Genomic DNA, 56730 nt, shown 5'->3' on the forward strand with positions numbered 1-56730 from the left:
ACGTCCACCAGCACCAGACCCGCCACCCTGGCGCGGACCGCCGGATCGCCCAGTGCGGCGATGGCCGCGAGCCCGCCCAGCGAGGCGCCGACGACCACACACCCCGGCGGTTCGGCGTGGAGCATGGCGGCGACGTCGTCCGCGCAGAGCGCGAGCGTCCGCGGGACGCCGTCACTGTCCCCGTGGCCGCGCTGATCGAAGGCCACGCACCGGAATCCCGCGCCGACGAGGACCTCGATGACCGGCGTCCAGACCCGCCGCCGCTCGCCGCCGGCGTGCAGCAGCAGAACGGCCGGGCCGTCGCCGGTCTCCTGTCCGCGGAGGACCGCGTCCGGGCGCGTGATGCGCCGCTCTTTGGTGCCGGTGAGTTCGGCCATGAGCCCCCCCTACCTTGTGACGTCAAGGTAACATACCTTGGCCGGTCAAGGTATGGTGCGGGCGTGACGTCTTCGCGGGTGCGCCGCCCTCCCGATGAGGCCCGGCGCCTGATCCTGGACACGGCCGAGCGGCTCCTGGCCGAAGGGGGTGTCGCCGCCGTCCAGGTCCGGGCCGTCGCCACCCGCGTCGGCATGACCGACGCCGGGGTCCACCACCACTTCGGCAGCCGCGACCACCTCCTGGAAGCGCTGTTGCGGCACGGCGGCCGGAAGATCCGCGCCGGAGTCGAGGAAGTGCTGGCCTCCTGGCTCGGCCGCGGCGCCGATCTCGGTGAGCTTGTCGAAGCCCTGGCCGCGTTCTACCGCGGTGGCTACGGCGAACTGGCGGTGGCGTTGCACGCCGCCGGGTGGCGGGACCGGGGTTCGGGGATGCTCGCCCCGGTCGTCGACGCGCTGCACGCACTGCGGCCCGACGCCGCGCACGTGCCGGTCGAGGACACCGGGCTCGCCGTCGCCGCGCTCCACCAGGCCCTCGTCACCGAGCCGCTCTACGGGCCCGTGTTCCGCCGCAGCGCCGGCGTCGCCGGCCGGGCGGCCGCGACGAGCGGCCCCCAGCTCCGGTGGTGGACCACTCAGCTTTCGCGGGCGCTCGGCCTCGCTTAGTTTCGCGCGTCGCAAGTTCTTCGCCGTTCGGGCCGATGCGCCCCAAGGCCACCTTGGGGCGGTTGAGCCGGGGCCGCTGTCAACGAATCTCGGACGCGCGACACCAGGGCGTGTCTGGTGACCGGACGGCGAGTGCGGTACAACCGGAAGCGTGGCCGAGCGCGTCGGGCGTCCTGACCCGCACGGTTCCGTCGAACGGGACGTGCTGGTGCGGTACCTCGACGCCTGGACCGCGACCGTGCTGCGGTCGCCGCGGGGCGGGACCTACGTCGAGTGCGGCGAGTTCGCCGCCGATGTCTTCCGGGTCTTCGGGGAGTTCGCCGACCGGCTGGCCGAGCACCCCCTGGCCGTGGTGGTCGTCGGCCGGGCCGCGCCGGGTGGGGCTCCGGCGGGGCTGGCCGTCCGGACGGCAGGTGAGCTCCGGGAGGTCGAGGTGCCCGGGCCGATGCTGGCGCACCTGTGCGGCCCCTGGCCGCCGGGCCTGGTGCGGGGCAAGGCGCACGAGGTCCTGCTCTCGGCCGAGCCGGGCACCGATCACCGGGACCGGCTGCGGGCGGCGGGGCTCGGGTGCGCGGTCGCCGTGGACCTCGTGGCCGACGACGGGACCGCGCGGGCCCTGGTGTTCGCGACCGCCGACAGCCGGCACCTCGCGACGTTCAAGACCGAGCTGTGGGCCGCGGACGAGTTCGCGGGCATCCGGTACCGCGATCCGGCGGACGCCGAGGGGACGCTGGTCGACATCTCGCTCACCCCGCAGCTGCTGCCGCTGCGGCGGGCGCTGCTGGCGGAACTGGACCGGCGGGGCGCCGCCACCGTCGCCGAGCTGCAGCGGTTCACGCTGCTGGAAACGATCTACCGGCCCGAGGACGCCGTCGGCGCGCTGACCGCCGCGGTGGCCGCGGGGCAGGCCGGGCGGGAACCGGAAAAGGGCAGACTGAGCTCCCGCACGATCCTCTCCCCGGTGAACTAGCGGTTCGCCAGAGTCGGGCGCAGCGCCGTGACGACGGCCGTGGTGACGACCAGGTGCATGAGCATCAGGCCGAAGACGTTGGCGGCGGTGGCCCCCGCGGTGAACAGCAGCAGGTCCGGGACCCAGGTGAGCACGAGCACCGCGGGGACGACCACGCGCAGGGCGTGCGGTGCCCGGCGGGCGAGCACGAACCAGCCGACGGTGCCCAGCAGCAGCCCGACGGCGGTGGCCGGCAGGTAGACCGCGGGGGACAGGCCCATGGCGATCCCGCCGTCGTCGAGCGCCAGCGCCCCGAGGGCGATGCCGGTGTTCGCCGCGGCGGCCGCCAGGAAGGCGAAGCCGAGACGGAGAGCGGTGGTCGTGGTGGGCCGGGGGATGGTGGTCATCGCTCCTCCTTGACTTTAACACGCAACCCAAACGGTAGGTTGGGTTGCGTGTTAAAGTCAAGACGTGAGTGGAGAGGAGCCGGTCCGTTGGCTCGGCGAAGACGAGCGGCGGGCGTGGATCAACCTGGCGAAGGTCCTGCTCACGCTGCCGGGCGCGCTCGAAAGCCAGCTGCTGCGCGACGCCGACCTGACGCTGCTGGGCTACATGATCCTGGCGCGCCTGTCGGCCGTGCCGGGAGAAAGCCTGCGGATGAGCGAGATCGCGGAGATGGCCAACGGGTCGCTGCCGCGGATTTCGCACGCCGTCGCGCGCCTGGAGGACCGCGGGTGGGTGACGCGCGAGGTGCGCACCGGCCAGGGCCGCCGGTTCACGACCGCGACGTTGACCGATGCCGGCCGCGCGCACCTGGCCGCTTCGGCACCCGCGCACGTCGCCACGGTTCGCCGGCTGGTGACGGATCCGCTGGGTGAGGACTTCGTGCGCGTCGGCGACGCCGTAGCGCGGATCGTCGAGACCCTCGGGCTGCCCACGGAGATCCTCAAGCCGGAGTAGGGCAGCGGGTTCAGCGTCCTCGGGTGGCTTTCGTGCGGTGGCGGTACAGCAGCCACACGAAGTAGGGCGCGCCGATGATCGCGGTCATCAGGCCGGCCGGGAGCTGCCCCGGGGCGATGACCGTGCGGCCGGCGGTGTCGGCCACGCAGACGCCGATCGCGCCCAGCAACGCCGCGGCGGGCAGCAGGCGGGAATGCCGGCTGCCGACGAGCGCGCGGGCCGCGTGCGGGGCGACCAGCCCGACGAACGTCAGCACCCCGATGCCCGCGACGGCCGCGCCGGTCAGCAGAACCGCGCACGACAGCAGCAGCAACCGGGTCCGGGCCACGGGCACGCCCAGCACCCGCGGTGTTTCGTCGTCCAGCGACAGCAGGTCGAGTTCCCGCCGCAGGCGGACCAGCACCGGCACCACCAGCAGCAGCGCCAACGCCATCGGCACCAGGTGCGGAAAGGCCCGGCCGTAGGTCGAGCCGCCCAGCCAGGTCAGCGCCTTGGTCTCGTTCCACGGATCGGACAGGGTGATCAGCAGCGTCACCAGCGCCTGCGCCGCCGCGTGCACGCCGAAGCCGATCAGCACCAGGCGTTCACTGGCGAAGCCGCCCCGGGCCGCCACGGCGAAGACCAGGGCCATCGCGAGGGCGGCACCCAGGCCGGCGGACCCGGTCAGCGTCCAGAAGCCGACCCCGGACACGGCCGTGATGACGGCGACCGCGCCGAGGCCCGCGCCGCCGACGACCCCGATCATCCCGGGCTCGGCCAACGGATTGCGCGCGACCGCCTGGGTGAGCGCGCCGCCCAGCGCCAGTGCCGCGCCCGCCAGCAGGGCGGCCGCGACGCGGGGGACGCGGGTGTCCAGCACCCCGGTGACGATCGGGCCCGCCCGGCCGGTCACCCCGTTGACGACGTCGCCCAGCAGCAGTTTCGCGTCGCCGAGCAGGACCGCTCCGACGGCGACGCCGAGCACCCCGAGCACCAGCACGCCCAGCACGAGACGGTACCGGGCCGCGCTCACCCCGCCCCGCGCGCCGGCCGCGGGCGGTGCGGCGGTCGCGGTGGTGATCCGGGCCGTCCGGGCCAGCACCACCAGGAAGAGCGCGCCGAGGATCGTCGTGACGACGCCCGTCGGCACCTCCAGCGCGCGTTGCGGACCGATGATCGCGCGGAGCAGCACGTCGGCGCCCAGCAGGAGAACCGCGCCCAGCGCCGCCGAACAGGGCAGCAGGGCGGCGTGCCGGTGCAGGCCCGGCACCGCGGAAGCCAGCAGCCGGGCCACGGCCGGCGCGGCGAGGCCGACGAACCCGATCGGGCCGGCCAGGGTCACCGCCGTCGCGGCCAGCAGCACGGCCAGCACGATCGCGGTGCCGCGGACGCGTCCGATGTGGACACCCAGCGTCCTGGCGTGGTCGTCGCCGGCGTGGATCAGGTCCAGCCGCCGGGCCATGCCGAGCAACGCGGCCAGCGCGACGCCGGCGACCGGGCCGAGCGTGCGGACGCCGGCGAGCCCGTTCTGCTCCAGCGAGCCTTCGCCCCAGGCGAAGAGACCGCGCGTTTCCTGGGAGTACAACAGCAACAGGACCTGGGTGACCGAGACCAGGGCCAGTGCGATCGCGGTCCCGGCCAGCACCAGCCGCACGATCCCGGTGCCTCCGGTGCCGGACAGCGCGAGCACGAGCGCCGCCGCGGCCAGCCCGCCCGCGAACGCGATCCCGGTCGCGCCGAGCAGGGGCAGGGAGACGCCGAAGGCGGCCACGGCGACCACCGCCAGGTGTGCCCCGGCGTTGACGGCCAGGGTGTCCGGCGACGCCAAGGTGTTGCGGGACACCGATTGCAGCACCGCGCCGGCCACGCCGAGCGCGCTCCCGACGACCAGCGCCGCGAGCAGGCGCGGCAACCGTGATTCGACGACCACCGCGGCCGTGTCGCCGGTGCCGCCGCCGAACACCAGCCGCAGCACGTCCAGTGCGTCCAGGTTCGCGGTGCCCTGCGTCAGGTGCACCGCCGAACCCAGCAGGACGAGCGCGGCGAGCCCGCCGCCGAGCAGCGCGAGCCGCCCGCGGCGCCGGACGGCGGCCACGGGCGGCTCGGTCAGCGTCACCACAGCTAGTTCTTCAGCGCGTCGACGGCGGCGTCGACGAACTGCGCCATGGACTTCGGCCCGCCGAACATCCAGAGGGAGTCCGGGAAGCGGTGCACCTTGCCGCTCTTGACGAACGGCAGGTTCTGCCAGATCGCGTTGCCGGCCAGCTGCTGGGAGTACGGGTCGCCCTCGGCATTGTTGGCGAGGTACCAGAACCGCACGTCGGGCAGCTTGGTCAGGCCTTCGACGTCGGCCTGCGCGAGACCGTAGACCGCGTCGCCGTCCATCGGCCAGGCCGTCTCGAGGCCGAGCCTGCCGAAGACCGCGGACACCAGCGCGCCCTTGGTGTACGGGCGGATGCTGACCGCGCCGGAGGTGACGTAGGCGTCGGAGAAGGCGACTTTCTGCCCCAGGGCGCCCAGTTTCTCCACTTCGGACCGGCCGGCGGTGAGCTTCTGCTCGAATTCGGCTTTCAGCTGCGCGGCCCGGGTTTCGGTCCCGGTCGCCTTGGCGATGGTGTCCAGGTTGGCGTACATCCCGGCGATCGGGTCCTTGGCGTTGCCGCCGGTGATGACGATGACCGGGACCTTCGCCTCGATCTGGTCCAGAGCCCCTTCGGTCACGCTGTCGGTGACGACCACGAGGTCCAGGCCCAGCGAGCCGAGCGTGTCGAGGCTCGGTTCGCCGCGGGTGCCGATGTCCTTCGGGGTGCCGTCGAGCTTCTCGGCGCTGACCCACTGGCCGTAGCCTTTGATGTCGGCGACGCCGACCGGCATGACGCCGAGCGACACGAGGTGCTCGACGGCGTTCCACTCGGTGGCCGCGACGCGCTTGGCCGGGTGGGCCAGCTTCACCTCCTTGCCGCGCGAGTCGACGACGGTGACCGGGCCGGCGCCGCCGGTGGCGGCCGCGTTGCCGGTGGGTGCCTCGGTGGTGCCGCAGCCCGCCACGAAGAACGTGACGGCCGCGGACAGGCCGAGCAGCAGCCGGGTGATGCGCATGTTTCTCCTGTTTTCCTTGGGTCAGACGGACGCGGTGCGCGCGTCGTTGAAGCGGCCCACCGCGCGGGTGTGGATCCGCCCGTCGGCCGGGTCGGTCACGACCTCCACGCGGATGCCGTAGGCGCGGGTAAGGTTTTCCGGCGTCAGCACGTCGGCGGGGGCGCCCTCGGCGGTGACCCGGCCGCCTTCGAGCAGCAGCACCCGGTCGGCGACCGCCGCGGCCTGGTCGAGGTCGTGCAGCACCACGCCGACCCCGACACCGTGCCGGTCGGCGAGGTCGCGGACGACGTCGAGGATCTCGACCTGGTACCGCAGGTCGAGGTAGGTCGTGGGTTCGTCGAGCAGCAGCAGCGCGGTGTCCTGGGCCAGGCAGGCGGCGAGCCACACCCGCTGGGCCTGCCCGCCGGAGAGCGCCTGCACCGGCCGGTCGGCGAGGGCGGACAGGCCGGTGAGCTCCAGCGCGCGGGCGACGGCGGTGGGGCCGCCGGGGTCCCGGCCGCCCCACCGCGACCGGTGCGGGTGCCTGCCGTATTCGACCAGCTCCCGGACGCACACCCCGCCCGGGGCGGTCCGGTGCTGCGACAGCAGGGTGATCCGCTTGGCAACGTCCTTTCCGGACAGTGCGCGCAGGTCGGCGCCGTCGGCGAAGGCGACCGAGCCCGCGACCGGCGGGTGCAGCCGGGCGAGCGTGCGCAGCAACGTCGACTTCCCGCTGCCGTTCGGGCCGATCAGCGCGGTCACGGTCCCGGCGTGCAGCGAGACGGACGCGGCCCGCACGACGACGTCGGTGCCGTAGGCGACGTCGACCGCACGGGCGTGGACACCGGTGCCGGCGGGGTGGGGGACGAGGGACACAGGAGGACCATAAGGTCAGGCTTACCTAAGTAACAAGGTGGCGGACGGCACAATCCGGACACCGTCGCGTTCGAGTCGTCCCCCGAGGCCGGCCGCCCGCGGGGAGCGGGTGGACGAACCGCCGTGAGCCGGCTCGCCGGCGGTGCTGCCCGGCGGGGCTTTTCGAAGCCGAGCTCCGCGCGGCGGGCGTCCCCATTCCCCGATAAGCATAAAAAGGACACCCGCCGGTGATTTTCCGGCGAACAATCAGCGTTCCACGAACCGTGGAAGAATCATCGAAAAGCGCGGCCGGGTTTTCGGCCACCCGCTGCGCGCCACGCCGGAATCAGGTGGTTCGCCATCGCGAGGACCACACCGGCGGCCACGCACGCCCAGCGATCCGGGCCCGGTCCCGGCGCGCCGAGCACCGCGGACCCGGCGCTGCCCGCGGCGAGCACGACCGCCCGGCACACCACGGCCCACGACACCTTCTCCGCGCCGAAACACCCGCACGGCACGCCCGGCCGCCGTGTCCGCAGCACCGCCGTGTACCCGGCAAAAGCGCAGTACAGCGCCGCTTGCGCGGTGGCGGGCAGGGCCGTGGCCGCCGGGGCGGTGAGCAGGGTCGCGAGCGTGGCCGCGCCCACGGCGACCTCCGCGGCGGCGGCCGGCGCGGCCACGACCGGCGGCAGCAGGCGGTGGGCGCGCAGCACCGCGCGGTGCTCCCGGTGGCGGGCAGCGTGGGCCGCGCCGGCCGCGGTCAGGAGCACCGCCCCGAACGCCGTCAATGCCGCGGACCAGAAAGTGAGCATGAACCCACTGTATTCACCGACAAAAGTGCCGTCCCCGATCGGAGCAATTCGGAAGCCGGTGGAAAACGATCGTGGTCACCGCGGAATCCGTCGGCTACGCTCGCCGGGTGCGATTCCGGGAATCGGAGGTCTCATGGGGGCACAACGGCTGCGATTGGTGGCGCCGAGCGGCGACCGGGTGACCGTGGGCCTGCCCGCGGCGGCCCCCGTCTCGCACGTCGTGGCCGGCGTCCGGTTCGTCGGCGGCTCCTACGGCACCGGGTTCCAGATCGGGTCCCGCGGCTACCACGACTTCGCGTGCACGCACGTCGCTCCGGCGGACACCCGTGAGCGGCTGGTCGTGCACGGCCGGGAGGTGGTCGTCGCCGAGGCCCGCGACGGGCAGTCGTCGGTGGCCACCCTGCTCGGCACCTACCACGAGCTGATGACGGTGTACGCCGGCCCGGCGCCCCACCGCGACCGCGTGCGGGCCCTGTTCGGCTCGCTGCGCATCGAGGACCACGTCGACGGCATGACCGTCGTCCCCCGCGCCGAGACGCTGCTGGATCCGATGAACGAACACCTCGTGGTCGTGGTGAAGGACCACGGTTCGCTCTCGATCCCCGCGCCGCGCCAGGCCGCGGCCTTGCTCCCGCGGCACGCGGGCGCGCGCACGAAACACGGTGAAGTCTGGAAGTCCGGGTACGGCGGGAAGTCCTTCGTCCTGGGCTGCCCGGCGGGCGTGGCCGAGGTGCACCTCGCGGACACGGCGGCGAAGACCGAGCGGGAGCGGCTCGACTGGCTCGACGACCTCGACGTCGCCTGGGACCGCCGATGACCGCCTCGACCGCGCTCACCATCCTGACGTGGGCGGCGATCATCCTGCTGTTCTTCGGGCTGGCGGCGGTCCTGCGCGAAGTCCGGCTGCTGCGCGCGACGATCACCCGCAGCACGGACGGGTTCGTGGCCGCCCCGCCCGATCTGGTCCTCGGCCCGCGGTTCGCGGGCCGGATCGTGGCGGCGGTCGATTCGGGCTGCCCGCTGTGCCTGGCCGTGGCCGAGCGGCTGGCCGGGCTCGGCGCGGACGCGACCCTGCTGACCCACGAACCCCGGACGACGTGGGCGGACCTGGCCCGCGGCCTGCCGGTGGTCAGCGACGCCGAAGCGTGGCGTGCGGTTTCCCACCTCGCGCCGCCGGTGCTGATGCTGCTCGACGGCACCGGCCGCGTCCGCCGGATGCTGCTCCCGGTCCGCGCGGCCGAAGTGGACACGGCCGTGGCCGGCTGGGCCGCGCCGGAGGAAGGAGGCGAGACCGGTGACGCTGGAGCTGTCGCACATTCCCGGCCTTGACCGGCCCGGCCCGGCGGCCGCGGTCACCCGTGCGGGCCGGAAGCTGAAGGTCCGCGGTACGCGCCGGACGTTCCTGCGCGCGGTGGCGCTCGGCGCGCTGACGCTCGGCGCGACCGCGCTCGACTGGTCCGGCCTGTCCCGCGTCCGCACGGCGAACGCCGAGTTCAGCCCGTACGGCATGCCGGGCTTCGACCGCAACGACTGCCGGGACGCCTATCCGGCGGGCTACGCCGAACTGTCCGACACCAGCGGCGCCTACGTCACCACCTACGCCGCCTGCTTCGGCGGGTTCTGGCGGGGGAGCGGCTACTGCGAAGCGGGCTGGCACAAGTACGGCACGTGGAACGAGGGCGGCCTCCAGGTCGACCACCAGCCGGTGGCCAACACGTGCGGCCAGTTCGTCGGCAAGAACGCGTGGCGGTGGACGACGCCGGACCAGAAGGTCTACCGCTGCTCCGACGGCTTCTCCACCTTCTGGGGCGGCGGGTACACCGGCCAGACGTACCTGACCATCTGCCGCGCCGCCCTGTGACGGACGGGACCGCCCGGCGCCGCTGGCACCCGCTGACGATCGCCGCCGGGCTGGCGCTCGCCGCGGCCGCGGTGACCCTCGCGCTCGTCCTGGCACCGGGCCGGCTGCTGCCGGCCGCGTGGCTCGTCCTGTGCGCGGCCGCCGGGTTCGCCACCAGCGGCTCCAGTTGAAGCCGGAACTCGGCCTTCGTGCTGAGCTCGCCGGTCTGGCGAGGCACTCCGACACTGGCGTTCTGCGCCGGGCTCCTCGGCGGCGGCGTCCTGTCCGCGCTCGTCCTGCTCGTGGCCGGTTCCCTGCTGCGCGCCCCGCTCCCGGCGGCGGCCGGCTGGGCCGTGGTGGCCGCGGCGCTGGGTGCGGTCCTGCTGCGCGAAACGGGCGTGTGGTCGTTCCGGCTGCCGGAAAACCGCCGGCTGGTGCCGGACACGGTGTTCCGGCTCGGCCGGCACCTCGGCCCGCTGCAGTTCGGGTTCGAAATGGGCACCGGCGCGCGCACGTACCTGCCCAGCGGTCTGCCGTACGTCGCCGCGATCGCCGTGGCCCTCACGGCTTCGCTGCCTGCGGCGCTGTGTGCGGGCGCGGGGTTCGGGCTGGGCCGGGCGCTGATGACGACGGCGAACCTGCGCTACGACGGCGAAAGCGGGTGGGACGGCGAGTGGCTGGCCCACGGCCGGGAGCTCAAGCTCCTGACCGGGGCCGCCTTCGTCGTGCCGCTCGCCGCGATCGCCGTCACGGCGCTGTCTGGTACGCCCTGATCACGGTCTGGGTGACCGCGTTGCCGTCCGCGTCCCGGGCGGTGATCCGCAGCGACACGAACCCTTCGCCCGCCGGGTTCCGCACCACCGCAAGACCTCCGTTGCCGATCCGGGCGGTCGGCGCGACCGTCCAGTGGGCACCGTCGTCCGTGGACGTTTCGACGCGCAGGTCCGCCAGCCGGAACTCGCCGGCGCGCGGCTGCCGCTGCGCGGTCAGGGCGAGCACGAACGGCTTCCCGGCCGGGGCCCGGCTCTGCTCGTCGACCGCGCCCTCGGCGCGGACCACCAGCAGCGGCAACGGTTTCAACGGCGCCGCCAGGCCGGGCTCGCGGAACGTCCACGTCACGTCCACCGCGGTCCCCACCACCGACCACGGCACGCTGCGCGTGGCCACCGACCGCAGCGTGTAGGTGCCCGCGGTGTCCGGGATCGCCAGCGCCCCGACGGCCGGGCTCGGCGCGGTGGCCAGCGCGACGCCGTCACGCGACAGGCTCGCCGTGCCGGTGAGGCCACCCGGTGGCGAGGTGTACTGCTCCGGATCGCTGCCCGACACCAGCGGGATCGCGTACACCAGCTGGTTCCCGGCGCGGACCACGCCCCATCCGTCCTGCGGTGCGCCGAAGGCGGGCCCGACCGGCGCGCGGTTCCAGCCGGCATGCTCGAACCCGGGCCGGTAGGTGCGGTACGAGTAATTGTTTTCCGCGTCGGTCAGCGGGTCCGGGTACACCGCCAAGAGGTGCTGCCAGGCGACGCCGGTCGTGTAGTACTCGGTGCGCCGGCTCGGCAGCGCCTGCGCCGTAACCTGGTAGGTCCCGCTGTCGGCGCCCGGGAAACCGAAGGTGACGTCGTCGAGGCGCAGGCTCTCCGCCGGTTTCCCCTGCGTGTGGTACCGGGTGTCGACCACCGCGAGGTCCCGGTCCCGCACCCGGAACACGGGATCGGCGGGCACCCGGCCGCGTTCGAGGAGCGCCAGCTGGTAGACGTACCCGTTCGGATCCACCCCGGGCGGCCGAGCGGCCAGCGTCGCCCGGAAGTACAGCCCGTAGGTGTGGTCGGTGACCTCGTTGCCCGAGCTTGCCGCGTACAGCTCGGTGCCCGGCTGGGCGATCCAGGCGAGCGTGTTCGTGCGGGTCCCGCCCGGGTTCCCCGACACCAGGCCCAGTTCGCCGCCCTGCAGCCGCGCGTCCGGGCGGTCGACCACCGCGCGCAGCGGTTTGCCCGCCCGGGCGTCCAAAATGACCGAAACCGCGCCGGTCACCGGCTGGCCGGGCCGGGAAAGCAGCGTCACGGCGGCCGGCCGGCTCTGGCCGCTCGGGTCACCGGACACGTCGAACGCGTTGAGGTCGTACCGCCCCTTGGGCACCCGGACCACGGCCGTGCCGTCGGCGCGGAACGGCCGGACGCCGAACGCGGCCCCCGTCGTGGTGTCGACGAGCGTGGCGACACCGGCGGTGAACCGCCCGTCGCGGCCGATCATCCGCACGGACACGTCGTAGCTCTCGGGCTCGAGGAACGCACCGAGCGCGGTCTGCACGGCGATCCCGGGCGCCGTCGCGGTCAGCCGGCCGCCCTGCGGCCCGGCAGCGCTCGCGCCCGCCTGGAGGGTGACGCCGACGTCGGCATCGCCGTGCGCGGGCACCACCACGGACGTCGCCGAGGGGCTGAACAGCGGCTGCGGGTTCGTGGCCAGCGCAAGGGTGACGGGCGCGTCCCCGTCGTTGTGGTAGGTCACGGTCTTGGTGACGGGCCCGGACCGGGGCCAGGCGACGAAGCCGTAGCCGAGGCTGCCGGTGGTGGCGGTGACCTGCTGGGTGACCGCGCGCCCGGCGTCGACCCGGCCGGCGCCCTGCTCGACGACGTCGGCGGTGGGCTTCGCGGTGCTCGTCAACGTGGACTTGAGCCGGCCGGCGAGCCAGTCCGGGTGCCGCTGGAGCAGCAGGGCCGCCGAACCGGCGACGTGCGGTGCCGCCATCGACGTCCCGGAAAGCCGGGTGTAGTCGCCGTCCACCGGCGCGGTGTCGCCGTCGCGCGTGCCCGCCGCCCGGGCCGAGACGATGCCTTCGCCGGGCGCGGCGACGTCGGGCTTGACCGCGTGGTCGCCGAGCCGCAGGCCCCGGTTGGAGAAGGCGCTGGTGGTGTCCTGGGCCGACACGCTGCCGACCGCCAGTGCCGCGTCGGCCGCGGCGGGCGCGACGACCGGTCCCGGTTCGGGCAGGTCGAGCGAGCGGTCGTTGCCCGCCGACGCGACGAAGAGGGTGCCGTAGCGGGCGGTCAGCGTGTTCACCGCCTGGGACACCGGATCCGTGCCGTCGGTCGCGTCGCCGCCGAGGCTCAGGTTGACCACGCGGACCTTCGGCGCGATCCACTCCATGCCCGCGATCACCGCGGACTCCGGGCAGCCGTAGGCGAGGCAGACCTTGCCGCTGATCAGCCGGGCGTCCGGCGCGACTCCGCGGTAGCGGCCACCGGAGGCGGCGCCGGTCCCGGCGATGATGCCGGCCACGTGCGTGCCGTGCCCGACGTCGTCACCGGCGTCCGGCCGGGTGCCGGTGAAGTCCTGCGCTTCCACGACTTTTCCGGCGAGATCCGGGTGATCGGCTTGGACGCCGGTGTCGAGCACGCCGACGGTGACCCCGCGGCCGGTGTAGCCCGCCTGCCACGCGACCGGGCCGCCGATCTGCGGCACGCTGACGTCGAGGGCCGGCTCGGCCAGGCCGTCCAGCCAGACCTTGCCGATCGGGGCCCGCAGCCCGGGCCCGGCGGTGAGCCAGGTCCAGAACTCCGTTCCCCGGTGCCGGTCCTGGCGCAGGGCCGCGCCGCGCACGCTCGGCAGGTCACGGACGGCCGTGGTGGCGGGCGGCGTGGCCGCGGGAGCGCCGTCGGCGTAGGTGACGATCAGCGGGAGCGCGCCCGCGGCGTCGGTGAGGTGGCGGCGCAGCAGTTCGGAGACGTCGAACAGCCGGGAATCGAGTTTTCCGGCGCTCACCAGCGCCAGCGCGTCCGAAGGCACCACGGTGATGTCACCGGGCTTCGCGCCGGTGATCGTTTCCCGGAAGAAACCGATCCGGTCGCGGCCGGGGCCCGGTTCGACCACGACCGTGTTTTTCCCACGCGAATTCGAGAGCACCCGTACCCGATCGCCGGTGATCAGCGTGACGGATTGTCCGGAATCGCGGGAGATACCGGGTGCGGTGGCCGGTTCCGCCGCCGCCGGAACGGGCAACGACCAGCCCGCCACCACGACGGCCGCCAGTGCCAGCTGTCTTCGATGCATGTCGGGACCCCTCCGGCCGAGATCTTTCCCCCGATTCCGCGTGCCGAATGCGCGCGGCAAAATAGCCGCGGTCACGTTAACACCGGAGCGGGCGGCCAGGGCAATACGTCATTTCCGTGAACCCGTCGCCGACAATTGATCACCGGAATACCGGCGGTGGCGAAATGCGGGGAAGCTATTCGGCCGGGTTCAGGGCAGCCGGGGCGGCGCGGTGCTGGCGCCCGGGGTCAGGCGCGGGGCGAGGAGCCGGGTTCCGGGCACGGTGCCGTCGTCGAGCTGCCCGATGACCGTTTCGACGGCCAGCGCGCCGATCTCCCGCGCCGGGATCGCCACGCAGGTCAGCTCGAGCAGGCTGTGCGCGGTGAGGCTCTCCGGGCAGACCGCGACGAGCGAGACGTCCTCGGGCACGCGCAGGCCGCGGTGCTGCAGGCTCGCCAGCACCGCGGGCAGCGCCGTTTCGTTGTGCACGACGAGGCCGGTGACGTCCGGGTGGTGGGCGAAGAGCGCGTCGAGGCCGCGCAGCGTCCGCCAGTGGGTGTCACCCCAGGCCAGCGCCGTCGCCCGGAGGCCCCGGCGGGCCGCTTCCGCCGTGAAGCCCTGGGCGAGCCGGGTCGCGGCGCTGCTGCCGCGCCGGTAGGCCGCGGGTGGCGGGCCGATCAGGGCGACGTGCTCGTGGCCGAGGCCGGCCAGGTGGCCGAAGCAGAGCGCGCCCGCCGCGGCGAAGTCGAGGTCGAGGCAGCCGAGCCCGCGCGGGGAGTCCGGCACGCCGATCAGCAGCGCCGGCCGGTCCAGCCCGAGCAGCACCGGCACGCGCGGATCGGCGGCTTCGACGTCCATGACGACGACACCGTCGGCGACGGAATCGGACACCGCGCGGCGCAGCGCGGCGGGCCCTTCTTCGGCGGTGACCAGGAGCAGGGCGTGGTCCCGGGCGCCGGCGGCGGAGATGGCGGCGGCCACGAACTCCCGCACGCCGACGTCGTGGGCGCCGGCGCGCAGCGGCACGACCAGGGCCAGCACGTTCGTCCGGAGCCCGGCCGTGAGCCGGGCCCCGGCGTGCCGGTGGTGACCGCGCTTGCGCATGAGTGCTCGACTGCCCCCAGAAGACGGCGATCCGTCACGGTGTGTCGAACCGCATCGACGATATTCGAACGTAGAGTACGCATCGGGGATGCGCAAGCAGCTCGACGCGCGTTCACCAGGGCAGGTGATGATCGAACCGATTCGATCATTCCCGGCGAGGACGGCCGGAGCTCACGCCGTCCGGAGGCCCGCCTCGGCGAAGGCGAGCACTGCGTCGACCAGGCCGGCCAGCTCGGGCATCTCCGGCCGCGCCCGGCCTTCGCGGGTCACGTAGATCTCCCGGAGGCCGGTGACCACGGTGACGGCCGCGAGCCGGGGGAGCAGGGCGTCCGCCGGGTGGCCGAGGTCCTCGCCGAGCGCCGCGGCGATCAGCAGCTCGAGGTCGCGGTAGCCGGCGCGGGCCCGGCCGCGGAGGTCGTCGTCGGCCATGAGCAGGTCGGCGCGCAGCGCGCGGCGCTGCCAGATGTGCGCGGGATCGACCCCGGAGGCGCGGTCGCGCTCGTCGAGTTCGCGCATGGTCGCGTGCATCCACTCGCGGACCGCGTCGAGCGTGCTGCCCGGCGGCCGGTCGCGCAGCCGCGCCGCCAGCGACTCCGGCGTGAACGGGTCGTCGGCGAAGAGCAGGTCGTCCTTGGCCGGGAAGTGGAGGGTGACCGTGCGGGTCGCGACGTCGGCCCGGGCGGCGATCTGCGCGATGGTCGTTTCGCGGTAGCCCTGGCTCGCGAAGAGGTCCAGGGCCGCGTCCTGGATGCGGGCGCGGGTCTGGGCCTTCTTGCGCTCACGGCGCCCGTCGTTCGCGATCATGCCGACGACCTTACCATCCGACGCAATAATGCAGTCCATGCTACTGTTAGCTTGTGATGCAGTAATTCGAGCAGGAAGGGCATGTCGTGACGAAGAGCTGGTTCATCACCGGGACGTCCAAGGGCTTCGGCCGCGAGTGGACCGAAGCGGCGCTGGCCCGCGGCGACCGGGTCGCCGCCACCGCGCGGGACGTCGAAAGCCTGCGGCCGCTCGTCGAGCAGTACGGCGACGCCGTGCTGCCCCTGCGGCTGGACGTCACCGACCGCGCCGCCGCCGTCGAGGCGGTCGGGCGGGCGGCGGCGGAGTTCGGAGCACTGGACGTGCTGGTGAACAACGCGGGTTACGGGCACTTCGGGATGGTCGAGGAGCTGACCGAGGAGGAGGTCCGGGCGGAGCTCGAGACGAACTTCTTCGGCACGCTCTGGCTGACCCAGGCGGCCCTGCCGATCATGCGGCGCCAGGGCCGCGGCCGGATCATCCAGGTCACCAGCGAAGGCGGCATCCGCGCGTTCCCGGGCATCGGCGCGTACCACGCTTCGAAGTGGGCGGTCGAAGGGCTTTCGGAGTCGCTGCGGCAGGAGGTCGGCGGTTTCGGGATCGACGTGATCTGCCTGGAGCCCGGCCCGTACCGCACGGACTTCGGCGGCGGCAGCGTCCGGCAGAGCGAGCCGCACCCGGACTACGACGCCGTGCGGGAAGCGACGCGGATCGAGTGGGACCTCGGCGACCCCCGGGCGACCCGGGAGCCGTTGCTGGCGCTGGCGGACACCGAGGACCCGCCGGCCCGGATGTTCTTCGGCAAGTCGTTCGCGGCGGTCGAAGCCGAATACCGGGACCGGCTGGACGGCTGGCGCAAGTGGGAGCCGGTGGCACTCGCCGCGTTCGGCTGACCGGGCCGGAACTGTCGGACCCCTCTGGCAGAGTTCCGCCCATGACCGAACGACCACCGCGCCCGGACGTCCCGCTCACCGGCGGCGAGCGGGAGATCCTGACCAGCCTGCTCGACCGCCACCGCGCCACCGTCGCGTGGAAGGCCGGCGGCCTCACCGAAGAGCAGGCCCGCCGGGTGCACCTGCCCAGCGAGCTGACGACCGTCGCCGGGCTGGTCGCGCACCTCACGCTCAACGAGTGGTTCTGGTTCGCCGTGGTCGTCGACGGCGAGGAAGACACTTGGGAGGAGCGTCTCGAGCAGGACCCGGACGCGGAGTTCCGGATCCCGCCCGGGACGTCGGTGGAGCAGCTCCTCGCGGATTACGAGAAGCAGTGCGCCCGCAGCCGCGAGATCGTCGCCGCACGCGGCCTCGACGATCGGGTGACGCACAAGGACGAGACCTTCAACGTCCGCTGGGTCCTCACGCACATGATCGAGGAGACCGCGCGCCACGTCGGCCACCTCGACCTGCTGCGGGAGCTGACCGACGGCCTCACCGGGGAGTGACTTTCCTGGGCGGCAACGGGAAGAAGCCGCTGGTGCGCTCGACGTAGTGCGCGTAGGCCGGGCGAGTGCGAGCCATTCCCTTCTCCAGCAACGGTTTTCCCGTCCCGCGGGCCAAGGTGAACGTCATCGCCACGGGGGAGAGGACGGTCGCCGCGCCCGGCCACGTCGAACAGGCCAGCAGGTAGAGGCCCCACCACACGCACGCGTCGCCGAAGTAGTTCGGGTGCCGCGTGTAGCGCCACAGCCCGGTGTCCAGCACCCGGCCGTGGTTGGCCGGGTCGGCCTTGAACCGGCGCAGCTGGTCGTCGCCGATCGTCTCGAACAGGAACCCGATCAGCCACACCGCGACGCCGAGCCAGCCGAGCGGGCCGATGCCGGTGCCGTCCACGGCGAACTGCACGGGCAGCGACACGAAGTACAGCACCACGGCCTGGAAGAGGTACACGCGCAGGAACATCTTGGCCGGGCCGTGGCCCATCCGGGCGTACCGTGGGTCCTCCGGCAGCTTGTGGTTGCGCAGGTGCAGGTGCACCGCGAGCCGCACCCCCCAGACGACGGTCAGGAGCACCACCACCAGCCGCAGCGGCAGCGGCCCGTCGCCGAACGGGAAGGCGGCGACCGCGACGAGCGCGAAGCCCAGCCCCCAGAACGTGTCGATCGTGTCGTAGCGCTGGCGCGCCCGCGCGATCCCGAAGGTCACGGCCACCGCGACGAGCGTGACGGCGGCCGTGACGAGCAGCTGCGGCATCGTCACCACTCCCGCGTCGGCGGCATGCCGCTGGCGCCGCCCGCGTGCGGCCGCACGGCCAGGATCTGGTCCACGCCCATCCGGTTCTCCTCGAACGCCAGCGCCCCGCCCACCAGGTACAGCCGCCAGACCCGCGCGCCCGTCTCCCCGATGAGCGCGACGACGTCGGCCCGGTTCTCCTCCAGGGTGTCCGCCCAGGCCCGGACCGTCCGGACGTAGTGCTCGCGCAGCGCGTGCACGTCCCGCACCTCGAGACCCGCGGTCTCCAGGTGGTCGATGGTCCGGCCGACCGGCCGCATGGTCATGTCCGGGGCGATGTACCGCTCGATGAACGCGCCGCCGCCGGGGGCGACGTTCCCGCGGGACATCTGCTGGAGCAGCACGCGCCCGCCCGGCTTCACCATGCGGTGCAGCGTCGCCGCGTACGCCGGGTAGTTGACTTCGCCGACGTGCTCGCCCATCTCGATCGAGGCGACCGCGTCGAACGGCGCGTCCGGCAGCTCCCGGTAGTCCTGCCGGCGCACCTCGACGCGGTCTTCCAGGTCGTGCTGGGCGAGCCGGCCCCGGATGTGCTGCAGCTGCTCGGCCGAGAGCGTGATGCCGACGGCCTCGACGCCGTGGTGCTTGGCCGCGTGGACGAGCAGCGAGCCCCAGCCGCAACCGACGTCGAGCAGCCGCATGCCCGGCCGCAGCCCGAGCTTGCGGCAGATCAGCTCCAGCTTGTCGTGCTGGGCCTGGCCGAGGCTCTGCGACTCGTCGGTGAAGTACGCGCACGAGTACGCCATCGACTCGTCCAGCAGCAGCTGGTAGAAGGCGTTGCTCAGGTCGTAGTGGTGGGCGATGGCGGAGCGGTCGCGCAGCAGGCTGTGCAGCTTCCCGGTCAGCCGGGCCTCTTCGGCGGGCGGCTTCGGCGGCGGCCCGGCGACACCGAGCCGGGCGGCCAGCCGGAGGGCTTCGGCCCACTCCCGCGGCCCGAGCTTCGCCGGGGTGAGCTCCCCCGAACGGGTCAGGGCCCGGATCCGGCGGAAACCGTCGGCCAGGTCGCCCTCGACGTCGAGGTCCCCGGTGACGTAGGCGCGGGCGAGCCCCAGCTCGCCCGGCGCGTAGAGCAGGCGGCGCAGGGCGCGGCGGTTGCGGAGCACGAGGGCCGGTGCGTCGTCCGGGCCGGCCCGGGTCCCGTCCCAGGTCCGCAGGCCGACGGGGAGCGGCCCGCCGAGAAGCCGTTCGGCGAACGAGGCAAGGCGGTAGGCGGTGGTGTGCGGCATGCCCGGGATTCGCTCTCCCCGCCCCGCCGGATTGGTCCCCGGCCGGTCGTGAGTGGTAAGGCGGGTTCTAACCCGCCTTACCACTCACGACCCGCCGCGGCAGCGGACTTCGCCGGCCCGGCAATCCGGCGGGGGCGCGGTCCCGAAGGACCGGTGTGGAGATCACGGGACAACGCATCGGCGTCATCGGCAGCGGGGTGGCCGGGCTGACCGCCGCATACCTGCTGCAACGCGAGTACGAGGTTCTGCTGTTCGAAGCCGACGACCGCCTGGGCGGGCACGCGCACACGCACGACGTGCCGAGCACCCATGGCGGCACGATCGGCGTGGACTCCGGGTTCATCGTCCACAACGAGCGCACCTACCCGACCCTGCTGAAGCTGTTCGGCGAGCTGGGGGTGCACACCCGCGACACCGAGATGTCGATGAGCATCCGCTGCGACGGCTGCGGCCTCCAGTACGCCGGCGCCAAGGGCGTGCCCGGGCTGTTCGCCCAGCGCGGCAACGCCGTCCGGGGCCGCTACCTGCGCATGCTGACGGAGGTGAAGCGGTTCCACCGGCACGCGAAGCGGCTGCTGGCGGCGGCGGACGCGGGTGACGTCACGCTCGGCGCGTTCCTCGCCATCGGCGGCTACACCCGCTACTTCGTCGACCACTTCATGCTGCCGCTGGTGTCCACGGTGTGGTCGGCCGACCGCGCCGACACCCTCCGCTACCCGGCGCGGTACCTGTTCGAGTTCCTCCGCAACCACGGCATGCTCACGGTGACGGACTCGCCGTCCTGGCGGACCGTCGTGGGCGGTTCGCGCGAGTACGTCGAGCTCGCCGCGAAGCAGCTCACCGCCGTGCACCTGTCGACACCGGTGCGCTCGGTGCTGCGGACCGCCGCCGGCGTCGAGATCCGCGACGACGCCGACACCCCGCACCGCGTCGACAAGGTCGTCGTCGCCACGCACGCCGACCAGGCGCTGGCCCTGCTGGCCAGCCCGACCGCCGCCGAGCGCGCGGTGCTCGGGGCGTTCCGGTACTCCGAAAACGAGGCCTGGCTGCACACCGACACGAGCGTGCTGCCCTCGCTGCCCGGCGCGCGGGCCGGCTGGAACTACCGCGCGCCCGCCTGCGGCGCACCCACCGGCGCCGTCCGGGTCAGCTACGACATGAACCGCCTGATGCGCCTCGACGAACCGACCGGCTACGTCGTCACGCTCAACCCCGGTGACGGTCCCGCACCGGACCACGTCGTCGCGAGGATGCGGTACGAGCACCCGGTCTACACCCCGGAATCCGTTGCCGCGCAACGACGGCTGGCCGAGCTCAACGACGGCGTGCTCGCCTACGCCGGCGCCTACCACGGCTGGGGCTTCCACGAGGACGGCTGTGCCTCGGGTGCCCGTGCCGCGGAAAGCCTGGGGGTGACGTGGTGACGAATGCCCTCTACGACGCCACGGTCGCGCACGTCCGGCGGAGCGACCCGCCGCACGCCTTCGCCCACCGCGTGTACCTGTGGCGCGTCGACCTCGACGACCTGCCGCGGCTGCCGTGGTGGCTGCGGCCGTTCGCCCGCTTCGACCGCCGCGACCACTTCGTGGCGAGCGATCCGCGCGGCATCCGCGAGAAGCTGGACGCCTGGCTCGCCGAGCGCGGGGTCGACCTGCGCGGCGGGCCGGTCGTGATGCTGGCCGCCGCCCGCGTCCTCGGGTACGTGTTCAACCCGATCAGCGTCTACTGGTGCCACCACCCGGACGGCAGGCTCGGGTGCGTGGTCGCCGAGGTGCACAACACCTACGGCGGCCGCCACGCCTACCTGCTGCACCCCGACGAGGCCGGGCTCGCCCGCGCGGCCAAGGAGTTCTACGTCTCGCCGTTCCAGGAGATGGACGGCGAATACCGGATGCGCCTGCCCCGCCCGGAGGCGCTGCTCGACCTCACGGTCGCGTTGCGCCGCGGGACCTCGACCCCGTTGGTCGCTACGCTGCGGGGAGTTCGCCGCCCGGTGAACCCGCGGTGGCTGGCCCGGCTCGTGCTGGCCCGGCCGCTGCTCCCGCAGCGGGTGTCCGCGCTGATCCGCCGCCACGGCGTCGCCCTGTGGCTGCGGAAGGCCGCGGTCGTGCCGCGCACCCCGCAGAACGCCGGAGGACAGCTGCATGGATGAGCCGGCCCGCCCGCGCCGGATGGCGCCGGTGCCCTCCGACCCCCCGGCCGGCCCCACGGTGCCGTCTCCGGAGGAACTCATGGTGCGCGTCGCCAAGGGGGACGAGCGGGCCTTCGAGCTGCTCTACGACCAGTTCGCCGGGCCGATCTACGGCCTGGTGCGGCGGATCGTGCGTGACGCGGCCCAGTCCGAAGAGGTCGCCCAGGAGGTCCTCGTCGAGCTGTGGCGCACCGCGACCCGGTACGCCCCCGACAAGGGCTCGGCCCTGAACTGGGCGATGACGCTGGCCCACCGCCGCGCCGTCGACCGCGTCCGCTCGGCCCGCGCGAGCACTGAACGCGAGCAGAAGGCGACCTTCGAAGCCGCCCGCGGCCGCCCGTTCGACGAGGTCGCCGAGTCCGTCACCGCGCGGCTCGAACGCTCCCAGGTGCGCCGGTGCCTGTCCTTCCTGACCGACCTGCAGCGCGAATCGGTGCTGCTCGCCTACTACCAGGGCTATACGTATCGCGAGGTGGCCGAAGTGCTGTCGACGCCGCAAGGAACCATCAAGACGCGGCTGCGGGACGGGCTGATCCGCCTGCGGGACTGCCTGGGGGTGACCGCTTGAGCACGCCGGAGATGCACACCCTGGCCGGCGCCTTCGCGCTCGACGCCGTCAACGACGTCGAGCGCGCGGAGTTCGCCCGTCACCTCGAGCAGTGCGAGTCGTGCACGCAGGAGGTCGCCGAGCTGCGCGCGACGGCGGCCCGGCTGGGCGCGGCGATGGCCGAGGAGCCGCCGCCGCACTTCAAGGACCGCGTCATGACCGCCATGCACGCCACCCGCCAGCTGCCGCCGCGCACCCGGCCCGGCGCGCCCGACCGGCACCGCCGCTCCGCGCGGGCCCCGCGCTGGGCTGTGGTCGTCTCGGCCGCGGCGGCCGTGATCGGGCTCGCCGCGGGCGGGGTGTTCGGCGGGATCGCGCTGACCCAGCGGCAGGAGCTGCAGACCGCCCAGAGCCGTCTCGACCAGGCGAAACAGCAGTTCGCGCCGGTGGCGGCGCTGCTCGCGGCCCCGGACGCGAAGACCGCGCACGGCGAGGCCCCGATCGGCGGCGGCGTCACGGTCGTCCTGTCCCGGTCGCTGAACCGGGTGATGGTGATGGACGCGGGGCTGCCGTCGCAGCCGGGCGGCAAGGTCTACGAAGCCTGGCTGATCACCGGCGCGGCCGCGCCCCGCTCGGCCGGGGTGATCGCGGCCGCCGACCAGGGCGGCCTGGTCGTCGCCGACGGCGTCGGAAGCGCCGACAAGGTCGCGGTCAGCGTCGAACCGCCGGGCGGATCGGCCACCGGAGCACCCACGGAAGTCCTCATGAGCATGCCCGCGCCCGCCTGATCGGGAGGCCATACCAGACCGGCCGCCGCCGGTGCTCGCGGGCCGCCGCTCTTGCGCGCTCGAACGTGTTGTGGCAAAACACCTTTGCGACACACGGCGTGCCTACTGGATTAGAGCCTGCCTGGTGCCTACCGTCCTGCCTAACGTCGGCGGTTGACATAACTCTCGATCTGGGGTTGAGGTCGAGGGTTCGATCTTCGGCCGGCGGGCTGTACGGGCACAACGATCAGGAAGGCGGACTTCGATGACGCCCCCGCACAACTACCTTGCGGTGATCAAGGTGGTCGGCATCGGCGGTGGCGGCGTGAACGCCGTGAACCGCATGATCGAGGTCGGCCTCAAGGGTGTCGAGTTCATCGCGGTGAACACCGACGCACAGGCACTGCTCATGTCCGACGCCGACGTCAAGCTGGACATCGGCCGCGAGCTGACCCGCGGCCTCGGCGCGGGCGCCGCCCCCGAGGTCGGCCAGAAGGCCGCCGAAGACCACCGCGAAGAGATCGAAGAGGTCATCAAGGGCGCCGACATGGTGTTCGTGACCGCGGGCGAGGGCGGCGGCACCGGCACCGGCGGTGCGCCGGTCGTCGCGCAGATCGCCCGCAAGCTGGGCGCGCTGACCATCGGCGTGGTGACCCGGCCGTTCACCTTCGAGGGCAAGCGGCGCGGCAAGCAGGCCGAAGAGGGCATCCAGGCGCTGCGCAACGAGTGCGACACGCTCATCGTGATCCCGAACGACCGGCTGCTGCAGCTCGGCGACATCGGCGTCTCGCTGATGGACGCGTTCCGCTCGGCGGACGAGGTGCTGCTCTCCGGTGTCCAGGGCATCACCGACCTGATCACCACCCCGGGCCTGATCAACCTCGACTTCGCCGACGTCAAGAGCGTCATGTCCGGCGCGGGCTCCGCGCTGATGGGCATCGGCTCCGCGCGCGGCGAGGGCCGGGCCATCCAGGCCGCGGAGAAGGCGATCAACTCGCCGCTGCTGGAAGCCTCGATGGACGGCGCCCACGGCGCGCTGCTGTCCATCGCGGGCGGCTCCGACCTGGGCCTCTTCGAGATCAACGAGGCCGCGTCGCTGGTCCAGGAGTCCGCGCACCCGGACGCCAACATCATCTTCGGCACGATCATCGACGACTCCCTCGGCGACGAGGTCCGCGTCACGGTGATCGCGGCCGGGTTCGACGCCGGGGCGCCGACGCACAAGAAGCTCGACCCGTCGACCTTCGGCTCGGGTTCGCGCCAGTCGTCGGCCACGGCCTCGGCCTCGGCGGGGCAGGTCTCGAACCCGCCGACGCCGCCGTCGGGGGCCACGCCGGTGCCGTCCGCGGGCAGCTCCGGCTACCCGGTGGCGCCGCCGCGGACGCACTCGCCGCTGCCCCCGGCCGGCGGCAACCAGCCGTCCGGCGGGCTCCCGCAGCCCGGCGGCGGCTCACGCGGCTACTCGCCGCTCGGCTCCAACGCGACCCAGGGCAGCCTGCCCGGGCGCGCGATGCCGGTGCACGACGACCCGTCGGACGACGAGGTCGACGTCCCGCCGTTCATGCGGCGCTGACGACAGCTGCCAGGGAAGGCCACCTCGAGGATCTCGAGGTGGCCTTCACCGCGTTTGGGAGGATGGGGAGCATGCGGGTTCGGCGAGTGGTCACGACCAGGGCCGGCGGTGCGTCACGGCCGCCGTACGACACCTTCAACCTGGCTGACCACGTCGGCGACGACGAGGGCAACGTCTACGCCAACCGCAAGCGGCTGGCGAGCGAGCTCGGCCTGGCCGAGGACAAGCTGGCCTGGATGGAGCAGGTCCACGGCCGCACGGCGACCGTCGTCGACGGCACCGAGACCGCCGCGGCCGAGGCGACCGACGCGCTGGTGACGGCGACCCCGGGGGTCGCGCTCGTGGTGCTGGTCGCCGACTGCGTCCCGATCCTGTTGGCCGACGCCGAGGCCGGGGTGGTCTCGGCGGTGCACGCCGGCCGGGTGGGCGCGCGGGTCGGGGTCGTCCCGGCCGCGGTCGAGGCCATGCGGTCGGCCGGCGCCGAGGTGGGGCGCATCGAGGCGCTGCTCGGCCCGGCCATCTGCGGCGACTGCTACGAGGTCCCCGCCGAAATGGCCGCCGACGTCGAGAAACACGTCCCCGGCAGCGCGTGCAAGACCCGCAAGGGCACGCCCGGGCTCGACCTGCGCGCCGGGCTCTGGCGGCAGCTCGCCGACCTCGGCGTCGGCAAGATCGGCGTCGACCCGCGGTGCACGAACGAGGACAAGACACTGTTCAGCTACCGCCGCGACGGGACCACCGGGCGGATCGCCGGCATCACCTGGATCGAGGCATGACCGACCGCAAGGCCGAGCTGGCCGAGAACCTGGCCGAGGTCGAAGAGCGGATCGCCGCCGCCTGCCGGGCCGCCGGGCGGGCCCGCGACGAGGTCAAGCTCATCGCGATCACCAAGACGTTCCCCGCCTCCGACGTCGCGCTGCTGGCCGAGCTCGGCGTCACCGACGTCGGCGAGAACCGCGACCAGGAAGCGGGCCCGAAGGCCGCCGAAGTGCCGGGACTGCGGTGGCACATGGTCGGCAGGCTGCAGCGGAACAAGGCGAAGTCCGTGGTCGGGTGGGCCGACGAGGTGCAGTCCGTCGACTCCGCGCGCCTCGCCGACGCCCTCGCGAAAGCGGTGCGTGCGGTTCAAACCGCCCAGATACGTGACGAACCCCTCGACGTGCTGATCCAGGCCAGCCTCGACGACGACCCGGAGCGCGGCGGCTGCCCGCTGTCCGAGCTCGGTGCGCTCGCCGATCGCATCGCGCAGTCCGAAGAGCTGCGGCTTCGCGGGCTGATGGCCGTGGCGCCGCTGGGCGCCGACCCGGACGCCGCGTTCGAGCGGCTCGCTCGGGCGGGGGAGACCCTCCGCAAAGATCACCCGAATGCCGCAGACGTCTCCGCCGGGATGAGCCATGATCTCGAGCAGGCGATCACGCACGGCTCGACCTGTGTGCGTGTCGGAACCGCGCTGCTCGGTGGGCGCGGTTTAGCCTCGCCGTAGGGAGCTCGCGCGGTCGTCACGTTTCGTGGCCGCTCGCGCGGGGCACTGACGGCGTGGAGAGAAGTCAGTGCGGGAGCGGCTAGGGCTAGGGAGAGGCATGAGCGCGCTGCAGAAGCTGAAGGCCTACTTCGGGATGGTGCCCGCTGACGACGACGGCTACGACGACGGGGACGACTACCGGCGCGGTTACGACGACGACTACGACTCCTACGAGGAGCCGGCCCCACGGTCGTCGCGCTTACGGTACCGCGAGGTCGACGACACGTACGACGAGCCCGTCAGCCGCAGCCGGTCACGCTCCGTGGCCAGCTCCGAGCCGGCGGTCCACGGCGCGCTCGCCATCGACCGCCAGCCGGAGCCGGTGGCGCGGCTGCGCCCGGTCGTCGAGCCGGTCGTGCGCCAGCCGGTGCGTGACCCGTTGAGCCGCATCACCACGCTGCACCCGACCAGTTACGCGGAGGCGCGGGCGATCGGGGAGCACTACCGCGAGGGCATCCCGGTGATCATGAACCTCACCGAGATGGAGAACGCGGACGCGAAGCGGCTCGTCGACTTCGCCGCCGGGCTGGCGTTCGCGCTCAGAGGGTCGATGGACAAGGTCACCAACAAGGTGTTCCTTCTCTCACCGCCCGATGTGGACGTCACGGCGGAAGACCGTCGGCGGATTGCCGAGGGCGGATTGTTTTTGCGGGGCTGAAGTCGCCTGGACCGCTGAGCGCAAGCAGACGTGACTTTGCCGACCCGATCCGGGGTCGGCCCCCTCAACTGCGTCTTCGGAGAGGACGCCCGGTTAGAGTAGGCATGTGGAAGCTGTGTGGCTGGTCGTCTGGTACGTGCTGTTCGCCTTCTGGCTGCTGCTGACGGCGCGGATCGTGGTCGAACTTGTCCGGACCTTCGCGCGTGAGTGGCATCCGGCCGGAGGGGTTGCGGTCACGCTCGAGACCATCTACACAGTGACGGACCCGCCGGTCCGTTTGTTCAGAAGGATCATTCCGATGGTCCGGATCGGCGGCGTCGGACTGGACTTGTCGATTATGGTGCTGCTGTTGGTTGTGTTCTTCGCGATGCAACTGGCGACTCCAAGTTGATCGGGGAGACTTGGGTGGACCCTGCAGGCCATGGAGTGCGTGAGGTGATCTGATGTCGTTGACCCCCGCTGACGTGCATAACGTCGCGTTCAGCAAGCCGCCCATCGGCAAGAGGGGCTACAACGAGGACGAGGTGGACGCGTTCCTCGACCTGGTGGAGACCGAGCTGGCCCGGTTGATCGAGGACAACAACGAACTGCGCCAGCAGATGGAACAGCTGGACGCGGAGCTCGAGTCGACCCGCAGCGAGCTGGAAAGCGCCAAGGCGAACGTCGGCGCGCCCCCGATGCGCGAAGAGCCGTCGCGGCGCCTGGCGCCGGTGCCGCCGCCGCAGTCGGCCATGGAGCAGACCCAGGCGCACTCGATGGTGGGCGACAGCACGGAGCCGAACGTGCAGGCCGCCAAGGTGCTGGGCCTGGCCCAGGAGATGGCCGACCGGCTGACCGCCGAGGCGAAGACCGAGTCCGACGGGATGCTGGCCGAGGCCCGCACCAAGTCCGAGCAGCTGCTTTCGGACGCCCGGGCGAAGTCCGACTCGATGGTCAACGAGGCCCGCACCCGCGTCGACACGATGCTGAACGACGCGCGGACCCGGGCCGAGACGCTCGAGCGTCAGGCGCGGGACAAGGCGACCACGCTGGAGCGCGAGTCGCAGCGGAAGTACACCGAGACGATGAACAGCCTGAACTCCGAGAAGAGCGGGCTGGGCAAGAAGATCGAAGAACTGCGCACGATCGAGCGGGAGTACCGCACGAGGCTGCGCGGGTTCCTCGAGTCCCAGCTGCGCGAACTCGACGACCGCGGATCCGCGGCCCCCGCGTCGGCGTCGTCGGGCTCCGGGCAGTCGTCCGGTTCGACGAGCGGCGGCCAGGGGTACTCCTTCGGCCCGCGGGCCGAAGCCGGCTGAGTGTTCTTCGCCGTGGCGCACCCCGGTCGGCGGGGTGCGCCACGGTTCGGAGTCGATCCGGTACCACACGTGGGCGGGTCGTGGTCCGCTCCCGGCTCGTTCGTGTTGTAATTCAGCGTGCTTTACATCGTGCTGGTCCTGGTACTGGCGGCTCTGGGGTTGCTCGTCACCGCGCTGATCACGGCTTCTTCGCTGTGGGCGTGGGTTTCCATCGGCCTGTCCGTGCTGGCCGGACTGATCCTGGTCGCCGACTGGCTGCGCCGCCGTCGCCGGTCCGCCGCGCCTCCCGCCGCCGCTTCCGCTCCCGCCGTGGCCACGCCGGAGCCGGTGGAGGAGGAACAAACCACCCTGATCCCGGCCTCCGGCGACCTGGGTGACCCGGCCGACACGCCCGAGCCCGAGCCGGAGCCGGAGGACGCTTCAGCCGAGGCCGAAACAACGCCCGATTCCGACCCGGGCGTCGAAGACACCCCGGAAGAGGACGCCGCCCTCCTGGCCGACCTCGAGGACGAGGTCGTGGTGGTCGACGAGCACCCCCGCTACCACCTCCGCACCTGCTCCTGGCTCGGCACCCGCGACACGATCCCGATCGGCGTCGGCGAGGCCCGCCAGCTCGGCTTCACCCCCTGCGACGTCTGCCGCCCGAACGCCGCCCTGGCCGCCGCCCACCGCTGACCCGTGATGCCCGCCGGATCACGTGTGATGCCCCTCCCAGCACGCGTGATGCCCGCCGGATCACGCGTGATGCCCGTCAAGCGGCCAGGCCGAGGTGGGTTTCCAGGGCTTGCGCGCCGTCCGGGGTCAGCCGGAGCGCGCGGTGGGCCTGCGAGCGGCGCGTCACCCATCCCGCGTCGAGGAACCGGGTCGCCACCGCGGCCCCCAGCGCACCCGCCAGGTGGTGGCGCTGCTCGCTCCAGTCCAGGCAGAACTTCAGCAACGGCCGCCGTCCGGCCGCCACGCCCTCGACGTCCACGCCCAGGGCACCGAACACCCCGGCGGCCGCAGGCCCCAGCGTGTACGGGTGCTCGCCCAGCGGCGCCGAAATCCGGTCCCCGGGACGCCGCCGCGTGTCGTCGGGGCCCGCCAGGGCACCCCGGGCCAGCAACGCCGCCGTGACCGCCACCCCGAGTCGCCCGGCCAGGTGGTCGTAGCACGTCCGGGCCGTCCGCAGCGCCTCCGCCCGTGTCCCCTCGCGCAACGACGTCACCGGCTGGGACGGCGAACACCGCGCCAGCGTCTCCAGCAGCTCCGCGGTGTCCGGGCCGGCCAGCCGGTAGAACCGGTGCCGCCCCGACTTCTCGGCGACGACCAGGCCCGCGGAACGCAGCTTCGCCAGGTGGGCGCTCACCCCCGGACAGCCGCGCCTCGGCCGCCAGCACCGACGCCGCCAGCGCGCGGCCGTCGGCCAGCGCGAGCAGCACCCGGACCCGCGCCGGGTCCGCGAAGAGCGCGGCCGTGCGCGCGATGTCGGCGTCGCCTTCCATGCCCTCCAGGGTGCCCCGGCGACACTTCCACGCAAGCGGAAGCGTCCGCGCGGTCCACTGGGGCCATGCTCCTGCTCACCATGTGCGCCGGGATGTTCCTGGTCCAGCTGGACGTCACGGTGGTCAACGTCGCCCTGCCCACCGTCGGCACCGGCCTGCACGCCGGGCTCGCCGCGCAGCAGTGGGTGGTGGACGGTTACGCCGTCACCCTGGCCGCGTTCCTGCTCACCGGCGGCGCCCTCGGCGACGTCTTCGGCCACCGCCGGGTCGTGCTCACCGGCTTCGCGCTGTTCGGCACGGCGTCGGCCGCGTGCGGGCTCGCCACCACCGCGCCCCTGCTCGTCGCCGCCCGCGCCGGCCAGGGCCTGGGGGCGGCGTTGCTGCTGCCCGGCACCCTCGCCGTGATCACGAACGCCTATCCGGGACACGCCGAGCGCGCCCGGGCCCTCGGGATCTGGGCCGGGGTCTCGGCCCTCGCCCTGGCGGCGGGCCCGGTGCTCGGCGGCGCGATCGTGACGGCGGTGGGCTGGCGGCCGGTGTTCTGGCTCAACGTGCCCGTCGTGCTGACGGCCGCGCTCGCGACGGCGCGGCTCGTTCCGCGCGGCGTGCGCGTGCCCGGACGGCGGATCGACGTCGCCGGGGTCGCCACCGCGGCCCCCGCGCTGGGCGCCGGCGTCTACGCGGTCATCGACGAAAACCTGGTGGCCGGAATCGTGGCGGCCGGCGCGCTGGTCGCCTTCTTCGTGGTCGAACGCCGCGCACCGGAGCCGATGCTGCCGCTTGATATCGCCCGGCGGACCCTGCCCGCCACCTTCGTCTCGGCGGCGATGAACTTCGTCGGCATCGGGATGATCCTCGTGCTGACGCTCCACCTGCAGGGCGTCCGGCACGCGTCGCCGTTCGAAGCCGGGCTGGAGGTGCTGCCGCTGTTCGGCCCGCTGTCGGTGCTGGCGCCGGTCGCGGGCCGGCTGGTCGCCCGCTTCGGGCCGCGGCCGCTGATGGTGGCCGGGCTCGCCCTCGGCGTCCTCGGCATGCTGAACCTGGTGCTGCTGGGGGAAAACCGCGGCTATCCGGCTCTCCTGCCCACGCTGCTCGGGCTCGGTACCGGCATGGGCCTGCTGACCACGGCGGTGGTGACGGCCGCGGTCAGCGACGTCCCGCCCGGGCGCGCGGGCGTCGCCGGCGGCATCAACAACACGGCCCGCCAGGCCGGCGGCGCGCTCGGGGTGGCGGTGCTCGGTGGGGTGTCGGGCTCCGGGCTGCCCGCCGTGGGTGTCATCGCCGGGCTGTTGTGGCTGGTCGCGATCGGCGTGACGCTCCGAGCCCCTCGTGACAACCCGGTTGCGCGGGCCCGTTAACCTGGTAGGCAACAGGCGTCGATCCGGCCATCACCGGGGAGCCTCCGGAAGAACCGAGCTTCACCGCTCTCAGTAGAACCGGACGGGTGCGGCCCGTGACAGCCGTCGAACGAAGTGGCCTGCGCGAGCAGGCAAGCGGGGTGGTACCGCGGAACGCCGGAAGGTGTCTCGTCCCCGTGTGGGTGACCGGTGCGGGAGCCGGTCGTCCGTACGCGAGCGACGAACCGAGGAGCACCCGGATGTACCCCCAGGCCCAGCTTGGCGACGGCGCAGGAGTCCCGTCGCAGCCGTCGTTCCCCGCGCTGGAGAAGCAGGTCCTCGCCTACTGGGAGAGCGACCGCACCTTCCAGGCGACGATCGACGCGCGCCCGGCGGGCGAGAAGGGCGAAAACGAGTACGTCTTCTACGACGGCCCGCCCTTCGCCAACGGCCTGCCGCACTACGGCCACCTGCTCACCGGGTACGTCAAGGACCTGGTGCCGCGTTACCAGACGATGAAGGGCCGCAAGGTCGAGCGCCGGTTCGGCTGGGACACCCACGGCCTGCCCGCCGAGCTCGAAGCCATGCGCCAGCTCGGCATCACCGAGACGTCCGAGATCGAAGAGATGGGCATCGCGAAGTTCAACGCGGCTTCGCAGGAGTCCGTCCTCCGCTACACCGACGAGTGGCGCGAGTACGTCACCCGCCAGGCCCGCTGGGTCGACTTCGACAACGACTACAAGACCCTCGACGTCACGTACATGGAGTCGGTGCTGTGGGCGTTCAAACGCCTGTGGGACAAGGGACTCGTGTACGAGGGCTACCGCGTCCTGCCGTACTGCTGGCGCGACGCGACGCCGCTGTCCAACCACGAGCTGGGCATGGACTCCGACGTCTACCGCAACCGCCAGGACCCGGCCGTCACGGTCGGTTTCCGCCTGGAGGGCAACGACAACGACCTTGACGGTGCCTACCTGCTCATCTGGACGACGACGCCGTGGACGCTGCCGTCGAACCTCGCCACGGCCGTGCACCCGGACGTGCAGTACGTCGTCGTGGAACACGACGGCAAGCGGTTCGTGCTCGCCGAGGCGCGCGTTGCCGCGTACGCGCGTGAACTCGGCGAAGAGCCGACGGTCGTCGCGCACTACACCGGCACGCAGCTGCTCGGAACCCGTTACGCGCCACCGTTCCCGTACTTCACCGGCACCGAGAACGCCCACCAGGTGCTGGCCGCCGACTACGTCACCACCGACGACGGCACCGGGATCGTCCACATCGCCCCGGCCTACGGTGCCGACGACAAGCTGGTCACCGACGCCGCCGGCATCCCGCCGGTGACGCCGGTCGACGCGCACGGCAAGTTCGACGCCACCGTGCCGGACTACGAAGGCCAGCAGGTCTTCGACGCCAACCCGAACATCGTGCGGGACCTCAAGAACGGCACCGGATCCGCGGCGCAGCAAGGCGCCGTGCTGCTGCGGCACGAGACCTACGACCACTCCTACCCGCACTGCTGGCGCTGCCGGAACCCGCTGATCTACCGCGCGGTCTCGTCCTGGTTCGTCGCGGTGACGCAGTTCAAGGACCGGATGGTCGAGCTCAACCAGCAGATCACCTGGTACCCGGAGAACGTCAAGGACGGCCAGTTCGGGAAGTGGCTGGAGAACGCCATCGACTGGTCGATCTCCCGCAACCGGTACTTCGGCACGCCGATCCCGGTGTGGCAGTCCGACAACCCCGAGTACCCGCGCACCGACGTCTACGGCTCGCTCGACGAGCTGGAAGCGGACTTCGGCGTGCGGCTGGACAACCTGCACCGGCCCTACATCGACGAGCTGACCCGGCCGAACCCGGACGACCCGACGGGCCAGTCGACCATGCGCCGCGTGCCGGACGTCCTCGACGTCTGGTTCGACTCGGGCTCGATGCCCTACGCCCAGGTGCACTACCCGTTCGAGAACGCCGAGTGGTTCGAGCACCACTACCCGAGCGACTTCATCGTCGAGTACATCGGGCAGACCCGCGGCTGGTTCTACCTGCTGCACGTGCTGGCCACGGCGCTGTTCGACCGGCCGGCGTTCCGCACCTGCGTCTCGCACGGCATCGTGCTGGGCTCGGACGGCGCGAAGATGTCCAAGTCGCTGCGCAACTACCCGGACGTCAACGAGGTCTTCGAGCGCGACGGCTCCGACGCCATGCGCTGGTACCTGATGGCGAGCCCGATCCTGCGCGGCGGCAACCTCGTGGTCACCGACAAGGGCATCCGCGACGCCGTCCGCCAGGCCGTGCTGCCGCTGTGGAACTCGTACTACTTCCTCGCGCTGTACGCGAACGCCGAAGGCGTGGAAGGCACCTGGCGCACGGATTCGCCGAACGTGCTCGACCGGTACGTCCTGGCGAAGACGCACGAGCTGGTCACCGACGTCGAGTACGCGATGGACAACTACGACGTCGCGGGCGCGTGCCAGACCGTCCGGGACTTCCTGGAGGTCCTGACGAACTGGTACGTGCGCCGCTCGCGCGACCGCTTCTGGGCGGGCGACCAGGACGCCATCGACACACTGCACACCGTGCTGGAGGTGACGTCGCGGGTCGCGGCGCCGCTGCTGCCGCTGACCACCGAGGTCGTCTGGCGAGGGCTCACCGGCGGCCGCTCGGTGCACCTGACCGACTGGCCGAACGCGAACGACCTGCCCGCGGACGCGGCACTGGTCACCGCGATGGACCGGGTGCGGCAGGTGGCGTCGTCGGCGCTGTCGCTGCGAAAGGCGAACAAGCTGCGCGTGCGGCTGCCGCTGTCGTCGCTGGTCGTGGCGGCCGAGGACGCCGCTTCGCTGGCGCCGTTCGCCGACATCCTGCGGGACGAGGTGAACGTCAAGGCGGTCGAGCTGACCACCGACGTCGCCGCGCACGGCGGGTTCGAGGTCGCGGTCAACGCCCGCGCCGCCGGGCCGCGCCTGGGCAAGGACGTCCAGACGGTGATCAAGGCCGTCAAGGCGGGGGACTGGTCGTTCCAGGGCGGGGCCGTCGTAGCGGCCGGGATCGCCCTGCAGGAGGGCGAGTTCGAGCGCCGGCTGGTCGCCAAGGGCGGCGGCGCGGCGGCCGAACTGCCCGGCGGGTCCGGCCTGGTGCTGATCGACACCGAGGTGACGCCGGAACTGGCGGCCGAGGGCCTGGTCCGCGACCTGGTCCGGGTCGTGCAGCAGGCCCGCCGCGACGCCGGGCTCGACGTCGCCGACCGGATCGCGCTCACCGTCGACGCGCCCGCCGAGGTCGTCGAGGCGGCGCGGACGCACGAGGAGTTCCTGGCCTCGGAAACCCTCGCCACGTCGGTGACCTACGGCCCGGTGGCCGAGGGCTTCGCCGGCACGGTCGGCGACGGCACGAAGGTCACGGTGGCGGTCGAAAAATCCTGACACGGTCGTGAGTGGTAAGTAGGGTTAGAACCCGACTTACCACTCACGACGGTGGTGGGCATGGGGGAGGGGAACCGGAATGAGCCCTGGCAAGAGACGCGGCATCCTGATCGGCGGCGCGCTGCTGGTCGTCGTGGTCGTGGTGGCCGCGTTCTTCCTGCTGAACAGCGGGAGTTCGGCACCGGAGGCCGCCACCGGCGCGACCACCGTGCCGAGCCCCGGCGCGCTCGACCCGAACTCGGCGATCACCGAGTACCTGCAGGACGTCTCCGAGAACAACCCCGACGCGGCGGCCCGGCTGACCGACGACAACGCGGCCGCCGCGGTGGCCTTGCGGGCCACGCGCAACGCGCTGACCCCGTCGTCGGTCACCGCCAAGCTGACCGAGCTGCAGCCGACCTCGGCCGGGGCGAAGCAGACGAGCGGGACGTTCAGCTTTTCGTGGGTGCTGAAGCCGGGGAAGACCTGGACCTACGACGTGCCGTTCCAGCTCGCGCAGAGCGACGGGAAGTGGCTGGTCCACTGGGCGCCGTCGCTGCTGCACCCGAAGCTGGAGGCGGGGCAGCGGCTGGTGATCAGCACCGCGGCGCAGGACACCACCGCGGTCGCCGACCGCGACGGCAAGCCGCTGCTCATCAGCGGGTCCGGCGGGGTGCGGCCGGTGGAGGGCAACCCGGCCCCGCTGCTGCGCTCGGCGCTCACCGGGCAGGTCACCGCCGCGGCCGGCGGGGGCTTCGCCGTCGAACGCGTCGATGCGGCGGGCAAGAGCGTCGAGACGCTGTTCGGGAAGGCGTCGGCCGAAGGGGCGAAACCGCTCGTGTCGAGCCTGAGCCTGGCCGCGCAGGGCGCCGCCCAGGCCGCGGTGGACGGTTACCAGGGATCGGCGATGCTCGTCGCCCTCGACACGGGATCGGGCGACATCCTCGCCGTCGCGCAGAACGGCGCCGCCGGGAACTCGCCGAAGGCGCTCAACGGCCTGTACGAGCCGGGTTCGTCGTTCAAGATCGCGACGTCGGTGGCGGCGGTCCAGCAGAGCGGTCTCACCGCGACCTCGCCGGTCGACTGCCCCGGCGTGGCGACGATCGGCACGCGGACGGTCAAGAACGAGGGCTTCGAGTTGGGCGCGACGAACCTGCAGACGGCGTTCGCCCGCTCCTGCAACACGACGTTCGGGCAGCTCGCGCTGGCGCTGCCGGCGGATGGGCTGAAGAAGGCCGCCGACGAACTGGGCCTGAACGCGGACTACGAGATCCCCGGTATCAAGACCGAACTGGGCAAGGTCGAACCCGCGGCGAGCAAGGACGAGCAGGTCGAGGACGGGTTCGGCCAGGGCCGCATCCAGGCCAGCGCCCTCGGCGGCGCGCTGATGGCGGCCACGGTCGCCACCGGCAAGGCGATCACCCCGCGGCTGTGGCACGACCTCGAGACCACGGTGATCAAGGGCTATTCGCCGCCGCCGGCGTCGGCGCTCGGCGAAGTGCGGAAACTGATGCGCGCGGTGGTCACCAGCGGCACCGGCCGCGCGGCCGGCGCGGCCGGGAACGTCTTCGGCAAGACCGGCACCGCCCAGTTCGGCGACGGCAAGCAGGCCACCGGCTGGTTCGTCGGCTACCTCGGCACCGTGGCCTTCGCGGTGGTCCTGGAGGACTCGAACGACTCCGGCCCGGCCGTCCAGCTCGCCGCCAAGTTCCTCAAGTCCCTCTGACCCGTACCCGGACGGTCGGCCTGCGTACCCAAAGGTCGGCTTGCGTACCCAGAGGGTCGGTCGGCAAGCCGACCGTCCAGGTACGCAGGCCGACCCTTCAGGTACGCAAGCCGACCGTCGGGGTCCGAAGGTTCGGGCGGGGCCGAAGGGTGCGAGACGTAGCGTGGGGGCATGGAGACGATCGCGCTGGCCGAGGTGGCCGCGGTGCTGGCCGACCCGAGCCGGGCCACCATGTGCCTCGTGCTGCTGGACGGGCGGGCCTGGACCGTCGGCGAGCTCGCGAAAGCCGCCGGGATCGCCCTCTCGACGGCCAGCGAGCACGTCACCCGGCTGGCGGGCGCCGGCTTCGTCGTCCGGGTCAAGCAGGGGCGGGCCAGCTACGTCCGGATCGCCGACCCGCGCGTCGCCGAGCTCATCGAGCACCTGGCCCAGCACGCCGAGCACCGGCCGGTGACCGGGCTCAAAGCCTCGGTACGGGCGCGGCGGCTGGGGTTCGCCCGGACCTGTTACGACCACCTCGCCGGCGAACTCGGCGTCGCCCTGCGCGAGGGCATGCTCGCCACCGGACTGGTCGACACCGCCGCCGGGCTGGCGCTGACTCCGCGCGGCCGCGAAGTCCTGGACGACCTCGGCGTGCCGGTCGCCGCCGGGCGGCGGCCGCTGCTGCGTGACTGTCTGGATTGGACGGAGCGGCGGGACCACCTCGCCGGCGCGCTGCCCGCGGCGCTGCTCGACCGGGCGGTCGCCGACGGCTGGGTGGCCAGGGACGGCCACCGCGCGGTCAAGGTGCTGCCCGCGGCGGGGAAGCCGTTCGCCGCTCTCGGTGTCGATCTCGACGCGCTCGGTGGTGTCGCGGCGCCTTAACACACCGGGTGTCCGGCGCCAGGCAGCGGTACACGAACGAGTTAACCCGCGCGCCTCACTATTCTGAGGGCCCCACGGCACTCGGGAGGAGGCGGGCATGGACCAGCTTCCCGTGCTGCTCGGCGTCGGCGGTGTCGTGCTGCTCGCCTCCGTGCTGGCCGTGCGCGTGTCGATCCGGCTCGGCCTGCCTTCGCTGCTGCTGTACCTGGGGATCGGCGTCCTGCTGGGCGAAGCCGGCTTCGGCATCCGGTTCGACAACCCCGAGCTGACCCAGTCGCTCGGGCTCGCCGCGCTCGTCATGATCCTCGCCGAAGGCGGGCTGACCACCCGGTGGTCGGCGGTGAAACCCGCGCTGGGCCGCGGGATCACACTGTCCACAGTGGCCGTTGTGGTGAGTGTCGCGGTGACCGGCGCGGCCTTGCACTGGCTGCTCGGCCTCGACTGGCGGCTGGCGCTGCTGTGGGGCGCGGTGCTCGCCTCGACCGACGCGGCCGCGGTGTTTTCCGTGCTGCGCACGGCGGGCATCGGCAAACGGCTCACCGGCGCGCTCGAACTCGAGTCGGGCATCAACGACGCGCCGGCCTACATCGCCGTCGTGGTGCTGGCCGAAGGCACCACTGTGGACTGGACGCTGCCGCTGCTGGTGGTCTACGAGCTGACCGCGGGCCTGGTCATCGGCCTCGCCTTCGGCTGGCTCGGCGGGCTCGCGCTGCGCCGGGCCGCGCTGCCGGCGACCGGCCTCTACCCGCTCGCCACGGTCGCGGTGTGCGTCGTCGCGTATTCGTCCGGGCAGCTGCTGCACGCGTCCGGTCTGCTCGCGACCTACGTCGCCGCGCTGGTGCTCGGGAATTCGCGCCTGCCGCACCGGTCGGACACGCTCTCGTTCGCCGAAGGACTGGGCTGGCTGGCGCAGATCGGCCTGTTCGTGCTGCTCGGGTTGTTCGCCTCGCCGGGCCGGCTGCTCGACGCGATCGTGCCGGGCCTGGTCGCGGGCGCGGTCGTGCTGCTGCTGGCGCGGCCGCTCTCGGTCGTGCTGTCGATGCTGCCGTTCCGGCTGCCGTGGCGGGAGCAGGCGTTCCTGTCGTGGGCCGGGCTGCGCGGCGCCGTGCCGATCGTGCTCGCCATGATCCCGCTGTCGCAGGGCCTGCCGGGCGCGCAGCGGCTGGTCGACGCGGTGTTCGTGCTGGTCATCGTGCTGACGCTGGTGCAGGGGGCGACGCTCGGACCGCTCGCGCACCGGCTCGGGCTGGCCAAGAAGTCCGAGGCGCACGAAATCGAGGTCGACTCCGCGCCGCTGGACGAGCTGGGCGCCGAATTGCTGCAGGTTCGCATCCAGCCCGGGTCGAAGATGCACGGCGTGTACCTGTCCGAGCTGCGGCTGCCGGTCGGGGCGACGATCAGCCTGGTCGTCCGCGACGGCGCGGGCTTCACGCCGCAGAAGACCAGCCGGCTGCAGGAGAACGACCAGCTGCTGGTCGTCACGACGAGCGCCGTCCGCGACGCCGTCGAACGCCGGTTGCGCGCGGTCGACCGGGCCGGGCGCCTGGCTCGCTGGAAGGGCGAGTCCGGCCGGTAATTCCGGCCGCTGCCGTCCTCGCCGCCGTCGGGCTCCTGGCGCCCCCGGCGTCCGCCGAGTCCTTCCCGGCGCTCGCCTTCCCGTTCGAAGCGGGCCGGCAGGCCTACTCGGCGGGCATCCACTCCGACGACGGCACCGGCGGCGTGCGGAACGCCATCGATTTCAGCCCCGCGGACGGCACGGTCCGCCTGCAGCACTGCTCCGGCGGCGACTGGGTGACCGTCGATCACCCGGGTGGGTGGCGGACCGGCTACTACCACCTCGAGGGCATCCGCGTCACCGACGGTGAGCACGTCGAGGCCGGGACGGTGCTGGGCTCGACCGGCAACGCGCTGCCGTGCGGCGGCAGCAGCACCGGCGCGCACGTCCACTTCACGCTGTGGACGCTCCCCGACGCGGCGGCGGGCGACTGGGACGGCGTCGCGTTCGCCCGGATCTCGACGGCGGTCGCGGCGGCTCTCGGCGAGCCGGTCGACGGCAAGACCCTCGGCGGCTGGCGCTTCGCGGCGGGACCGGAGCAGTACTCGGGCACCGCGACGCACCTTGCGGACGGCGTCGTGGTCCAGCTCCCGGGCCGCTTCCGCGCGACGCCCTGACGCGAACGGCGCACGAGCCGGGCACGAGCGGCCCACGAGCGTGCAATGAGCACTGCGGCGCGGAGCACCTCGGTCGAGGGTGGCGGTCGGGGGCACGGGATGCCCCGAAGGCCGCCTCGGGGGTGTGGGACGGGGATCGCAGGCCACCTCGGGGTGCTGTCCGTCGCCGTCCGCCCGCGACCCGAGCCGACGCTCCTCACCGTCTGTGAGCGGCGTCTCAGAATGTGAATCCGGGGTTGGCCGCCGGGCGCGTTCTCGGTTACCTTCTGGCTCAGGTCATGAGTGCCAGCGCGAAGCCCCGGCTTGCTGGCCGGCAACCCTCCTACCGCGGTGGGGTGCCCCGGGTGAAGACCGGGCCGGTCGCGCCGTGCGACGGGCAAGCGCGGGCCCCTCGCCGGGGTCCCCCGGATCGCCGAGGAGGCACCCCGATGACTCTCGCCATCACTCGCACCCAGACCGAAGCCATCCCGGCCGTCGCCGGGGCGTCGCTGCGCGTTCCCCTGGTGACCGGGGAAACCGTCGGCTACGCCAATCTCGACCACGCCGCGAGCGCCCCCTGTCTCGACGCCGTCCGCGCCAAGGTCGACGAGTTCCTGCCCTGGTACGCCAGCGTCCACCGCGGTGCCGGCTTCGCGTCGCAGGTCTCGACCAAGCTCTACGAGCGCACCCGGGACGTCCTGCGCCGCTTCGTCGACGCCCGGCGCACCGACACCGTCGTCTTCACCCGCAACACCACCGATTCCTTCAACCTGCTCGCCCGCAGCCTGCCGCGGCACACCACGGTGATCGTGTTCGACACCGAGCACCACGCCACCCTCCTCCCGTGGGCGGGGCCGAACGTCCGGCGGCTGCCGACGCCGCGCACCCGCCTCGCCGCGGTGTCCGCTGTGGACGATGCGCTCGCGGCCGCCCCGCAGGGACCGCGGCTGGTCGTGGTCACCGGAGCGTCCAATGTGACCGGTGAGCTGTTCCCGGTGGCGGAAATCGCCGCGGTGGCGCGGAAACACGGCGCGCGCATCGCGCTCGACGCCGCCCAGCTGGCCCCGCACCGCCGGACCTCCATCAAGGAACTGGACGTCGACTACGTCGCCCTGTCCGGCCACAAGCTGTACGCGCCGTTCGGTGCGGGCGCGCTGATCGGCCGCGCCGACTGGCTGCGCGCCGCGCCGCCGTACCTCGCCGGCGGCGGCGCGACGAAGCTCGTCACCGAAGACGCCGTCGTCTGGAACACCGGCCCCGAGCGCCACGAAGCCGGTTCGCCCAACACCGTCGGCGTGTACGCGCTCGGCGTCGCGTGCGAAACGCTGAGCGAGAACTGGGCCGCGATCGAACACCACGAACAGGCCCTGCTCACCCGGCTGCGCAAGGGCCTCGAGGCCATCCCGGGCTGCGCCGAACTGCGGCTGTTCGACGCGCCGGTCGACCGGGTCGGCACGGTGAGCTTCGTCGTCGACGGGTTCGACCCGGGCTGGCTCGCCGCGGTGCTGTCCGCCGAGTACGGCATCGGCGTCCGCGACGGCGCCTTCTGCGCCCACATCGCGGCCAAGCGGCTGATCGGCGTCACCGGCGGCGACGGGCAGCAGGCGGTCCGCGTCAGCCTCGGCCTCGGCAGCACGGAGGACCACGTCGACCGCGTGCTCCTCGCGCTGCGGCAGATCGTCGCCCGCGGAGCCCGCTGGGAGTACACGAAGGTGGACGGCCGCTGGGCCCCGGTCGGCGACCCGCGGGAGCTGCCGCCGTTCTGCTGAGCGCTAGCCTGGGCCGATGGGGAGAGGGCCGCGTTTCTGGTTTCCGTTGGCACTGCTGGGCTTCGCCGAAGTCGGCCTGGCCGCGGCGCAGCTGCTGGCGCGCCGCAGCCGGGCCCAAGCCGAGGCCGCGAACCTCCTGCTCCGACCGGTGGTTCCGGCCGGGCCGACCTACGGCTACGCGCAGTTCCTGTCCCAGGACGACTTCTCCGCCGGGAGCGGTGACCTGCCCACCGGGCCCGCGTGGCTGGTCGCGCTCGGCGTGGTCGTCCTCGGCACGGCCGTCTGGTACGCGATCGCCCTGCGGCCCGCCCGCACCGGGCGGTTCGTCCTGGGCACCATCGCCGCGCTGCTCGCCGTCCCGCTGCTGGACCTGGTCGGCTCCTGGCAGTTCCGGCTCGATGACAACCTGCGCGGCCCGCTCCTGGCCACGCTCGGCCTGCTCGTCCTCGCCGCGTACGAGCGCAGCCGGTTCGTCCTGCTGACGACGGCCGCGTTCGCCCTGGTCGCCGTGGTGCTCTCGGCGGACATGGCGGGCGTACTGGCCTCGGCGATGATCCTGCTCGCCGCCGCCTTCACGACTCTCCTGCGCCGGGCCGATACCCTGCGGTGATGGGGAGTGCACGCCGGTCCTGGTTCCCGCTGGCCGCGCTGGGGTTCGCGCTCATCGCGCTGGTGGTCGCCCACCTGGCAACGGTCCGCAGCGAGAGCCCGCTGGGGTACCAGCGGCTGCACGGGTTCGCCGACAACGAACTCAACGGCGTCGGCCTGGCGAGCGAGCAGCGTTCGGTCGCCATCGCGGTCGCGTACGACGTGGTGCCGTCGGCGACGCTCGGCTGGCTCGCCGCTCTCGCCTGCGTGGTGCTCGCCGTCGCCGCCTGGTACTGGCGGCAGCTGCGGCCCTCGCGCCCCGGCCGGTTCGTCCTCGGCACGCTCGGGGCGCTGGCCGCCGTCCCGCTCCTCGACCTGGTCGGTGCCCTCCAGTTCCGGCTTAGCGGCGACGTCCGCGGCCCGCTGCTCGCGACGCTGGGCCTCCTGGTGCTGGCCGCGTACGAGCGCAGCTGGTCGCTGGCGGCCGTCGCCGCGGTGTTCGCCCTGGTCACCACGGTCTTCCTGCCCCCGGTGGCCGGGGCGCTCGCCGCGGCGGGCCTGCTCTTCGCGGCCGCGTTCGCCGTGCTCCTGCGCCCCCGGCCGGACGGGCCCGACACGGCCTGACCTGCGCCGTGGACAATGGACCGGTGAGCACCGAGCCCAGCCACTCCGAACCCGACACCGCCGCGCCCGCCGAAGCGGTGCCCGATCCGGCCGCCGACGCCCCGGAGAACCCGGAGGTCCCGGCGCAGCCGCTGCTGCCGAAGCGGCGGGTCGGCTGGGTCTTCGCCGTCGCCGTCCTGTTCTGGGCGATCGACCTGGTGACGAAGAACCTGGTCGTCGCCAACCTCGAGGGCAAGGAGCCGGTCAAGGTCCTCGGCGGGCTGATCTACCTGCAGGTGATCCGCAACCCAGGCGCCGCGTTCTCGATGGCCACCGGCATGACCTGGGTGCTCGCCCTCGTCGCGCTCGCCGTCGTCATCGCGATCGTCTGGCTGTCGCGGCGGCTGCGCTCGATCGGCTGGGCGATCGGCCTCGGCCTGGTCCTCGCCGGCGCCACCGGCAACCTGACCGACCGCATCTTCCGCGCGCCCGGCGGGCTGCAGGGCCACGTCGTCGACTTCATCTCCGCCTTCGCCCCCAACGGCAAGGGCTTCGCGATCTTCAACATCGCCGACTCCGCGATCTGCGTCGGCGGCGCCCTGATCGTGCTGCTGTCGCTGCTGGGCAAGGACTACGACGGCACCTCGACCAAGGACAAGAAGATCAAGCAGGCGGAGGAGCAGGCGTGAGCTCGCGGATGCTCCCGGTGCCCGACGGGCTCGACGGGATGCGGGTCGACGCCGGCCTCGCCAAGCTGCTCGGGCTGTCGCGCACGGTCGTCGCCGAGCTCGCCGAGTCCGGGGACGTGCTGCTCGACGGCCGTCCCGCGGGCAAGTCCGACCGCCTCTCCGGCGGCGGCCTGCTGGAGATCACCCTGCCGGAGCCGGCGAACCCGGTCGAGGTCGTCGCGCAGCCGGTCGAGGGCATGCAGATCCTCCACGACGACGACGACATCGTGGTGATCTCGAAGCCGGTCGGCGTCGCGGTGCACCCGAGCCCGGGCTGGACCGGCCCGACCGTCGTCGGCGGCCTCGCCGCCGCCGGCCTGCGCATCGCGACGTCGGGCGCGGCCGAGCGCCAGGGCGTGGTGCACCGGCTCGACGCGGGCACCACCGGCGTGATGGTCGTGGCCAAGAGTGAGCACGCCTACACCGTGCTCAAGCGCGCGTTCAAGGAGCGCACGGTCGACAAGGGCTACCACGCGATCGTCCAGGGCCACCCGGACCCGACCCGCGGCACGATCGACGCCCCCATCGACCGTCACCCGCGCCACGACTACAAGTTCGCGGTGGTCCAGGGCGGCCGCCCGAGCGTCACGCACTACGAAGTCGTCGAGGCGTTCCGGGCCGCGTCGCTGGCCCACATCAAGCTGGAAACCGGGCGGACGCACCAGATCCGCGTCCACTTCTCGGCCCTGCGGCACCCCTGCGTCGGCGACCTGACCTACGGCGCCGACCCGGTGCTGGCCCGCCACCTCGGCCTCAGCCGGCAGTGGCTGCACGCCAAGACCCTGGCGTTCGCGCACCCGGCGGACGGCCGCTGGGTCGAGTTCGAATCGGAGTACCCGGACGACCTGGCGAAGGCCCTCGAGATCCTGCGCGACGAAAGCTATTAATCCTCGATCGACCAGGTCAAAGTGCGCTCGTCCGGCTCCGGCCGCGGGCTCCAGCGCACCGAAACCACGCGGGTGGCGTCCGGGAGGACGTACACCGTGTGGCCGCCCAGCGTCTCGCCCGGGTCGACGCCGATCTTGTGCGGCGGCCGGGAGGTCAGCGACACCGGCGCCTTGCCGATCGGCGTGCCGTCGGCGGCGAGCAGCTCCAGGTAGTTGTCCGGCAGCGACGCGAACGGGATCGCCCCGCGGTTGGTGATCTCGGTGTGCACCACCACCGCGCGTTCGCCGGCCTCCAGGCGGTACCCGGCCGCGCTGAACAGGTAGTCCGCCGGGTCCTGGACTTCCAGCAGCTGCACCGACAGCTGCTCGCCCTCCAGGCCCTGGGTCTCCATGACCTCGCCGAGCCTGCCCTGCTTGCCGGTGGCGGGCCCGCTCGGCCGGGCGGGTGCGTCGCCGCGGGCCCACGACGCCGTCTGCGGCACGCCCCACGTGCTCACGGCCGGGTCGAGCGGCACCGGCGGCGGGGTGAACGGCCGGGGCGGGGGCGGCGGCTGGTGCTGCGGTGGCGGGCCCGGGTAGCGGCCGGACGGCGTGCCCTGGACGGGGTGCGGCCCGGACGGCGTCCCGTGGACGGTGTAGGGCCCCGAGGGCGCGCCTTGCACGGTGTACGGCCCGGAAGGGGCGCCCTGGACGTTGTACGGCCCCGACGGCGTCCCCTGGACCGGCGGCGGCATCGGCGGACCGGGCGGCGGCTGCTGCTGCGGCACGGGGTGCGAAGGCGGCGGGAACGGCGGCTGCGGCGGCCGGTTCGCCCACGACGGCGGCGCGCCGGCGATGGCCGCGCGGAGGCCGTTCGGATCGCTTTCGACGCCGACGAGCAGGGGCAGCCCGCTGCCGGACAGGGCGACCAGCCGGTAGGCGACCTCGCGGGGATCCATGCCGACCTTGGCCGCCAGCTCGTGCACCGCGGCCTTGCCGAGGTCGGCGAGCGCGGCGAGCAGGCGGGCATCCACGGGATCGGTCACGGCCACCCGGGGAACGCTACCGCCTGGCCGATCCGCGGCGCCGCAGGCCGTCCGCCCCGGGCGAACGGCCCGGCGTTTCTGTCGGTGATCTCCGTTAGGGTCGGCCGTGAAGCACTGCAGCCGAAGCTGGGGGTCCTGCCATGACCGCGGTCACCGAACTCGCCGACGAGTTCGTCGAAGCGCTGTTCGCCGCCGAGCCGCTGACGCCGGCGCTGCTGGGCATCCGCCCGGCGGAGCCCGGTCTGGGGGACCCGTCGGCCGAGGCCGAGCAGGCGTTCCGGGCCCGGCTCGCGGCGTTCCTCGAACGCGCCCGCGCGCTGGAGGCCGAGGACGCCGAAGACCGGATCACCCGCGAGGTGCTGATCACCACGGCCGAGGACCGCATCGCGGCGATCGACAGCCGGCTGGCCGAGTTCACCGTCACCGACCTGTCCACCGGGCCCGCGGCCGGCCTGCTGATGGCCCTGCCGATGACGACGGTGACGGCGGGCGAGGCCGCGGAGGCCCAGCTCGGCCGGCTGGCCGCGATCCCGGAGTACCTGCGCCGGGTCGCGCGGCGGCACGCCGCGGGCATCGCCGACGGCCTGCTCCCGGTGGCCCACCTGGTCGACGCCGCGATCGCGCACCTCGACCGCTACCTCGCCGAGCCGGACGCCGATCCGCTGCGCCGCCAGCCCGCTCCCGACGAGGAGTTCGAGCGGCGGCGCGAGCAATTGCTCGCCGAGGTCGTCCGCCCGGCCTTCGCCGAGTACCGCGAATTCCTGATCACCGACGTGAAGCCGCACGGGCGCCCCGCGGACCGGCCCGGCCTGTCGTGGCTGCCGGGCGGTGCCGAGACGTACGCCCGGATGGCGCGGATGCACACGACCACCGGGCTCACCCCGGACGAGCTGCACCGGATCGGCCTCGACACGATCGAGGCGCTCGCCGTCGAGTACCGGGAGCTGGGGGCGAAGGTGTACGGCACCGATGACCTCGCCGAGATCTTCACGCGCCTGCGGACCGACCCGGCGCTGCGCTGGCGCAGTGCGGAGGAGCTGCTGGAGACCGCCCGCACGGCCGTCGCCCGCGCGGCCGCGGAAGCCCCGAAGTGGTTCGGCCGGATCCCGGAGCAGCAGTGCACGGTCGAAGCCGTGCCGGCGGAGGTCGCGCCCGGCGCGCCCCCGGCGTACTACCTGCGCCCGGCCGTCGACGGCTCGCGGCCGGGCATCTACTTCGCGAACACCCACGAAGCCACCGAGCGGTTGCGGCACATGGCCGAAACGACCGCGTTCCACGAAGCCGTTCCGGGCCACCACTTCCAGCTCAGCATCGCGCAGGGGCGCACCGAGCTGCCGCTGCTGCGCCGCATCGGCGGGTTCAACGCCTACGTCGAGGGCTGGGGGCTCTACAGCGAGCGCCTGGCCGACGAAATGGGGCTCTACTCCGACGACATCGCCCGGCTCGGCATGCTGGCCGGCGACTCGCTGCGGGCGGGCCGGCTGGTCGTCGACACCGGGCTGCACGCCCTGGGCTGGAGCCGGCAGCAGGCGATCGACTACCTGCTGGAGCACACGCCGGAGGCGCGCCCCGAGGCCGAGTCCGAGGTCGACCGCTACATCGCCTGGCCGGGCCAGGCGCTCGGGTACCTGGTGGGCCGGCTGGAGATCCAGCGCGCCCGCACCCGCGCGGCGCAGCGGCTCGGCTCGCGGTTCGACGTCCGCGCCTTCCACGACCTCGTGCTGGCCGGCGGCCCGCTGCCGCTGTCGGTGCTGGCCTCCGTCGTCGACGAGTGGGTGGCCGGCCACGGCGACACCGTCGACGGCCTGGCGAGCGAGCTCGTCGAGCTGTCGTTCGAGCAGGAGCCGCTGCACCCGTCGGTGCTCGGCCTGCCCGGCGACCACGACCGGCTCGGCGACCAGAGCAGGGCGGCGCAGGAGCGCTTCCGGGCCGCGTACACGGGCATCGCCGCCAGGGCACGCGCCTTGGCCACCGACGGCCTGACGGCGGAAGAAGCGGTCACGAGGGAGGTCGTGATCGCCTCCGCCGAGGTCGAAGCCGACCGGCTCGCCGCCGGGTCCGCCGATCTCGCGGTCAGCGACGGCCTCACCGCGCCCGCGCTCGGGCTGCTGATGTACCTGCCGTACTACCGGCTGGACGACGAAAAGAAGGCGCGCGGCTACCTGGCCCGGCTCGCCGCGATCGAGCCGTTCCTCGCCGAGCTGACCGAGCGGCAGCGCGAGAGCCTGGCCGAAGGGCTGGTGCCGCCGGCGTACCTGGCGCGCGTCGGCGTCGAGTACATCGACCGCTACCTCGGCGCGCCGGAGACCGATCCGCTCAAGGTGGGTACGACAGCGGCCGTCGAGGGCTTTGAGGCCGAACGCGACCGGCTGCTCGCCGAAGTGGTCCACCCGGCGTACGCGCGGTACCGGGACTTCCTGCGCACGGAGGTCGAGCCGGCCGGGCGGCCCGACACCGCCCCGGGCATCGGCCACGTGCCGGGCGGGGCCGAGCGGTACGCCGCGCTGATCCGCGCGGAGACGACCACCGGGCGCACCGCGCAGGAGCTGCACGAAACCGGGCTGGCGCTGATCGGGCAGCTCGCCCAGGAGTACCGCGAGCTGGGCGCGAAGGTGTTCGGCACCACCGACCTCGCGGAGATCTTCGAGCGCCTGCGCACCGATCCGGCGTTGCGCTGGCGGGACGGCGAGGAGCTGCTGGCCGCGGCCCGGGACGCCATCGCCCGCGCGGAAGCCGTCGCGCCGCGGTGGTTTTCGCGCATCCCGGGGGAGAAGTGCGAGGTCGCGCCGGTGCCGGAGGCCGACGCGGCGAGCGGCACGATCGCGTACTACCTCCAGCCGTCGCTCGACGGCACGCGGCCGGGCACGTACTACGCGAACACCCACGAGGCGGACAAGCGGCCGCGGTTCACCAGTGAGGCGATCGCGTTCCACGAAGCCGTGCCGGGGCACCACTTCCAGCTCAGCCTGGCGCAGGAACTGAAGGACCTGCCGCTGCTGCGGCGGATCGGCATGTTCAACGCCTACGGCGAGGGCTGGGGGCTCTACGCCGAGCGGCTCGCGGACGAAATGGGCCTGTACTCCGACGACGTCTCGCGGCTCGGCATGCTCACGCAGGATTCGATGCGGGCCGGCCGGCTCGTGGTCGACACGGGCCTGCACGCGCTGGGCTGGAGCCGGCAGCAGGCGATCGACTTCCTGGTCGAGAACACGCCGATGGCGCGGCTGGAGATCGAAGCGGAGATCGACCGGTACATCGGCTGGCCGGCGCAGGCGCTGGGCTACATGGTGGGGCGGCTGGAGATCCAGCGGCTGCGCGCCGAGGCCGAGGAGGCTCTCGGCGAGCGGTTCGACATCCGGGGATTCCACGAAGTCGTGCTCGGCTACGGCATGCTGCCGCTGCCGGCGCTGGCGAAGGTGGTCGGCGACTGGGTGGCCGAGCGGCTCGACACGCCCGGCGGGCTGGCCGAGGAGCTGCTCGCGCTGGACTTCGAACGGCAGCCGCTGTACCCGTCGCTGTACGGCCTGCCCGGCGACCACGGCCGGCTGCCCGATCCGAGCGCGGAGGCCGAAGCGCGGTTCCGCGCGGAGTACGCCGCGATCGCCGCGCGGGCCGGGGCACTCGACCTCGCCGGGCTGCCCTTCGAGGAGCGCGTCACCGCGCAAGTCGTGCTCTCCCAGGCGAAGGCCGCCATCGACGAGATCGACTCCGGCCGCGCCGACATCTCGGTCAGCGACGGGCTCGCCGCGCCCGCGCTGCAGCCGCTGCTCTACCTGCCGCAGACGGTGCTCGACGACGAGCCGAAGGTCCGCGGCTACCTGAGCCGGCTCGCCGGGCTGGGCGGCTACCTCGACGCGCTCATCGAGCGGCAGCGGGCCGCGGCGGGCGAAGGGCGGGTGCCGCCGGGCTTCCTGGTGCGCGTCGGCGTCGAGTACGTCGACCGCTACCTCGGCGCGCCGGACACCGACCCGCTGCGGGTGACACCGCCGCACGCGCTCGACGGCTTCGAGGCCGAGCGCGATCGCCTGCTCGCCGAGGTCGTGCGGCCCGCCTACACGCGTTATCGCGCGTTCCTGGCCGACGAGCTCGCGCCGGTGGCCCGGCCCGAGACGGCGCCAGGCATCGGTGCCCTGCCCGGCGGGCAGGAGCGGTACGCGGCGCTGATCCGCGTCGAGACGACCACCGAGCACACGGCCCAGGAGCTGCACGAGACCGGGCTGGCGCTGATCGGGAAGCTCGCCGAGGAGTACCGCGAGCTGGGCGGAAAGCTGTTCGGCACCACCGAGCTTCCCGCAATCTTCGAGCGCCTGCGCACCGATCCGGCGTTGCGCTGGCGGGACGGCGAGGAGCTGCTGGCCGCGGCCCGGGACGCCATCACCCGTGCGGAAACCGTGGCCGCGCACTGGTTCTCGCGGGTGCCGGAGCAGCCGTGCCGGGTCGTGCCGGTGCCGGAGTCCGACGCGGCGAGCGGCACCATCGCGTACTACCTGCGGCCGTCGCTGGACGGCACGCGGCCGGGAACGTATTACGCGAACACCTACGAAGCGGAGAAGCGGCCGCGGTTCGCGAGCGAGGCGATCGCGTTCCACGAAGCCGTGCCGGGGCACCACTTCCAGCTCTGCCTCGCACAGGACCTCGCGGACCTGCCGCTGCTGCGCCGGACGTTGCACGTCAACGCCTACAGCGAGGGCTGGGGGCTGTACGCCGAGCGGCTGGCCGACGAAATGGGCCTGTATTCCGACGACGTCTCGCGCCTGGGCATGCTGACCCAGGATTCGATGCGGGCGGCCCGGCTCGTGGTCGACACGGGCCTGCACGCACTCGGGTGGAGCCGGCAGCAGGCGGTCGACTTCCTGGTCGAGAACACGCCGATGGCGCGGCTGGAGATCGAGGCGGAAATCGACCGCTACACCGCCGACGCGGGGCAGGCGCTGGGCTACATGGTGGGGCGGCTGGAGATCCAGCGGCTGCGCGCCGAGGCCGAACAGGCCCTGGGCGCGGCGTTCGACATCCGCGAGTTCCACGACGTCGTGCTCGGCAGCGGAACCCTGCCGCTGCCTGTGCTGGCCGGCGTGGTCGCCGAGTGGGTGGCCCGGCGTCGTGACACGCCCGAGAAGCTCGCCGACGAGTGCGTGGCGCTGATGTTCGAGGCGCAGCCGCTGTTCCCGTCGCTGTACGGCCTGCCGGGCACGCACGACAAGCTCGCCGACCAGAGCGCGGAGGCGGCCGCCCGGTTCCGCGCCGGGCTCGCCCGGATCATCGAGCGGGCGGAAGCGATCGACGCGGCGGCGCTGACCCCGGCCGAGCGCGTCACCCGGGACGTCGTGATCTGGCAGGCCCGCGTGCAGATCGACGTGCTCGACTCCGGCCGGGCCGACATCGCGGTGAGCGACGGGCTGGCCGCGCCGGCCCTCGAGCTGCTGATGGAGCTGCCGCAGACGATCCTCGACGACGACGTCAAGGCGCGCGGTTACCTGAGCAGGCTGGCCGCCGTCGGCACGTACCTCGACCAGCTGATCGAGCGGCAGCGGGCCGCGCTCGCCCGGGGGCTGACCCCGCCGGAGTTCCTGGCGCGCATCGGCGTCGGCTACGTCGAGCGGTACCTGGCCGCCCCGGACGAAGACCCGCTGAAGGTGCCGGTCCGGGGGCTCGAAGCCGAGCGCGACCGGTTGCTGGCCGAGGTGGTGTGGCCGGCGTACCGGCGCTACCGGGACTTCCTGGCCGAAGAGGTCGTCCCGGTGGCCCGGCCCGAGACGTCGCCCGGGATCGGCGACCTGCCGGGCGGGCCGGAGCGCTACGCGGCGCTGATCCGTGCCGAGACGACGACCGAGCGCACGCCGCAGGACCTGCACGAAACGGGCCTGGCGATCATCGAGCGGCTGGCGGAGGAGTACCGCGAGCTCGGCGCCGAGCTGTTCGGCACGACCGACCTGGCGGAGATCTTCGAGCGCATCCGCACCGACCCGGCCCTGCGCTGGCGCGACGGCGACGAGCTGCTGGAGTCCGCTCGCGCGGCGATCACCCGGGCGGAAGCCGTGGCGCCCCGGTGGTTCCTGCGTGTGCCGGAGCAGAAGTGCCGGGTCGCGCCGGTGCCCGACGCGGAGGCCGAAAGCGGCTCGATCGCCTACTACATCGAGCCGTCGCTCGACGGTTCGCGGCCGGGCACGTATTACGCGAACACCCACGACGCGGACCAGCGGCAGCGGACCCTGAGCGAGTCCGTCGCGTTCCACGAAGCCGTGCCGGGCCACCACTTCCAGCTGACGCTGGCCCAGCAGCTGACGGGCGTGCCGTTGCTGCGCCGGATCGGCATGTTCAACGCCTTCTGCGAGGGCTGGGGCCTCTACGCCGAGCGCCTCGCGGACGAAATGGGGCTGTACTCGGACAGCACGGCCCGGCTCGGCCTGCTGACGCAGGATTCGATGCGCGCGGCCCGCCTGGTGGTGGACACGGGCCTGCACGCGCTGGGCTGGAGCCGGCAGCGGGCGGTGGACTACCTGGTCGAGAACACGCCGATGGCGCAGATCGAGATCGAGGCGGAGATCGACCGGTACGCGGGCCACCCTGGCCAGGCACTCAGCTACATGGTGGGGCGGCTGGAGATCGAGCGGCTGCGCGCCGAGGGCGAGCAGGCCCTGGGTGAGGCGTTCGACATCCGCGAGTTCCACGACGTCGTGCTGGGCGGCGGAACCCTGCCGCTGCCGGTGCTGGCCGACGTGGTGGCCGACTGGGTGGCCGCCCGCGCCGCGCACGGCGATGGCAGACCAGAGCTGAACTCGGCGGCGCCGGCCGCCCGGGACGAGGAGTGACCGTGACCTGGCTCGACCTTGCCGAAGACACGCTGTTCGGCCTCGAAAACCTGCCCTACGGCGTCTTCTCCGTGGGCGGGGCGCCCGAGCGGCGGGTCGGCGTGCCCGTCGGCGACCAGGTGCTCGACCTGACCGCCGCGGCCGCCGAAACCGCCGCGTCCTTCGCGCCGCTGCTCACCGCCGGCGTGCTGAACCCGCTGCTGGCCGCCGGCCCGGCCACCTGGCGCGAAGTCCGCGAGAGCGTCACCGGGTGGCTGACCGAGTCCCGGTACGCCGATCAGCTCCGGCCGCACCTGGTCCCGCTGGCCGAGGTGACCACGCACCTCGCGTTCGAGGTCGCCGACTACGTCGACTTCTACTCCAGCGAGCACCACGCCCTCAACGCCGGCCGGATCTTCCGCCCGGACGCGGCCGAGCTGCCGCCCAACTGGAAGCACCTGCCGATCGGGTACCACGGCCGGGCCGGCACCGTCGTCGCGTCGGGCACGCCGATCGTCCGGCCGCACGGGCAGCGCAAGCCCCGCACCGCCGACACGCCCTCGTTCGGCCCGTCGCAGCGGCTGGACATCGAGGCGGAGGTCGGGTTCGTCGTCGGTACTCCGTCCACAGTGGGCACCCCGGTGTCCACAGCGGACTTCGAAGACCACGTTTTCGGCGTCTGCCTGGTCAACGACTGGTCGGCGCGCGACATCCAGGCCTGGGAGTACCAGCCGCTGGGCCCGTTCCTCGGCAAGTCGTTCGCGACGTCGGTGTCGCCGTGGATCGTCCCGCTGGCGGCCCTGGACCACGCGCGCGTCGACGGCCCGCGGCAGGACCCCGAACCGTTCGAGTACCTGCGCACTTCCGAGAGGTGGGGCCTGGACCTCGCGCTGGAGATCCGGCTCAACGGCCACCTGGTGTCGAGCCCGCCGTTCGCGACGCAGTACTGGACGGCCCCGCAGCAGCTGGCGCACATGACGGTCAACGGCGCGAGCCTGCGCACGGGCGACCTCTACGCCTCGGGCACGGTGACCGGCCCGGAGCGCGACCAGCGGGGCTCGTTCCTCGAGCTCTCCTGGGGCGGCCGGGAGCCCCTGGAGCTGCCGGGCGGCGTCACCCGCACGTTCCTCGAAGACGGCGACGAGGTGGTGATCAGCGCGACCGCCCCCGGCCCGGCCGGCACCCGCATCGGCTTCGGCGACGTGCGGGGGACGGTGGTCGCGAGCGGATAGTGGCGCTACCCACACCGGAGGACGCCGGGAAGCGCGCATAATGACCAGCGACTAAGCGCTCGCTCACCGCGGAAGGACGCCCATGAAGATCGGGACCGGGATCAGCTACTCCGGAGGCTTCGCCGAAAGCGTCGCCGATGTCGTCGAACTGGAGAAGGCCGGCCTTGACGTCGTCTTCGTGCCGGAGGCGTACTCGTTCGACGCGGTCAGCCAGCTCGGCTACCTGGCCGCGAAGACCGAGCGCGTCCAGCTGGCGTCCGGCATCTTCCAGATCTACACCCGCACGCCGACGCTGACCGCGATGACCGCGGCCGGCCTCGACTTCGTCTCCGACGGGCGGTTCGTCCTCGGGCTCGGGGCGTCCGGCCCGCAGGTCATCGAGGGCTTCCACGGCGTGAAGTACGACGCGCCGCTGGGCCGCACGCGCGAAATCGTCGAGGTCTGCCGCCAGGTGTGGCGCCGCGAGCGCGTGGTGCACGAGGGCAAGCACTACACGATTCCGCTGCCGCCGGAGCAGGGCACCGGGCTCGGCAAGCCGCTGAAGCTGATCAACCACCCGGTGCGGGAGCGGATCCCGGTGCTGCTGGCCTCGATCGGGCCGAAGAACGTCGCGCTGACGGCCGAGATCGCCGAGGGCTGGCAGCCGATCTTCTTCCACCCGGAGAAAGCGGCCGACGTCTGGGGCGCCAGCCTGGCCGAGGGCAAAGCCAAGCGCGACCCGGCGCTGGGGGAGCTGGACACGTACGTCATGGTGGCCCTGGCCATCGGTGACGACGTCGAGCCGCTGCTCGACTGGGTGCGGCCGATGCTGGCGCTCTACATCGGCGGAATGGGCGCGCGGGGGAAGAACTTCTACAACGACCTGGCCTGCCGCTACGGCTACGAGGCCGAGGCGAAGCTGATCCAGGAGCTGTACCTGGACGGCAAGAAGGAGGAAGCGGCCGCGGCGGTCCCGCTCGAGCTCCTGCGCGCGATCTCCCTGGTCGGCCCGGCGGGGTATGTGAAGGAGCGCGTGGCGGCCTTCGCCGAGGCGGGCGTGACGACCCTGGTGGTGAATCCCCTGCAGCCCGGCCGCGAGGCTCGCGTGGCGGCCGTCTCGCAGCTGCGCGAGCTGATCGGCTGACCGCGGCACCGCCCCCTGCTCACGACCGGCCGCGGCAGACCGCTCGGCCGCAGCGCGTCAGGCTGGGGTTGCGTAGACCGCGGTCCGCGTGCCGCCGAGGCTCGTGCCGTCGTACGTCCCGTCGCTGGTGATCAGCCGCAGTTGGGGCCCCGGGCCCTCCGGGGCGACCAGCGTGCTGTCCGGCTCGCTCGCCGGAAATACCGCCGTCCGCCGGACCGTGAAGCGGGACTCCTGGCCTCGCGCGTCGCGGACCGTGATCGTGGCTCCCGGCGTGAGCCGCTCCAGCCGGGCGAACGCCCCCGCGGAGTACCCGAAAGCGGCGTGCGCGGACAGCACCGCCACGCCGGGCGCTCCGGGCACGGGCCCGTCGGCGAACCAGCCGACGCCGAGAGCCGTTCCCGGCTGCTCGCGACGGCCGCCGACGTGGCCGAGCGCGACCACGTGGTCGACCTTCAGGCCCAACGAGGGGATGACCAGCGCCACGGGCGGGGCGCCGGCCGGCTGATCCGAGGCGGGAGCGGCCGCGGGTGCCGGACCGAGCACCGACGTCACGCCGAGCAGGACGCAGCCGAGCCCGGCCACGACCGCGAGCACGACGGCGGCCGGCCGCACGAGCGCGGCTCGCCGCTCGGGCCGTGGCATCTCTTTCCCCTGCTCCACGCCGGTTTCTATGTCCGATTAATCGCTGAGCGGCCGAGGGCGTTACCGAATCGTGTCCAGGGCCACCCTGGTTCACTCGATCGGGTTATCTCACTGTGACCTTCGCGCCAGAAACGCACGCCCGGAGGGCCCCAATCGCGGAAATGCGCGGCGAACGGCGGTGACATCGGACATCATTGCTGGTTTCAAACCGTCGACCCGGGGATATTCACCAGGCGGAAGTGGAGGTGCACCGAGCAGTGCCGAAAAGAGAAGAGCCCGCGGTGGGCGTGCTGGACGTCGGCTCGTTCAGCGCCCGGCTCGTGGTGGTGCCGGTGGACGGCTCCCCCCGCGAACCGGTCCTCAACCACCAGACGCGCCTGCGCCTGGATCGCGAGCTCGACGTCCGTGGCCGCCTCTCCGCCCGCGGCATCGACGCCGTCACGGCCGCCGTCGCGGCGGGCATGAGCACGGCCTACCGCCACGGCGTCAGTGATGTCTACCCGCTCGCCACCTCCTCGATCCGCGACGCCGCCAACGCGGCGGAGGTCGTCCGGCACGTGGCCGGCGAAACCGGGGTCGAGCTGCGCTTCCTCTCCGGCCGCTGCGAGGCCGAACTGACCTACCTCGCCGCCCGCCGCTGGTACGCCGCCGAACCCGGGCCGATGCTCGTGCTCGACATCGGCGGCGGAACGGTCGAACTGGCCGCGGGCACCGGCGAAAAAGCCACCTTCGCGCGCTCGCTGCCGCTGGGCGCCCGCTCGATGACACGGGACTGGCTGCCGTCCGAGCGCGTGTCGAACAAGCAGGTCAAGGCGCTGCGCGCGCACGCCCTCGACGTCGTGACCACCACCCTCGGCGCCGCCGACGTCGACGATCCGCGGGTCGTCGGCTGCTCGAAGGTGCTGCAGCAGCTCGCGCGGCTGGCCGGCGCGCGGCCCGGCAAGTGCAAGGAACTGCGGCTCGACGACCTCCGCGCGTGGATCCCGCGCCTCGCCGCGCTGCCGCCGTCGAAGCGGGCGGAACTGCCCGGCATTTCGCGCAGCCGCGCGCACCAGGCCCTGGCCGGCGCGGTCGTCGCGGAAGCGCTGCTGACGGTTGCCGGCGGCAAGGTGACGATCTGCCCGTGGTCGACCCGCGACGGCCTGCTGCTCACCCTGCAGGACAAGGCGCGGGAAGCGGCCGGGAAACGCGCGGCCTGATTCCGCTCTGGCCGTCACCGGGAAAACCGGGTATTCCGGAAAGCATGAGCGAGCAGCAGCGCCTCCACGGCCGTGACGACGAAGACGAAGAGCTCCCGAAGCTCCCGACCCCCGGCAAGCTGACGCACGACGTGCCGACCGCGCCGGATCCCGACGTGAGCCCGGGTGGGACCGAGGAAGTCCCGGCCCCACCCGGACGGGAAGCCGCTAGCGACCTTCCTCGGTGATGGGGTTGGCCGGTTCCGCGTACTGACGCACCGCTTCGGAGTCCCGCCGCATCGGGGCGCGGCCCGGCGGCTGCTTGGGCGGCTCGCCCGCGTCGATCTTCGGGATCGCGTACCGCTGCGGCTCCGCCGTGACGGTGATGCGCTCGCCGTGGTGCAGCACTTCCAGCGGTGCACCGGAGACGACGTGGTAGGTCGCCTGGTCGGGATCGATCTCGACCTGGAACCGGGTGCCGCGGAACATCAGGCGGAAGGTGATCCGCTCCAGCTGTGGGGGCAGCCGCGGCGCGAATGCCAGCGTCCCGCCGTGGTCGCGCAGGCCGCCGAACCCGGCCACCGCGCCCTGCCACGCCCCGGCCAGCGACGCCATGTGCAGGCCGTTGCGCACGTTGTTGTGCACGTCGTGCAGGTCGGTCAGCGCCGCTTCGGCGAGGTAGTCGTAGGCCAGTTCGAGGTGGCCCACCTCGGCCGCGATGACCGCCTGTGTCCCCGCCGAAAGCGAAGAGTCGCGCACGGTCCGTGCTTCGTAGTAGGCGAAGTTCCGGGCTTTCTCCTCCTGGCTGAAGGAGTCGCCGCACAGGTGCAGCGCCAGCACCAGGTCCGCCTGCTTGACGACCTGCTTGCGGTACAGGTCGAAGTACGGGTAGTGCAGCAGCAGCGGGTAGTGCGCCGAGTCGGTGCCCTGGTAGTCCCACTCGTCGTGGTCGAGGAAGCCCTCCGACTGCGGGTGCACGCCGAGTTCTTCGTCGTAGGGCAGGAACATCGCCGCCGCGGCCGCGCGCCAGGAGTCCAGTTCGACGGTGTCGACGCCGAACCGCGCCGCGATGTCGGGGTGCCGTTCGCACGACTCCGCCGCGGCCATCAGGTTCCGCCGCGCCATCAGGTTGGTGTAGACGTTGTTGTCCGCCACCGCGGAGTACTCGTCCGGGCCGGTGACGCCGTCGATGCGGAAGGTGCCGTGCCGGTCGTGGTGGCCCAGCGACGCCCACAGCCGCGCGGTTTCCACCAGCAGTTCGGTGCCGTAGTCGCGCTCGAACTCCTCGTCGCCGGTCGCGTTGAGGTAGCGCAGGACGGCGTCGGCGATGTCCGCGCTGACGTGGAACGCCGCCGTGCCCGCCGGCCAGTACGCCGAGCACTCGGCGCCGTTGATCGACCGCCACGGGAACGCCGCGCCGCGCAACCCCAGCTGGTGCGCGCGTTCCCTCGCCTTGTCCATTGTGGAGTGTCGCCAGCGCAGGGCGTCGCGCGCGGCGTCCGGGATGGTGTAGGTCAGCACCGGCAGGACGAAGGATTCGGTGTCCCAGAAGGCGTGCCCGTCGTAGCCGGGCCCGGTCAGCCCCTTGCCGGCGATCGCGCGGCTTTCGCCGCGGGCCCCGGCCTGCAGGATGTGGAACAGGGCGAAGCGGACCGCCTGCTGCAGTTCGGGATCGCCCTCGATCTCGACGTCCGACGTCCGCCAGTAGTCGTCGAGGAATTCACGCTGCTCGGTGAGCAGGCCCTTCCAGCCC

Annotated in this window: 51 protein-coding genes, 1 pseudogene and 1 riboswitch (2 of these 53 cut by a window edge); of the genes and pseudogenes, 37 read left to right on the forward strand and 15 right to left on the reverse strand. The window is 73.0% G+C overall.

Annotation, left to right across the window (positions count from 1 at the left end; translation table 11 throughout):
• A protein-coding gene (locus ACFPLC_RS30215) for an alpha/beta fold hydrolase (protein WP_378189825.1) crosses the window boundary here: on the reverse strand, positions 1-377 show its 5' end (the start). The gene continues 832 nt to the left of window position 1, outside the view; the window shows 377 of its 1209 coding nt (coding positions 1-377); it begins with the start codon at positions 375-377; the stop codon falls past the left edge of the window.
• A gap of 63 nt (positions 378-440) precedes the next feature.
• On the opposite strand from ACFPLC_RS30215, the gene ACFPLC_RS30220 reads away from it, so the two are divergent.
• Together ACFPLC_RS30220 and ACFPLC_RS30225 are read left to right on the forward strand one after the other, a co-directional pair.
• Positions 441-1040 carry a TetR/AcrR family transcriptional regulator gene (locus tag ACFPLC_RS30220; protein WP_378189823.1) on the forward strand — a complete coding sequence of 200 codons (600 nt, stop codon included), beginning with the start codon at positions 441-443 and terminating at the stop codon, positions 1038-1040.
• Between the two features lie 151 nt (positions 1041-1191).
• Positions 1192-2010: a hypothetical protein gene (locus tag ACFPLC_RS30225; protein WP_378189821.1), complete on the forward strand. Its 819-nt coding sequence runs from the start codon at positions 1192-1194 to the stop codon at positions 2008-2010.
• On the opposite strand, the gene ACFPLC_RS30230 is transcribed toward ACFPLC_RS30225, so the two are convergent.
• A complete protein-coding gene (locus ACFPLC_RS30230) occupies positions 2007-2396 on the reverse strand; it encodes a DUF6069 family protein (RefSeq protein ID WP_378189818.1) in 390 nt (129 codons plus the stop codon). The genes ACFPLC_RS30225 and ACFPLC_RS30230 overlap by 4 nt on opposite strands.
• A gap of 64 nt (positions 2397-2460) precedes the next feature.
• Here ACFPLC_RS30230 and ACFPLC_RS30235 point away from each other — a divergent pair, with 64 nt between their 5' ends.
• Entirely contained in the window at positions 2461-2949 is a 489-nt protein-coding gene (locus ACFPLC_RS30235) for a MarR family winged helix-turn-helix transcriptional regulator (RefSeq protein WP_378189816.1), read from the forward strand.
• 10 nt (positions 2950-2959) lie between these two features.
• Here the strand turns inward: ACFPLC_RS30235 and ACFPLC_RS30240 are convergent, their stop codons facing one another.
• From ACFPLC_RS30240 to ACFPLC_RS30255, 4 genes are all read right to left on the reverse strand, one after another.
• Positions 2960-5047 (reverse strand): iron ABC transporter permease, encoded by a 2088-nt coding sequence (locus ACFPLC_RS30240; protein WP_378189815.1) that lies wholly within the window; start codon positions 5045-5047, stop codon positions 2960-2962.
• A 2-nt stretch (positions 5048-5049) separates the two neighbouring features.
• Positions 5050-6027, reverse strand: a complete 978-nt coding sequence (locus ACFPLC_RS30245; RefSeq protein ID WP_378189812.1) for an ABC transporter substrate-binding protein — start codon at positions 6025-6027, stop codon at positions 5050-5052.
• 21 nt (positions 6028-6048) lie between these two features.
• Positions 6049-6882 (reverse strand): ABC transporter ATP-binding protein, encoded by an 834-nt coding sequence (locus tag ACFPLC_RS30250; protein ID WP_378235969.1) that lies wholly within the window; start codon positions 6880-6882, stop codon positions 6049-6051.
• Between the two features lie 272 nt (positions 6883-7154).
• A complete protein-coding gene (locus tag ACFPLC_RS30255) occupies positions 7155-7673 on the reverse strand; it encodes a MauE/DoxX family redox-associated membrane protein (RefSeq protein ID WP_378235970.1) in 519 nt (172 codons plus the stop codon).
• Between the two features lie 133 nt (positions 7674-7806).
• Between ACFPLC_RS30255 and ACFPLC_RS30260 the strand changes: the two genes are divergently transcribed.
• From ACFPLC_RS30260 to ACFPLC_RS30280, 5 genes are read left to right on the forward strand one after another with little or no spacing between them, the layout of a single operon-like run.
• Positions 7807-8490 (forward strand): hypothetical protein, encoded by a 684-nt coding sequence (locus tag ACFPLC_RS30260; protein ID WP_378189806.1) that lies wholly within the window; start codon positions 7807-7809, stop codon positions 8488-8490.
• A complete protein-coding gene (locus ACFPLC_RS30265; RefSeq protein WP_378189804.1) occupies positions 8487-9002 on the forward strand; it encodes a hypothetical protein in 516 nt (171 codons plus the stop codon). The genes ACFPLC_RS30260 and ACFPLC_RS30265 overlap by 4 nt, the downstream gene beginning before the upstream one ends.
• Entirely contained in the window at positions 8968-9534 is a 567-nt protein-coding gene (locus ACFPLC_RS30270) for a hypothetical protein (RefSeq protein WP_378189803.1), read from the forward strand. The genes ACFPLC_RS30265 and ACFPLC_RS30270 overlap by 35 nt, the downstream gene beginning before the upstream one ends.
• On the forward strand, positions 9531-9704 hold the full coding sequence (locus ACFPLC_RS30275) for a hypothetical protein (protein WP_378189801.1): 174 nt from the start codon (positions 9531-9533) through the stop codon (positions 9702-9704). Before ACFPLC_RS30270 ends, ACFPLC_RS30275 begins: the two co-directional genes overlap by 4 nt.
• 18 nt (positions 9705-9722) lie before the next feature.
• Positions 9723-10286: a hypothetical protein gene (locus ACFPLC_RS30280; RefSeq protein ID WP_378189799.1), complete on the forward strand. Its 564-nt coding sequence runs from the start codon at positions 9723-9725 to the stop codon at positions 10284-10286.
• Here the strand turns inward: ACFPLC_RS30280 and ACFPLC_RS30285 are convergent.
• From ACFPLC_RS30285 to ACFPLC_RS30295, 3 genes are all read right to left on the reverse strand, one after another.
• Complete coding sequence (locus ACFPLC_RS30285; protein ID WP_378189797.1) at positions 10261-13560, reverse strand: S8 family serine peptidase; 3300 nt, start codon at positions 13558-13560, stop codon at positions 10261-10263. The genes ACFPLC_RS30280 and ACFPLC_RS30285 overlap by 26 nt on opposite strands.
• 189 nt (positions 13561-13749) lie before the next feature.
• A complete protein-coding gene (locus ACFPLC_RS30290) occupies positions 13750-14643 on the reverse strand; it encodes a LacI family DNA-binding transcriptional regulator (RefSeq protein WP_378189795.1) in 894 nt (297 codons plus the stop codon).
• A 171-nt stretch (positions 14644-14814) separates the two neighbouring features.
• Complete coding sequence (locus tag ACFPLC_RS30295) at positions 14815-15447, reverse strand: TetR/AcrR family transcriptional regulator (protein ID WP_378189793.1); 633 nt, start codon at positions 15445-15447, stop codon at positions 14815-14817.
• Between the two features lie 86 nt (positions 15448-15533).
• Between ACFPLC_RS30295 and ACFPLC_RS30300 the strand changes: the two genes are divergently transcribed.
• Together ACFPLC_RS30300 and ACFPLC_RS30305 are read left to right on the forward strand one after the other, a co-directional pair.
• Positions 15534-16337: an SDR family NAD(P)-dependent oxidoreductase gene (locus ACFPLC_RS30300; protein WP_378189791.1), complete on the forward strand. Its 804-nt coding sequence runs from the start codon at positions 15534-15536 to the stop codon at positions 16335-16337.
• Positions 16338-16378: 41 nt separating this feature from the next.
• Positions 16379-16885 (forward strand): DinB family protein, encoded by a 507-nt coding sequence (locus ACFPLC_RS30305; RefSeq protein WP_378189789.1) that lies wholly within the window; start codon positions 16379-16381, stop codon positions 16883-16885.
• Here ACFPLC_RS30305 and ACFPLC_RS30310 read toward each other — a convergent pair.
• Together ACFPLC_RS30310 and ACFPLC_RS30315 are read right to left on the reverse strand one after the other, a co-directional pair.
• A complete protein-coding gene (locus ACFPLC_RS30310; RefSeq protein ID WP_378189787.1) occupies positions 16872-17633 on the reverse strand; it encodes a DUF1295 domain-containing protein in 762 nt (253 codons plus the stop codon). The two genes, ACFPLC_RS30305 and ACFPLC_RS30310, sit on opposite strands and share 14 nt — an antisense overlap.
• Positions 17634-17635: 2 nt before the next feature.
• Positions 17636-18898 (reverse strand): class I SAM-dependent methyltransferase, encoded by a 1263-nt coding sequence (locus ACFPLC_RS30315; RefSeq protein WP_378189784.1) that lies wholly within the window; start codon positions 18896-18898, stop codon positions 17636-17638.
• A gap of 155 nt (positions 18899-19053) precedes the next feature.
• Here ACFPLC_RS30315 and ACFPLC_RS30320 point away from each other — a divergent pair, with 155 nt between their 5' ends.
• From ACFPLC_RS30320 to ACFPLC_RS30370, 11 genes are all read left to right on the forward strand, one after another.
• Positions 19054-20322, forward strand: a complete 1269-nt coding sequence (locus tag ACFPLC_RS30320) for an NAD(P)/FAD-dependent oxidoreductase (protein ID WP_378189782.1) — start codon at positions 19054-19056, stop codon at positions 20320-20322.
• Entirely contained in the window at positions 20316-21050 is a 735-nt protein-coding gene (locus ACFPLC_RS30325) for a DUF1365 domain-containing protein (RefSeq protein WP_378189780.1), read from the forward strand. The genes ACFPLC_RS30320 and ACFPLC_RS30325 overlap by 7 nt, the downstream gene beginning before the upstream one ends.
• Positions 21043-21657, forward strand: a complete 615-nt coding sequence (gene sigK, locus ACFPLC_RS30330) for an ECF RNA polymerase sigma factor SigK (protein ID WP_378189778.1) — start codon at positions 21043-21045, stop codon at positions 21655-21657. Before ACFPLC_RS30325 ends, sigK begins: the two co-directional genes overlap by 8 nt.
• Positions 21654-22424: an anti-sigma factor gene (locus ACFPLC_RS30335; RefSeq protein WP_446681629.1), complete on the forward strand. Its 771-nt coding sequence runs from the start codon at positions 21654-21656 to the stop codon at positions 22422-22424. Before sigK ends, ACFPLC_RS30335 begins: the two co-directional genes overlap by 4 nt.
• Before the next feature lie 244 nt (positions 22425-22668).
• Complete coding sequence (gene ftsZ / locus ACFPLC_RS30340) at positions 22669-23976, forward strand: cell division protein FtsZ (RefSeq protein WP_378189776.1); 1308 nt, start codon at positions 22669-22671, stop codon at positions 23974-23976.
• A gap of 71 nt (positions 23977-24047) precedes the next feature.
• Positions 24048-24752, forward strand: a complete 705-nt coding sequence (gene pgeF, locus ACFPLC_RS30345) for a peptidoglycan editing factor PgeF (RefSeq protein WP_378189774.1) — start codon at positions 24048-24050, stop codon at positions 24750-24752.
• Complete coding sequence (locus tag ACFPLC_RS30350) at positions 24749-25459, forward strand: YggS family pyridoxal phosphate-dependent enzyme (protein ID WP_378189772.1); 711 nt, start codon at positions 24749-24751, stop codon at positions 25457-25459. The genes pgeF and ACFPLC_RS30350 overlap by 4 nt, the downstream gene beginning before the upstream one ends.
• Positions 25460-25556: 97 nt before the next feature.
• Complete coding sequence (locus ACFPLC_RS30355; RefSeq protein WP_378189770.1) at positions 25557-26156, forward strand: cell division protein SepF; 600 nt, start codon at positions 25557-25559, stop codon at positions 26154-26156.
• Between the two features lie 115 nt (positions 26157-26271).
• Positions 26272-26547: a YggT family protein gene (locus ACFPLC_RS30360; RefSeq protein ID WP_013224824.1), complete on the forward strand. Its 276-nt coding sequence runs from the start codon at positions 26272-26274 to the stop codon at positions 26545-26547.
• A gap of 52 nt (positions 26548-26599) precedes the next feature.
• Positions 26600-27454 (forward strand): DivIVA-like cell division protein Wag31, encoded by an 855-nt coding sequence (wag31, locus tag ACFPLC_RS30365; RefSeq protein ID WP_191313922.1) that lies wholly within the window; start codon positions 26600-26602, stop codon positions 27452-27454.
• A gap of 117 nt (positions 27455-27571) precedes the next feature.
• A complete protein-coding gene (locus ACFPLC_RS30370) occupies positions 27572-28129 on the forward strand; it encodes a hypothetical protein (RefSeq protein ID WP_378189768.1) in 558 nt (185 codons plus the stop codon).
• Between the two features lie 76 nt (positions 28130-28205).
• On the opposite strand, the pseudogene ACFPLC_RS30375 reads toward ACFPLC_RS30370, so the two are convergent.
• A pseudogene (locus ACFPLC_RS30375) lies at positions 28206-28938 on the reverse strand (ArsR/SmtB family transcription factor).
• A 65-nt stretch (positions 28939-29003) separates the two neighbouring features.
• Between ACFPLC_RS30375 and ACFPLC_RS30380 the strand changes: the two are divergent.
• The 11 genes from ACFPLC_RS30380 to ACFPLC_RS30430 all read left to right on the forward strand — a co-directional run bounded on the left by ACFPLC_RS30380 (position 29004) and on the right by ACFPLC_RS30430 (position 42989).
• The gene (locus ACFPLC_RS30380) at positions 29004-30296 is read left to right on the forward strand and encodes an MFS transporter (RefSeq protein WP_378189766.1); all 1293 of its coding nucleotides are present in this window, start codon (positions 29004-29006) and stop codon (positions 30294-30296) included.
• Positions 30297-30535: 239 nt separating this feature from the next.
• Positions 30536-33694 (forward strand): isoleucine--tRNA ligase, encoded by a 3159-nt coding sequence (ileS, locus tag ACFPLC_RS30385; protein ID WP_378189764.1) that lies wholly within the window; start codon positions 30536-30538, stop codon positions 33692-33694.
• Between the two features lie 79 nt (positions 33695-33773).
• Positions 33774-35399: a penicillin-binding transpeptidase domain-containing protein gene (locus ACFPLC_RS30390; protein ID WP_378189762.1), complete on the forward strand. Its 1626-nt coding sequence runs from the start codon at positions 33774-33776 to the stop codon at positions 35397-35399.
• Positions 35400-35570: 171 nt separating this feature from the next.
• The gene (locus ACFPLC_RS30395) at positions 35571-36263 is read left to right on the forward strand and encodes an ArsR/SmtB family transcription factor (protein ID WP_378189760.1); all 693 of its coding nucleotides are present in this window, start codon (positions 35571-35573) and stop codon (positions 36261-36263) included.
• A 97-nt stretch (positions 36264-36360) separates the two neighbouring features.
• Positions 36361-37839 (forward strand): potassium/proton antiporter, encoded by a 1479-nt coding sequence (locus ACFPLC_RS30400; protein WP_378189758.1) that lies wholly within the window; start codon positions 36361-36363, stop codon positions 37837-37839.
• Between the two features lie 143 nt (positions 37840-37982).
• Positions 37983-38435, forward strand: coding sequence for a M23 family metallopeptidase (locus tag ACFPLC_RS30405; RefSeq protein ID WP_378189757.1), 453 nt, complete (start codon positions 37983-37985; stop codon positions 38433-38435).
• Positions 38436-38709: 274 nt separating this feature from the next.
• A riboswitch (SAM riboswitch) is annotated at positions 38710-38824 on the forward strand.
• A gap of 39 nt (positions 38825-38863) precedes the next feature.
• Positions 38864-40183 carry an aminotransferase class V-fold PLP-dependent enzyme gene (locus ACFPLC_RS30410; protein ID WP_378189755.1) on the forward strand — a complete coding sequence of 440 codons (1320 nt, stop codon included), beginning with the start codon at positions 38864-38866 and terminating at the stop codon, positions 40181-40183.
• A gap of 16 nt (positions 40184-40199) precedes the next feature.
• Positions 40200-40793 (forward strand): hypothetical protein, encoded by a 594-nt coding sequence (locus tag ACFPLC_RS30415; RefSeq protein ID WP_378189753.1) that lies wholly within the window; start codon positions 40200-40202, stop codon positions 40791-40793.
• A complete protein-coding gene (locus tag ACFPLC_RS30420) occupies positions 40793-41395 on the forward strand; it encodes a hypothetical protein (RefSeq protein WP_378189751.1) in 603 nt (200 codons plus the stop codon). Before ACFPLC_RS30415 ends, ACFPLC_RS30420 begins: the two co-directional genes overlap by 1 nt.
• Before the next feature lie 77 nt (positions 41396-41472).
• Positions 41473-42063 carry a signal peptidase II gene (lspA, locus tag ACFPLC_RS30425; protein ID WP_446681632.1) on the forward strand — a complete coding sequence of 197 codons (591 nt, stop codon included), beginning with the start codon at positions 41473-41475 and terminating at the stop codon, positions 42061-42063.
• Positions 42060-42989, forward strand: a complete 930-nt coding sequence (locus tag ACFPLC_RS30430) for an RluA family pseudouridine synthase (protein ID WP_285449820.1) — start codon at positions 42060-42062, stop codon at positions 42987-42989. Before lspA ends, ACFPLC_RS30430 begins: the two co-directional genes overlap by 4 nt.
• Here the strand turns inward: ACFPLC_RS30430 and ACFPLC_RS30435 are convergent.
• The gene (locus ACFPLC_RS30435; protein ID WP_378189747.1) at positions 42986-44020 is read right to left on the reverse strand and encodes an AsnC family protein; all 1035 of its coding nucleotides are present in this window, start codon (positions 44018-44020) and stop codon (positions 42986-42988) included. The genes ACFPLC_RS30430 and ACFPLC_RS30435 overlap by 4 nt on opposite strands.
• Positions 44021-44154: 134 nt before the next feature.
• On the opposite strand from ACFPLC_RS30435, the gene ACFPLC_RS30440 reads away from it, so the two are divergent.
• The 3 genes from ACFPLC_RS30440 to ACFPLC_RS30450 all read left to right on the forward strand — a co-directional run bounded on the left by ACFPLC_RS30440 (position 44155) and on the right by ACFPLC_RS30450 (position 53157).
• Positions 44155-50823, forward strand: coding sequence for a DUF885 domain-containing protein (locus ACFPLC_RS30440; protein WP_378189745.1), 6669 nt, complete (start codon positions 44155-44157; stop codon positions 50821-50823).
• Positions 50820-52034 carry a fumarylacetoacetase gene (gene fahA, locus ACFPLC_RS30445; protein ID WP_378189743.1) on the forward strand — a complete coding sequence of 405 codons (1215 nt, stop codon included), beginning with the start codon at positions 50820-50822 and terminating at the stop codon, positions 52032-52034. The genes ACFPLC_RS30440 and fahA overlap by 4 nt, the downstream gene beginning before the upstream one ends.
• Positions 52035-52116: 82 nt before the next feature.
• Entirely contained in the window at positions 52117-53157 is a 1041-nt protein-coding gene (locus tag ACFPLC_RS30450; protein ID WP_378189741.1) for an LLM class F420-dependent oxidoreductase, read from the forward strand.
• 57 nt (positions 53158-53214) lie between these two features.
• Here the strand turns inward: ACFPLC_RS30450 and ACFPLC_RS30455 are convergent, their stop codons facing one another.
• Positions 53215-53799, reverse strand: coding sequence for a class F sortase (locus ACFPLC_RS30455; RefSeq protein WP_378189739.1), 585 nt, complete (start codon positions 53797-53799; stop codon positions 53215-53217).
• Positions 53800-54056: 257 nt separating this feature from the next.
• Between ACFPLC_RS30455 and ACFPLC_RS30460 the strand changes: the two genes are divergently transcribed.
• Together ACFPLC_RS30460 and ACFPLC_RS30465 are read left to right on the forward strand one after the other, a co-directional pair.
• Positions 54057-54998 (forward strand): Ppx/GppA phosphatase family protein, encoded by a 942-nt coding sequence (locus tag ACFPLC_RS30460; RefSeq protein WP_378189737.1) that lies wholly within the window; start codon positions 54057-54059, stop codon positions 54996-54998.
• Positions 54999-55042: 44 nt separating this feature from the next.
• Entirely contained in the window at positions 55043-55225 is a 183-nt protein-coding gene (locus ACFPLC_RS30465; RefSeq protein ID WP_378189734.1) for a hypothetical protein, read from the forward strand.
• On the opposite strand, the gene ACFPLC_RS30470 is transcribed toward ACFPLC_RS30465, so the two are convergent.
• A protein-coding gene (locus ACFPLC_RS30470; RefSeq protein WP_378189731.1) for a glycoside hydrolase family 65 protein crosses the window boundary here: on the reverse strand, positions 55206-56730 show its 3' portion. The gene runs 875 nt beyond the window's last position; 1525 of the gene's 2400 nt are visible here — the last part of the coding sequence; its start codon lies off the right edge, out of view; its stop codon occupies positions 55206-55208. The two genes, ACFPLC_RS30465 and ACFPLC_RS30470, sit on opposite strands and share 20 nt — an antisense overlap.

Origin of the sequence: Amycolatopsis plumensis (genome assembly GCF_042652605.1) — a bacterium.
Taxonomy (GTDB): Bacteria; Actinomycetota; Actinomycetes; order Mycobacteriales; family Pseudonocardiaceae; genus Amycolatopsis; species Amycolatopsis plumensis.

What these genes read in the sequence shown, in the direction of transcription:
- ACFPLC_RS30230 (WP_378189818.1), bottom strand. Translation starts at nt 2,396, where the DNA reads ATGACCACCATCCCCCGGCCCACCACGACCACCGCTCTCCGTCTCGGC.
- ACFPLC_RS30245 (WP_378189812.1), bottom strand. Translation starts at nt 6,027, where the DNA reads ATGCGCATCACCCGGCTGCTGCTCGGCCTGTCCGCGGCCGTCACGTTC.
- ACFPLC_RS30255 (WP_378235970.1), bottom strand. Translation starts at nt 7,673, where the DNA reads ATGCTCACTTTCTGGTCCGCGGCATTGACGGCGTTCGGGGCGGTGCTC.
- ACFPLC_RS30260 (WP_378189806.1), top strand. Translation starts at nt 7,807, where the DNA reads ATGGGGGCACAACGGCTGCGATTGGTGGCGCCGAGCGGCGACCGGGTG.
- ACFPLC_RS30265 (WP_378189804.1), top strand. Translation starts at nt 8,487, where the DNA reads ATGACCGCCTCGACCGCGCTCACCATCCTGACGTGGGCGGCGATCATC.
- ACFPLC_RS30285 (WP_378189797.1), bottom strand. Translation starts at nt 13,560, where the DNA reads ATGCATCGAAGACAGCTGGCACTGGCGGCCGTCGTGGTGGCGGGCTGG.
- ACFPLC_RS30290 (WP_378189795.1), bottom strand. Translation starts at nt 14,643, where the DNA reads ATGCGCAAGCGCGGTCACCACCGGCACGCCGGGGCCCGGCTCACGGCC.
- ACFPLC_RS30295 (WP_378189793.1), bottom strand. Translation starts at nt 15,447, where the DNA reads ATGATCGCGAACGACGGGCGCCGTGAGCGCAAGAAGGCCCAGACCCGC.
- ACFPLC_RS30305 (WP_378189789.1), top strand. Translation starts at nt 16,379, where the DNA reads ATGACCGAACGACCACCGCGCCCGGACGTCCCGCTCACCGGCGGCGAG.
- ACFPLC_RS30310 (WP_378189787.1), bottom strand. Translation starts at nt 17,633, where the DNA reads ATGCCGCAGCTGCTCGTCACGGCCGCCGTCACGCTCGTCGCGGTGGCC.
- ACFPLC_RS30315 (WP_378189784.1), bottom strand. Translation starts at nt 18,898, where the DNA reads ATGCCGCACACCACCGCCTACCGCCTTGCCTCGTTCGCCGAACGGCTT.
- sigK (WP_378189778.1), top strand. Translation starts at nt 21,043, where the DNA reads ATGGATGAGCCGGCCCGCCCGCGCCGGATGGCGCCGGTGCCCTCCGAC.
- ftsZ (WP_378189776.1), top strand. Translation starts at nt 22,669, where the DNA reads ATGACGCCCCCGCACAACTACCTTGCGGTGATCAAGGTGGTCGGCATC.
- pgeF (WP_378189774.1), top strand. Translation starts at nt 24,048, where the DNA reads ATGCGGGTTCGGCGAGTGGTCACGACCAGGGCCGGCGGTGCGTCACGG.
- ACFPLC_RS30350 (WP_378189772.1), top strand. Translation starts at nt 24,749, where the DNA reads ATGACCGACCGCAAGGCCGAGCTGGCCGAGAACCTGGCCGAGGTCGAA.
- ACFPLC_RS30355 (WP_378189770.1), top strand. Translation starts at nt 25,557, where the DNA reads ATGAGCGCGCTGCAGAAGCTGAAGGCCTACTTCGGGATGGTGCCCGCT.
- wag31 (WP_191313922.1), top strand. Translation starts at nt 26,600, where the DNA reads ATGTCGTTGACCCCCGCTGACGTGCATAACGTCGCGTTCAGCAAGCCG.
- ACFPLC_RS30380 (WP_378189766.1), top strand. Translation starts at nt 29,004, where the DNA reads ATGCTCCTGCTCACCATGTGCGCCGGGATGTTCCTGGTCCAGCTGGAC.
- ileS (WP_378189764.1), top strand. Translation starts at nt 30,536, where the DNA reads ATGTACCCCCAGGCCCAGCTTGGCGACGGCGCAGGAGTCCCGTCGCAG.
- ACFPLC_RS30390 (WP_378189762.1), top strand. Translation starts at nt 33,774, where the DNA reads ATGAGCCCTGGCAAGAGACGCGGCATCCTGATCGGCGGCGCGCTGCTG.
- ACFPLC_RS30395 (WP_378189760.1), top strand. Translation starts at nt 35,571, where the DNA reads ATGGAGACGATCGCGCTGGCCGAGGTGGCCGCGGTGCTGGCCGACCCG.
- ACFPLC_RS30400 (WP_378189758.1), top strand. Translation starts at nt 36,361, where the DNA reads ATGGACCAGCTTCCCGTGCTGCTCGGCGTCGGCGGTGTCGTGCTGCTC.
- ACFPLC_RS30410 (WP_378189755.1), top strand. Translation starts at nt 38,864, where the DNA reads ATGACTCTCGCCATCACTCGCACCCAGACCGAAGCCATCCCGGCCGTC.
- ACFPLC_RS30415 (WP_378189753.1), top strand. Translation starts at nt 40,200, where the DNA reads ATGGGGAGAGGGCCGCGTTTCTGGTTTCCGTTGGCACTGCTGGGCTTC.
- ACFPLC_RS30420 (WP_378189751.1), top strand. Translation starts at nt 40,793, where the DNA reads ATGGGGAGTGCACGCCGGTCCTGGTTCCCGCTGGCCGCGCTGGGGTTC.
- ACFPLC_RS30440 (WP_378189745.1), top strand. Translation starts at nt 44,155, where the DNA reads ATGACCGCGGTCACCGAACTCGCCGACGAGTTCGTCGAAGCGCTGTTC.
- ACFPLC_RS30450 (WP_378189741.1), top strand. Translation starts at nt 52,117, where the DNA reads ATGAAGATCGGGACCGGGATCAGCTACTCCGGAGGCTTCGCCGAAAGC.
- ACFPLC_RS30455 (WP_378189739.1), bottom strand. Translation starts at nt 53,799, where the DNA reads ATGCCACGGCCCGAGCGGCGAGCCGCGCTCGTGCGGCCGGCCGCCGTC.
- ACFPLC_RS30465 (WP_378189734.1), top strand. Translation starts at nt 55,043, where the DNA reads ATGAGCGAGCAGCAGCGCCTCCACGGCCGTGACGACGAAGACGAAGAG.